This is a genomic window from Aestuariivirga sp., from assembly GCF_044238155.1.
In the GTDB taxonomy this organism is placed as follows: domain Bacteria; phylum Pseudomonadota; class Alphaproteobacteria; order Rhizobiales; family Aestuariivirgaceae; genus Aestuariivirga.
In genome coordinates, this window is record NZ_JBIIDX010000001.1 from 1 (window position 1) to 57,671 (window position 57,671).

At 61.0% G+C, this 57,671-nt stretch carries 51 protein-coding genes and 1 tRNA gene (1 of these 52 running past the window's edge); 30 read left to right on the forward strand and 22 right to left on the reverse strand.

Annotation, left to right across the window (positions count from 1 at the left end; translation table 11 throughout):
- The 4 genes from pstA to phoB all read left to right on the forward strand — a co-directional run.
- Positions 1-1,192 (forward strand): phosphate ABC transporter permease PstA (gene pstA / locus ACILRN_RS00005; RefSeq protein ID WP_395684532.1); only part of this gene is annotated, 1,192 nt, incomplete at its 5' end.
- A gap of 72 nt (positions 1,193-1,264) precedes the next feature.
- On the forward strand, positions 1,265-2,032 hold the full coding sequence (gene pstB, locus ACILRN_RS00010; protein WP_395684593.1) for a phosphate ABC transporter ATP-binding protein PstB: 768 nt from the start codon (positions 1,265-1,267) through the stop codon (positions 2,030-2,032).
- 17 nt (positions 2,033-2,049) lie between these two features.
- Entirely contained in the window at positions 2,050-2,772 is a 723-nt protein-coding gene (gene phoU / locus ACILRN_RS00015; RefSeq protein WP_395684533.1) for a phosphate signaling complex protein PhoU, read from the forward strand.
- A gap of 4 nt (positions 2,773-2,776) precedes the next feature.
- The gene (gene phoB, locus ACILRN_RS00020) at positions 2,777-3,478 is read left to right on the forward strand and encodes a phosphate regulon transcriptional regulator PhoB (RefSeq protein WP_395684534.1); all 702 of its coding nucleotides are present in this window, start codon (positions 2,777-2,779) and stop codon (positions 3,476-3,478) included.
- A gap of 16 nt (positions 3,479-3,494) precedes the next feature.
- Here the strand turns inward: phoB and ACILRN_RS00025 are convergent, their stop codons facing one another.
- On the reverse strand, positions 3,495-4,031 hold the full coding sequence (locus tag ACILRN_RS00025; RefSeq protein ID WP_395684535.1) for a GcrA family cell cycle regulator: 537 nt from the start codon (positions 4,029-4,031) through the stop codon (positions 3,495-3,497).
- A gap of 419 nt (positions 4,032-4,450) precedes the next feature.
- On the opposite strand from ACILRN_RS00025, the gene ACILRN_RS00030 reads away from it, so the two are divergent.
- The 13 genes from ACILRN_RS00030 (at position 4,451) to ACILRN_RS00090 (ending at position 21,350) form a co-directional block, all read left to right on the forward strand.
- Positions 4,451-5,635, forward strand: coding sequence for an aspartate aminotransferase family protein (locus tag ACILRN_RS00030; RefSeq protein ID WP_395684536.1), 1,185 nt, complete (start codon positions 4,451-4,453; stop codon positions 5,633-5,635).
- 10 nt (positions 5,636-5,645) lie between these two features.
- The gene (gene argF, locus ACILRN_RS00035; RefSeq protein ID WP_395684537.1) at positions 5,646-6,575 is read left to right on the forward strand and encodes an ornithine carbamoyltransferase; all 930 of its coding nucleotides are present in this window, start codon (positions 5,646-5,648) and stop codon (positions 6,573-6,575) included.
- Positions 6,575-7,525, forward strand: coding sequence for an Hsp33 family molecular chaperone (locus ACILRN_RS00040; RefSeq protein ID WP_395684538.1), 951 nt, complete (start codon positions 6,575-6,577; stop codon positions 7,523-7,525). Before argF ends, ACILRN_RS00040 begins: the two co-directional genes overlap by 1 nt.
- A gap of 269 nt (positions 7,526-7,794) precedes the next feature.
- A complete protein-coding gene (locus tag ACILRN_RS00045; protein WP_395684539.1) occupies positions 7,795-9,390 on the forward strand; it encodes an ABC transporter substrate-binding protein in 1,596 nt (531 codons plus the stop codon).
- A 212-nt stretch (positions 9,391-9,602) separates the two neighbouring features.
- Positions 9,603-11,210, forward strand: a complete 1,608-nt coding sequence (locus tag ACILRN_RS00050; RefSeq protein ID WP_395684540.1) for an ABC transporter substrate-binding protein — start codon at positions 9,603-9,605, stop codon at positions 11,208-11,210.
- Between the two features lie 137 nt (positions 11,211-11,347).
- Positions 11,348-12,319 carry an ABC transporter permease gene (locus ACILRN_RS00055; protein ID WP_395684541.1) on the forward strand — a complete coding sequence of 324 codons (972 nt, stop codon included), beginning with the start codon at positions 11,348-11,350 and terminating at the stop codon, positions 12,317-12,319.
- Entirely contained in the window at positions 12,316-13,218 is a 903-nt protein-coding gene (locus tag ACILRN_RS00060) for an ABC transporter permease (protein WP_395684542.1), read from the forward strand. Before ACILRN_RS00055 ends, ACILRN_RS00060 begins: the two co-directional genes overlap by 4 nt.
- Positions 13,208-14,848, forward strand: coding sequence for an ABC transporter ATP-binding protein (locus tag ACILRN_RS00065; RefSeq protein WP_395684543.1), 1,641 nt, complete (start codon positions 13,208-13,210; stop codon positions 14,846-14,848). The genes ACILRN_RS00060 and ACILRN_RS00065 overlap by 11 nt, the downstream gene beginning before the upstream one ends.
- Before the next feature lie 14 nt (positions 14,849-14,862).
- Entirely contained in the window at positions 14,863-16,224 is a 1,362-nt protein-coding gene (locus ACILRN_RS00070) for an alpha/beta fold hydrolase (RefSeq protein WP_395684544.1), read from the forward strand.
- A 79-nt stretch (positions 16,225-16,303) separates the two neighbouring features.
- A complete protein-coding gene (gene xylB / locus ACILRN_RS00075) occupies positions 16,304-17,761 on the forward strand; it encodes a xylulokinase (protein WP_395684545.1) in 1,458 nt (485 codons plus the stop codon).
- Positions 17,758-19,074: a xylose isomerase gene (gene xylA, locus ACILRN_RS00080; protein ID WP_395684594.1), complete on the forward strand. Its 1,317-nt coding sequence runs from the start codon at positions 17,758-17,760 to the stop codon at positions 19,072-19,074. Before xylB ends, xylA begins: the two co-directional genes overlap by 4 nt.
- A 26-nt stretch (positions 19,075-19,100) precedes the next feature.
- Entirely contained in the window at positions 19,101-20,159 is a 1,059-nt protein-coding gene (locus tag ACILRN_RS00085; protein WP_395684546.1) for a sugar phosphate isomerase/epimerase family protein, read from the forward strand.
- Between the two features lie 21 nt (positions 20,160-20,180).
- Positions 20,181-21,350 (forward strand): Gfo/Idh/MocA family protein, encoded by a 1,170-nt coding sequence (locus ACILRN_RS00090; protein WP_395684547.1) that lies wholly within the window; start codon positions 20,181-20,183, stop codon positions 21,348-21,350.
- Positions 21,351-21,425: 75 nt separating this feature from the next.
- Here ACILRN_RS00090 and ACILRN_RS00095 read toward each other — a convergent pair whose 3' ends face one another.
- On the reverse strand, positions 21,426-22,691 hold the full coding sequence (locus ACILRN_RS00095; protein WP_395684548.1) for a DUF3422 family protein: 1,266 nt from the start codon (positions 22,689-22,691) through the stop codon (positions 21,426-21,428).
- Between the two features lie 123 nt (positions 22,692-22,814).
- On the opposite strand from ACILRN_RS00095, the gene ACILRN_RS00100 reads away from it, so the two are divergent.
- The 3 genes from ACILRN_RS00100 to rpe are packed head-to-tail and all read left to right on the forward strand — an operon-like array spanning position 22,815 to position 25,253.
- Positions 22,815-23,519, forward strand: coding sequence for a TetR family transcriptional regulator C-terminal domain-containing protein (locus ACILRN_RS00100; RefSeq protein ID WP_395684549.1), 705 nt, complete (start codon positions 22,815-22,817; stop codon positions 23,517-23,519).
- 45 nt (positions 23,520-23,564) lie between these two features.
- The gene (gene gap, locus ACILRN_RS00105; protein WP_395684550.1) at positions 23,565-24,578 is read left to right on the forward strand and encodes a type I glyceraldehyde-3-phosphate dehydrogenase; all 1,014 of its coding nucleotides are present in this window, start codon (positions 23,565-23,567) and stop codon (positions 24,576-24,578) included.
- Positions 24,579-24,584: 6 nt separating this feature from the next.
- On the forward strand, positions 24,585-25,253 hold the full coding sequence (gene rpe, locus ACILRN_RS00110; protein WP_395684551.1) for a ribulose-phosphate 3-epimerase: 669 nt from the start codon (positions 24,585-24,587) through the stop codon (positions 25,251-25,253).
- A gap of 24 nt (positions 25,254-25,277) precedes the next feature.
- Here the strand turns inward: rpe and ACILRN_RS00115 are convergent, their stop codons facing one another.
- From ACILRN_RS00115 to ACILRN_RS00125, 3 genes are read right to left on the reverse strand one after another with little or no spacing between them, the layout of a single operon-like run.
- Positions 25,278-25,826, reverse strand: a complete 549-nt coding sequence (locus ACILRN_RS00115) for an NADPH-dependent FMN reductase (protein ID WP_395684552.1) — start codon at positions 25,824-25,826, stop codon at positions 25,278-25,280.
- On the reverse strand, positions 25,823-27,250 hold the full coding sequence (locus tag ACILRN_RS00120) for a cryptochrome/photolyase family protein (RefSeq protein WP_395684553.1): 1,428 nt from the start codon (positions 27,248-27,250) through the stop codon (positions 25,823-25,825). Before ACILRN_RS00120 ends, ACILRN_RS00115 begins: the two co-directional genes overlap by 4 nt.
- Positions 27,251-27,302: 52 nt before the next feature.
- Complete coding sequence (locus ACILRN_RS00125; RefSeq protein ID WP_395684554.1) at positions 27,303-27,809, reverse strand: thermonuclease family protein; 507 nt, start codon at positions 27,807-27,809, stop codon at positions 27,303-27,305.
- Between the two features lie 140 nt (positions 27,810-27,949).
- Here ACILRN_RS00125 and ACILRN_RS00130 point away from each other — a divergent pair.
- A tRNA-Met gene (locus ACILRN_RS00130) sits at positions 27,950-28,026 on the forward strand.
- A gap of 757 nt (positions 28,027-28,783) precedes the next feature.
- On the opposite strand, the gene ACILRN_RS00135 is transcribed toward ACILRN_RS00130, so the two are convergent.
- Positions 28,784-29,719, reverse strand: coding sequence for a hypothetical protein (locus ACILRN_RS00135; protein WP_395684555.1), 936 nt, complete (start codon positions 29,717-29,719; stop codon positions 28,784-28,786).
- Between the two features lie 123 nt (positions 29,720-29,842).
- On the opposite strand from ACILRN_RS00135, the gene ACILRN_RS00140 reads away from it, so the two are divergent.
- From ACILRN_RS00140 to ACILRN_RS00155, 4 genes are all read left to right on the forward strand, one after another.
- Complete coding sequence (locus ACILRN_RS00140) at positions 29,843-30,571, forward strand: DUF6065 family protein (RefSeq protein WP_395684556.1); 729 nt, start codon at positions 29,843-29,845, stop codon at positions 30,569-30,571.
- Between the two features lie 237 nt (positions 30,572-30,808).
- The gene (locus ACILRN_RS00145; RefSeq protein ID WP_395684557.1) at positions 30,809-31,585 is read left to right on the forward strand and encodes a glycosyltransferase family 2 protein; all 777 of its coding nucleotides are present in this window, start codon (positions 30,809-30,811) and stop codon (positions 31,583-31,585) included.
- A 222-nt stretch (positions 31,586-31,807) separates the two neighbouring features.
- On the forward strand, positions 31,808-32,680 hold the full coding sequence (locus ACILRN_RS00150; RefSeq protein ID WP_395684558.1) for a hypothetical protein: 873 nt from the start codon (positions 31,808-31,810) through the stop codon (positions 32,678-32,680).
- A gap of 287 nt (positions 32,681-32,967) precedes the next feature.
- Positions 32,968-33,417 carry a nuclear transport factor 2 family protein gene (locus ACILRN_RS00155; protein ID WP_395684559.1) on the forward strand — a complete coding sequence of 150 codons (450 nt, stop codon included), beginning with the start codon at positions 32,968-32,970 and terminating at the stop codon, positions 33,415-33,417.
- A gap of 121 nt (positions 33,418-33,538) precedes the next feature.
- Here the strand turns inward: ACILRN_RS00155 and ACILRN_RS00160 are convergent, their stop codons facing one another.
- Both ACILRN_RS00160 and ACILRN_RS00165 read right to left on the reverse strand, forming a co-directional pair.
- Positions 33,539-35,332: an amidohydrolase gene (locus ACILRN_RS00160; RefSeq protein ID WP_395684560.1), complete on the reverse strand. Its 1,794-nt coding sequence runs from the start codon at positions 35,330-35,332 to the stop codon at positions 33,539-33,541.
- A gap of 121 nt (positions 35,333-35,453) precedes the next feature.
- Positions 35,454-35,714, reverse strand: a complete 261-nt coding sequence (locus ACILRN_RS00165) for a hypothetical protein (protein WP_395684561.1) — start codon at positions 35,712-35,714, stop codon at positions 35,454-35,456.
- 223 nt (positions 35,715-35,937) lie between these two features.
- Between ACILRN_RS00165 and ACILRN_RS00170 the strand changes: the two genes are divergently transcribed.
- Positions 35,938-38,379 carry an FAD-dependent oxidoreductase gene (locus ACILRN_RS00170; protein WP_395684562.1) on the forward strand — a complete coding sequence of 814 codons (2,442 nt, stop codon included), beginning with the start codon at positions 35,938-35,940 and terminating at the stop codon, positions 38,377-38,379.
- Positions 38,380-38,391: 12 nt separating this feature from the next.
- On the opposite strand, the gene ACILRN_RS00175 is transcribed toward ACILRN_RS00170, so the two are convergent.
- Genes ACILRN_RS00175 through ACILRN_RS00185 form a run of 3 tightly spaced genes read right to left on the reverse strand, consistent with a single transcriptional unit; the run spans position 38,392 to position 41,511 of the window.
- Entirely contained in the window at positions 38,392-39,405 is a 1,014-nt protein-coding gene (locus tag ACILRN_RS00175; protein ID WP_395684563.1) for an ELM1/GtrOC1 family putative glycosyltransferase, read from the reverse strand.
- Positions 39,395-40,576 carry a glycosyltransferase family 4 protein gene (locus ACILRN_RS00180; protein WP_395684564.1) on the reverse strand — a complete coding sequence of 394 codons (1,182 nt, stop codon included), beginning with the start codon at positions 40,574-40,576 and terminating at the stop codon, positions 39,395-39,397. Before ACILRN_RS00180 ends, ACILRN_RS00175 begins: the two co-directional genes overlap by 11 nt.
- Positions 40,577-40,584: 8 nt before the next feature.
- A complete protein-coding gene (locus ACILRN_RS00185; RefSeq protein ID WP_395684565.1) occupies positions 40,585-41,511 on the reverse strand; it encodes a hypothetical protein in 927 nt (308 codons plus the stop codon).
- 135 nt (positions 41,512-41,646) lie between these two features.
- Between ACILRN_RS00185 and ACILRN_RS00190 the strand changes: the two genes are divergently transcribed.
- From ACILRN_RS00190 to ACILRN_RS00200, 3 genes are read left to right on the forward strand one after another with little or no spacing between them, the layout of a single operon-like run.
- Positions 41,647-42,723: a mitochondrial fission ELM1 family protein gene (locus ACILRN_RS00190; RefSeq protein WP_395684566.1), complete on the forward strand. Its 1,077-nt coding sequence runs from the start codon at positions 41,647-41,649 to the stop codon at positions 42,721-42,723.
- Positions 42,724-42,759: 36 nt separating this feature from the next.
- Positions 42,760-44,121, forward strand: coding sequence for a sugar-transfer associated ATP-grasp domain-containing protein (locus ACILRN_RS00195; RefSeq protein WP_395684567.1), 1,362 nt, complete (start codon positions 42,760-42,762; stop codon positions 44,119-44,121).
- A gap of 60 nt (positions 44,122-44,181) precedes the next feature.
- Complete coding sequence (locus tag ACILRN_RS00200) at positions 44,182-45,093, forward strand: sulfotransferase domain-containing protein (RefSeq protein WP_395684568.1); 912 nt, start codon at positions 44,182-44,184, stop codon at positions 45,091-45,093.
- A 45-nt stretch (positions 45,094-45,138) separates the two neighbouring features.
- On the opposite strand, the gene pseI is transcribed toward ACILRN_RS00200, so the two are convergent.
- The 9 genes from pseI to ACILRN_RS00245 all read right to left on the reverse strand — a co-directional run bounded on the left by pseI (position 45,139) and on the right by ACILRN_RS00245 (position 54,627).
- On the reverse strand, positions 45,139-46,194 hold the full coding sequence (gene pseI / locus ACILRN_RS00205) for a pseudaminic acid synthase (RefSeq protein ID WP_395684569.1): 1,056 nt from the start codon (positions 46,192-46,194) through the stop codon (positions 45,139-45,141).
- 67 nt (positions 46,195-46,261) lie between these two features.
- The gene (locus tag ACILRN_RS00210; protein ID WP_395684570.1) at positions 46,262-46,903 is read right to left on the reverse strand and encodes a formyltransferase family protein; all 642 of its coding nucleotides are present in this window, start codon (positions 46,901-46,903) and stop codon (positions 46,262-46,264) included.
- A complete protein-coding gene (gene pseG, locus ACILRN_RS00215) occupies positions 46,900-47,997 on the reverse strand; it encodes a UDP-2,4-diacetamido-2,4,6-trideoxy-beta-L-altropyranose hydrolase (protein WP_395684571.1) in 1,098 nt (365 codons plus the stop codon). The genes ACILRN_RS00210 and pseG overlap by 4 nt, the downstream gene beginning before the upstream one ends.
- A 2-nt stretch (positions 47,998-47,999) precedes the next feature.
- Positions 48,000-50,024: an aminotransferase class III-fold pyridoxal phosphate-dependent enzyme gene (locus ACILRN_RS00220; protein WP_395684572.1), complete on the reverse strand. Its 2,025-nt coding sequence runs from the start codon at positions 50,022-50,024 to the stop codon at positions 48,000-48,002.
- The gene (locus ACILRN_RS00225) at positions 50,021-50,848 is read right to left on the reverse strand and encodes an aldo/keto reductase (protein WP_395684573.1); all 828 of its coding nucleotides are present in this window, start codon (positions 50,846-50,848) and stop codon (positions 50,021-50,023) included. Before ACILRN_RS00225 ends, ACILRN_RS00220 begins: the two co-directional genes overlap by 4 nt.
- Positions 50,841-51,482: a class I SAM-dependent methyltransferase gene (locus ACILRN_RS00230; RefSeq protein WP_395684574.1), complete on the reverse strand. Its 642-nt coding sequence runs from the start codon at positions 51,480-51,482 to the stop codon at positions 50,841-50,843. The genes ACILRN_RS00225 and ACILRN_RS00230 overlap by 8 nt, the downstream gene beginning before the upstream one ends.
- A 3-nt stretch (positions 51,483-51,485) precedes the next feature.
- Positions 51,486-52,628 carry a UDP-4-amino-4,6-dideoxy-N-acetyl-beta-L-altrosamine transaminase gene (gene pseC / locus ACILRN_RS00235; RefSeq protein WP_395684575.1) on the reverse strand — a complete coding sequence of 381 codons (1,143 nt, stop codon included), beginning with the start codon at positions 52,626-52,628 and terminating at the stop codon, positions 51,486-51,488.
- Complete coding sequence (pseB, locus tag ACILRN_RS00240; RefSeq protein WP_395684576.1) at positions 52,628-53,626, reverse strand: UDP-N-acetylglucosamine 4,6-dehydratase (inverting); 999 nt, start codon at positions 53,624-53,626, stop codon at positions 52,628-52,630. Before pseB ends, pseC begins: the two co-directional genes overlap by 1 nt.
- A gap of 266 nt (positions 53,627-53,892) precedes the next feature.
- Positions 53,893-54,627: a hypothetical protein gene (locus ACILRN_RS00245; RefSeq protein WP_395684577.1), complete on the reverse strand. Its 735-nt coding sequence runs from the start codon at positions 54,625-54,627 to the stop codon at positions 53,893-53,895.
- Positions 54,628-54,781: 154 nt separating this feature from the next.
- Between ACILRN_RS00245 and ACILRN_RS00250 the strand changes: the two genes are divergently transcribed.
- Positions 54,782-56,137 carry a surface carbohydrate biosynthesis protein gene (locus tag ACILRN_RS00250; protein ID WP_395684578.1) on the forward strand — a complete coding sequence of 452 codons (1,356 nt, stop codon included), beginning with the start codon at positions 54,782-54,784 and terminating at the stop codon, positions 56,135-56,137.
- Between the two features lie 35 nt (positions 56,138-56,172).
- Here the strand turns inward: ACILRN_RS00250 and ACILRN_RS00255 are convergent, their stop codons facing one another.
- Positions 56,173-57,087 (reverse strand): hypothetical protein, encoded by a 915-nt coding sequence (locus tag ACILRN_RS00255; protein WP_395684579.1) that lies wholly within the window; start codon positions 57,085-57,087, stop codon positions 56,173-56,175.
- Between the two features lie 74 nt (positions 57,088-57,161).
- Positions 57,162-57,671: the 3' portion of an ELM1/GtrOC1 family putative glycosyltransferase gene (locus tag ACILRN_RS00260; protein WP_395684595.1), read on the reverse strand. It continues 498 nt past the right edge of the window; 510 of the gene's 1,008 nt are visible here — the last part of the coding sequence; the start codon falls outside the window, past its right edge; its stop codon occupies positions 57,162-57,164.

Here is a 57,671-nt window from a genome sequence, read left to right on the forward strand (position 1 = left end):
AGGCCCAGAACTCAACCGCCTCGAACAGGCCGTCAGCGAGACTATGCGCAGCAAGTCACTGGCCGAGCAGAGGCTGGCGGCTGCTGCATCCGACATGCAAGCTGCCGAATTAGCCCGTGCCGACATCACCAAGCTGGATGGCGACCTCGCTGCTCTGGTGGCCAAGCGGGATTCGCTGAAGAGCAAGCTGGATGCGCTGGCTGGCCGCGTGACACAAACCGCTGGCTCTCAGCCTGTCGATGGCAACTTCCCCAGCCTGATCGTTGAAGCCGGCGGTGGCGCCTTCCGTATCATCGAGGTCTCTGAAAATACGGCAGTGGCTGAGGCCATCATTCCGCCAGCCGCTGCATCGGCAACGGATTGGACGCTGATGACGCTCGCGACGCCCGAGTCCGGCCGGCGGACCTCCGACCGTGAGGCCGTCTGGCTCGAAACGCTGCGGTCCGACGGGCTTATCGAGAATGCCCTCGCCTGGCGTTTTTTCACCTCAGGCGACTCGCGCGAGGCGGAACTGGCGGGGATCAGGGGCGCGCTGGTGGGTTCGGCGCTGACCCTCCTCGTAACCCTGATCATTTGCTTGCCGCTGGGTGTGGGGGCCGCGATCTACCTCGAGGAATTTGCTCCGAAGAACCGATGGACGGACATCATCGAAATCAACATCAACAATCTCGCTGCGGTTCCTTCGATCGTCTTCGGCCTGCTTGGCCTTGCAATGTTCCTGAATTTCTTCGGCATGCCCCGCTCAGCCCCTCTTGTTGGAGGTCTTGTGCTGGCGCTGCTCGTTCTGCCCACCATCATCATCGCCTCGCGCGCCGCTCTCAAGGCTGTGCCACCGTCAATCAAGGAAGCCGCGCTGGGTGTGGGCGCTTCACATCAGCAGGCAATCTTTCATCATGTGCTGCCACTTGCCGTGCCGGGCATCATGACTGGCACCATCATCGGCATGGCGCACGCACTCGGGGAGACGGCGCCACTTCTGATGATCGGCATGGTGGCCTTTATCGTCGATGTCCCCGAAGCGATTACCGATGCCGCCACCGTGATGCCTGTGCAGATCTATCTGTGGTCAGATCTGCCAGAGCTTGCCTTCCAGGCCAAGACGGCGGCTGCCATCATCGTGCTGCTGGCGTTTCTGTTCATCATGAACGCCCTCGCTATCTATACACGCAAGCGCTTTGAGCGGCGCTGGTAGTTTTCAGGGAGTGAAGCCATGAACGCCCCCGTTCCATTTCAGACGCTCGTGACGCCGCAGACCCCGCGGATCATGGCGGAGCGGCCGGTCAAGATTGCCGCCGGCAACGTTGACGTCTTCTACGGCGACAAGCATGCCATCAACCAGCTGTCGATCTCCATTCCAGACCGCGCCGTCTCGGCCTTCATCGGTCCGTCGGGTTGCGGCAAGTCGACCTTTCTGCGTTCGCTCAACCGGATGAACGACACCATTCCGTCCTGCCGGGTGACGGGCAGCATCGTGATTGATGGCGAGAACATCTATGATTCGAAACTCGACGTGGTGCAGCTGCGCGCCCGCGTGGGCATGGTGTTCCAGAAACCCAACCCCTTTCCCAAGGCCATCTACGAGAATGTGGCCTACGGGCCGCGGATCCATGGCATGGCCAGAAGCAAGGCCGAGCTCGACGTCATCGTCGAGAACAGCCTGCGCAAGGCCGGTCTCTGGGAAGAGGTCAAGGACCGTCTCACCCATTCCGGAACGAGCCTGTCGGGTGGCCAGCAGCAGCGGCTGTGTATCGCGCGCGCCATTGCGGTAAACCCGGAGGTGATCCTGATGGACGAGCCCTGCTCGGCGCTTGACCCGATCGCCACGGCGCGCATCGAGGAGTTGATCGACGAGCTTCGGCAGAACTACTGCATCGTGATCGTCACCCATTCGATGCAGCAGGCCGCGCGGGTCTCCCAGCTGACGGCCTTCTTTCATCTCGGTACGCTCGTCGAGTATGGCGATACCGACGAGATGTTCACCGCGCCACAGGAAAAGCGCACACAGGACTATATAACGGGCCGCTTCGGCTGAGCCTGGAGGAAGCACACATGTCAGATCATATCGTGAAAGCCTATGACGAGGATCTCTCCCAGCTCAAGACCATGCTGGCCCAGATGGGCGGCATCGTGGAGCAGCAGCTCGATGATGCCATCGATGCTCTCTACCGGCGCGACACTGTCCTGGCCGACCGGGTGATCCAGGATGACGAGAAGGTCGACATGCTGGAACATCAGATCGAGGAGAAGGCAATCCTCACCATCGCCAAGCGTCAGCCCCTGGCGCGCGATCTGCGCGAGATCATGGTAGCGATCCGCGTTGCCTCCGACCTCGAACGCATCGGCGACCTGGCCAAGAACACTGCCAAGCGCACCCACGCCATCTCCGAGCAATTGCCGCGCAAGCTGATGGCCGGTGTTACGCGAATGGGCCGCATGGCCCAGGCGGAGCTCAAGAGCATCCTTGATGCCTATGCCCGGTCTGATGCCGCCATGGCGCTCGAGGTGTGGCGCTCGGATGAGGATCTGGACGCGCTCTACAACTCCATCTTCCGCGAACTTCTCACATACATGATGGAAGATCCGCGCAACATCAGCCTGTGCACCCATCTGCTGTTCGGCGCCAAGAACATGGAGCGCATCGGCGATCATGCCACCAACATCGCCGAGAACATCCACTATCTGGTGCACGGGAAGCCACTGGCAGAGGGGCGGCCAAAAAAGGACGTGACCAGCTCCCTGCGCATCGAAGGCTTCAGGCCGTCGGACGAGTAAGAGCATGGGCGCATCCATTCTAGTCGTCGAGGACGAAGAGCCGATCCAGATTCTGCTCAGCTATAATCTGGAATCGGAAGGATATCGGGTGCGCCACACCGCCGAGGGCGAAGAGGTGGCGAAGCTGATCGGCGAAGAGCGGCCCGATCTGATCCTGCTGGACTGGATGCTGCCCGGCATCTCCGGCATCGAGGTCTGCCGCCTGCTGCGGGCCAAGCCCGAGACGCGGGATATTCCCATCATCATGCTCACGGCGCGCAGCGAGGAGGCGGAGCGGGTGCGCGGTCTGGCCACCGGCGCCGACGACTATATGGTGAAGCCCTTTTCGGTTCCGGAGCTTCTTGCGCGCATCCGCACCATCCTGCGCCGGGTCAACCCCGATGCCGTGGCAGACATGCTCAAGGCGGGTGACCTGTCGCTTGACCGCAGGACGAGGCGCGTGACGCGCGCCACCCGCGACATCAACCTCTCGCCAACCGAGTTCCGGCTGCTGGAGCATCTCATGCAGAATCCCGGCCGCGTATATTCACGCGCCCAGCTTCTGGACACGGTGTGGGGCCATGATGTCTATGTCGACGAGCGCACCGTGGACGTGCATGTCGGGCGGTTGAGGAAATCCCTGAGCCGCGGCCGTGAGGCCGATCCCATCCGTACGGTGCGCGGCATGGGGTACTCTTTCGATGAGCGGTTTGGCCGCGCGGGCTGAGACCGCGGCCGCGATGTCAGCCGAAGGATGCCTTGCGGTGCCGGCGGTCCTGCAGCGGCTGATAGGCGAGCCTGGCGTGATATTCGCAATAGGGTGAGCCATCGCGCGGGCCGTGACCGCAGAAGCAGAAGTCTTCGCTGCCCGGGTCTCCGATTGGCCACTTGCAGGTCTTGTCGGAGAGATGAAGAATGGTCACGCGGCCGTCCTGCGGCAAGTCGACCAGACGGAGAGGCTGGGGCTCCGGCAGCGTCTGCGGCCGTGGCTGCACGACTGCGCGCATCATCGGCTTGAGGGCGGAGCTGCCCGCCGTCGGGAGGCTGGGAAGCCCGCCGCCGGCGCGGCTGGCCAGGCTGGGCTCGCGAGGCTTGCGGGGCGCACGCGGCTGGGCGGTGCGCTGCGGCTGAGCCCGTCCCGAAAGATTGAGGCGGTGAACCTTGCCGATTACCGCATTGCGGGTCACGCCGGCACCGAGCCGCCCAGCGATCTGGCTAGCGCTCAGCCCTTCGGTCCAGAGTTTTTTCAGAAGCTCCACCCGTTCGTCTGTCCAGGACAATTTGCCCCTCCAAGATTGCGTTCCGGCCCTTCGGCAACGGAATCGATCACGTATTGCCGGGCGGTGCCCGCACCGGCGCTTTGAAACACCAAACTGACTGTTGGACGCTACATCTCGTAGCCTGTCGCGGGCGACCCTACAATACGCAGTGACTCGCCTGCAACCTTCCCTGGCCAGAATCGCGATTGTTTTCCCCAGTTTCCGGTTCTGGCCGTTGGTTAACCAATCCTTATCAGCGACCTGAATCCCCGGTCCATGCGCTGTTTTGACTCAGTGTGGACAAGCGTGAATCAATCCGTGAATCATCGTGTTGCAGCCCGCGATTGACCCTGTGCGGGCGTGGTTTTATAAAGTGCAGGCTTCGGGGCGCCCTCCACTTCTGGCGGGCGCCCTTTGATTTCGACAGACAGGGTTCTGCCATGATCTCTCCCGTGCTCCCCACTTACGCCAGGGCCAAAGTCGCATTCGAGCGTGGCGAGGGTGTGCGTGTCTTCACACCGGATGGCGACAGCTATCTGGATTTTGGTGCGGGCGTTGCCGTGACCAGCTGTGGCCATTCCCATCCGCATCTGGTGCAAGCCCTCACCGAACAGGCGCAGAAGATCTGGCACACATCAAATCTCTACCAGATGCCGGGCCAGGAAAAACTGGCGCAGCGGCTGATTGAGCACAGCTTCGCCGATACGGTGTTCTTCACCAATTCCGGCGCTGAGGCCCTGGAATGCTCCATCAAGATGGCCCGCAAATACCAGTCTGCTGTCGGGCATCCCGAGAAATATCGCCTGGTCACCTTCGAAGGCGCATTCCACGGGCGCACGCTGGCCACCATCGCGGCAGGTGGCCAGGCAAAATACCTCGAAGGTTTCGGCCCAAAGGTCGATGGCTTCGACCAGGTGCCGTTCGGTGATCATGAAGCGCTGAAGGCGGCGATCGGGCCAGCCACGGCGGGCATCCTGATCGAGCCGGTGCAGGGTGAGGGCGGCATCCGCCCGGTGCCGCCGCAATGCCTGCGCGGCCTGCGCGAACTGTGCGATGCCAACGGGCTGCTGCTCATCTATGACGAGGTGCAGTGTGGCATCGGCCGAACCGGCAAGCTCTTCGCCTATGAGTGGTCGGGCGCCGCACCCGACATCATGGCAGTGGCCAAGGGCATCGGCGGTGGCTTTCCCATGGGGGCGTGCCTCGCCACCGAAAAGGCGGCCCAAGGCATGACCGCGGGAACGCATGGCTCGACCTTCGGCGGCAATCCGCTTGCCACGGCGGTGGGCAATGCTGTGCTTGACGTGATCCTGGCGCCGGGTTTCCTCGAGGCCGTTCAGCAGCGCGCGCTGACGCTCAAGCAGAAGCTTGCCTCGCTCAAGGACAGGCACCCGGCGGTCATCGAAGAGGTGCGCGGCCAGGGCCTGATGGTGGGCATCAAGTGCCGGCTGCCCAACACGGCGCTGCAGCAGGCGGCGCTTGACCAGCATCTCCTGGTGATCGGCGCGGGCGACAATGTGGTGCGGCTCCTGCCGCCGCTGATCGTCACCGACGCAGACGTCGCCGAGGCCGTCGACAAGCTCGATCGCGCCTGCCTGGTGCTTGAAGCCAAGCCCGCCGCCTGAGGAGTCCAGCATGGCCAGCGTGAAGCACTTTCTCGACATTTCCGATTTTGATGCGGCAACCCTCGAGTCGATCCTGTTGGCGGCGCGCAGCATGAAGGATCGTCGCAAGGGCCAGCCCAGAGGCCTGCGTGAGGCCGGAGAGCCACTCAAGGGGCGCGTACTGGCGCTGATCTTCGAGCGGCCCTCGACCCGCACGCGTGTGTCCTTCGAAGTCGCCATGCGTCAGCTCGGCGGCGAAACGCTGGTGCTGACCGCCAATGACATGCAGCTCGGTCGCGGCGAAACCATCGCCGATACGGCGCGCGTGCTGTCGCGCTATGTGGATGCCATCATGATCCGCGCATCGCGCCACTCCCACCTCACCGAGCTTGCGCAAGCAGCCAGTGTGCCGGTGATCAACGGCCTTACGGATCTCACCCATCCCTGCCAGGTGATGGCCGACGTCATGACGCTCGAGGAACATGCCGGGCCGCTGAAGAACCTGACGGTGAGCTGGGTGGGCGATGGAAACAATGTTGCAACCTCATGGATTCACGCGGTGGGCCAGCTGGGCGGCCGGCTGCGCATCGGCGCGCCCGCGCCGCTGGCCCCGCCCGCCGCGGTGATGGACTGGGCAAGAAAGCGTGGCGCAGACGTGAGCCTCATGACCTCGCCTCAGGAGGCGGTGCGCGATGCCGATTGCATCATCACCGATGCCTGGGTGTCGATGCATGACACCGACGCCGCGAACCGGCACAATCTGCTGAAGCCGTATCAGGTGAACCGGCAGCTGATGGAGCATGCCAGGCCAAATGCGAGGTTCATGCACTGCCTGCCCGCCCATCGCGGCGAGGAAGTGACAGACGAGGTGATGGACGGCCCGGCATCGCTGGTCTTCGACGAGGCGGAGAACCGCCTGCACATACAGAAGAGCATTCTGCTTCATTGTCTGGGCTCGTGATGGCCACTGCAGAAGGCCAGCCCGGCGAAGATCTCGTCCTGCCTTTCGAGGTGAAGCCGCTGGGCGTGCGGGGCCGGCTGGTGCGGCTTGGCGCTGCCGTTGACGACATCGTGCACCGCCATGCCTATCCGCCGCCGGTCTCGGCGCTGCTCGCCGAGGCGGTGGCACTCGCTGCGATGCTTGGCGCCATGCTGAAGTTCGATGGCAAGTTCATTCTCCAGACCAAGACCGATGGCCCGGTTGACATGATCGTTGCCGATTACGTGGCGCCGGGTCGGGTGCGCGGCTATGCCCGGTTTGATGCTGCCCGTGTCGCAGCACTCGAGACGGCCAGCCAGCAAGCGCTGCTCGGCAATGGCTATCTGGCGATGACGGTTGATCAGGGTCCAGACATGGAGCGCTACCAGGGCATCGTGCCGTTGCAGGCCAGCGACCTGACTGCCGCTGCGCATGAGTATTTCGAAAAGTCCGAACAGATTCCCACCAGCATCCGCCTTGCTGCGGGACCGCTCGTGCAGCGTGGCGGGCGTGGCGAGGCCTGGCGGGCCGGGGCGATCATGGTGCAGCACCTGCCGCGCGAAGGCGGGTCGAGCCCGCTTCCCAGCCATTCCGGTGATGGTCCGGAGGGCAGGGAGGAGGTGCCGCGCGAGCATGACGACTGGGTGAAGGCTCGCCTGCTGCTTGAAACGGTCGAGGCCCATGAGCTGCTTGACCCGCAACTGACGGCCGAGAGGCTTCTCTACCGCTTGTTCCACGAGGATGGCGTCACTGCTTATCCGGTTGTTCCGCTGGCTCGGTACTGCAGTTGCTCGGAAGAATCTATCAAGTTGATGTTAAAGCGTTTTCCTGAAGCTGACCGGGCTGACATGGTCGACAACGGAGAGATTGGGGTTACCTGCGAATTCTGTTCGACCGTGTACCGACTGACGCCCGAGGACGTTAACCGTTGAGGCGTCCGGGCAGTGCGGATGTCGTATTTATGTGCGAATCTGTCCAAATCGTTAGTGGCATTCACCACCCTCGTGTGCGACTGTCGTTGACGGATCACCATCCCCGTGACAGCCTCACGGACAATACGGTCGAGCAGCCCTCGACGGAAAAGAAAAAAGAGCGGATGCGGCGAAAAAGCTCCGGACGGCGGGCCCAGAGGCCCCTCCCATCCTGGCGTCCTTCGTGGTGTTCCGACGGAATTTGAACGGTCAGTGAAGGAGACAGACGTATGACCGAATTTGAAATGAAGATGAACGCAGCGCAGAAGGCTGTCGGCCTCGGCAAACTTTCCCGCCGTGACTTCATCCAGTTCGCAATGGCTTCCGGCATGACGCTGGCGGCAGCGAGCACCCTGTTTGCCAGCGCTGCCCGCGCCCAGCCCAAGGCGGGCGGCGTGTTCAAGGCAGCGGTCGGCCATGGCCAGACGACGGACTCGCTTGATCCGGCAACCTGGTCCAACGGATTCACCTTCGCCTGGGGCAAGTCGGTCATGGGCGCGCCACTGGTGCAGATCAACCAGAAGAACGAAGTCGTGCCGCATGTGGCCGAGAGCTTCGAGCCTGCGGATGGCGCCACCAAGTGGATCGTCAAGCTGCGCAAGGGTATCACCTTCCACAATGGCAAGGCGCTGACCGCTGATGACGTGGTCGCCACCATCAACTATCACATCGGCCCTGACTCCAAGTCGCCGGCCAAGGGCGTTCTGTCGAACGTGACGGCTGTCAAGGCCGATGGCCCAGACACCGTGATCTTCGAGCTCAACGGCGGCAATGCCGACTTCCCCTATCTGCTGTCGGACTACCATCTGTCGATGTATCCCTCCGAGGGCGGCAAGATCCAGTGGGAGAAGGGCATCGGCGCCGGCCCCTATGTGCTCAAGTCGCTCGAGCCGGGCGTCAGGCTCGTTGCCGAGCGCAACCCGAACTACTTCGGAACCACCTGGTTCGATGGCATCGAGGTTCTCTCGATCATCGACGTTGCCGCGCGCACCAACGCCTATCTCTCGGGCGAGGTGCACTTCATCGACCGCGCCGACCTCAAGACAATCGACATGCTGAAGAGCGCGCCGGACACCGAACTCTACAACGTGTCCGGTTTCGCGCATTACACCGCGCCGATCCATTGCGATGCTGCGCCCTTCGACAAGGTCGAGGTGCGTCAGGCGCTGAAGTGGGCGATCAACCGCCAGGATCTCGTTGACAAGATCGTGTTTGGCTACGGTTCCCCGGGCAACGACAATCCGCTGTCACCAGCCCTGAAATATGCGATCCAGCCCGAGCCGGTCTACAGCTATGATCCGGAGAAGGCCAAGTCGCTGCTCAAGAAGGCCGGCATGGAAAACCTGAAGGTCGATCTCTCGGCCTCTGACGCCGCCTTCCCCGGCGGTGTTGACGCTGCCCTGCTGATGGCGGATCACGCCCGGGCCGCCGGCATCGAGATCAATGTCGTGCGTGAGCCCAATGACAGCTATTGGGACAATGTCTGGCTCAAGAAGCCCTGGTCGCTGTGCTACTGGGGCGGCCGTCCGACGGCAGATGCCTTCCTGTCGATCTCGCTGGCGGCCGACGCCGCCTGGAACGACACGCGCTGGAAGAACCCGCGCTTCAACGAGCTGCTGGTGGCGGCCCGTGCGGAGACGGATGAGGCCAAGCGTCAGGCGATGTATGCTGAGTGCCAGCAGCTCGTACATGACGACGGCGGTCAGGTCGTGCTGATGTTCAACAACTATGTGGGTGCGCTGTCGACCAAGATCGGCCACGACGCCTTCAATTCGGACTTCGACCACGACGGTGGTTTCATGTACGAGCGCTGGTGGATGGCATAACGACGCCAATCCATTAGGAAATTTTGTGACAGGGGGCTCCGTCAAGCATTGACGGAGCCCTTTTCTCGTGTGAACCTTGGCGCGGATGGTCAAAACGTCTGCCATCGCCACGAGTTTATTTCGAGGGTGGACCAGAGCAGACGACGGCGGGTTCAACCGCTCCAGCCACGGGATGAAAACTGCCGGCCCAGCCGGCATCAGGGAGAGAACCAATGAATGACACGCAGGAAAAGCTGACAGCCGCATTGCGCGACGCAGTGCGCGGCCGCATCACCCGCCGCGAGTTCACCCAGCTGGCTCTGGCCTCTGGCGTGAGCCTCGCCGCCGCCAACAGCATGTTCACCAAGGCCCATGCCGACGAGCCCAAGAAGGGCGGCACGCTGAAGATCGGCGTTGGCCATGGCGCCACGACCGACTCCATGGATCCGGGCACCTACCCGGACCAGTTCACCGGCACTGCGCTGTGGGGCACGCTGTCCAACAGCCTGACCGAGATCGACGCAGACGGCAACGTCGTCGGTGACGTGGCCGAGAGCTTCGAGGCCTCCGACGGCGCCAAGAAGTGGGTGTTCAAGCTGCGCAAGGGCGTGACCTTCCACGATGGCCGCACGGTGACCGCTGATGACGTGGTGGCCTCCCTCCAGCATCACCGCGGCGAGGATTCGAAGTCGGCTGCCAAGTCGCTTCTGAAGGAAATCGTCACGCTGAAGGCCGATGGTGCCGATACGGTGGTCTTCGAGTTGTCTGGCGGCAATGCCGACTTCCCCTACACGGTGTCCGACTATCACATGCCTATCATGCCCAAGAAGGATGATGGTTCAGTGGACTGGGAGTCCGGCAATCGCACCGGCGCCTACAAGCTCGAGAAGTTCGAGCCGGGCGTGAAGGCGAGCTTCACCAAGAACGAGAATTACTACAAGCCCGGCAAGGGCTGGTTCGACGCGGTCGAGTTCTATTCGATCAAGGACGTGGCGGCGCGTACCAATGCGCTGCTCTCGGGCGAGGTCCACTACATGGACCGTTGCGACCTCAAGACCCTCGACATGCTGAAGTCGAATGCGGACATCACCGTCCAGGAGATCACGGGCTACGGCCACTACATCTACGTCATGAACGTGACCCAGAAGCCCTTCGACGATGTCAACGTCCGGCTCGCCATCAAGTACTCGATCAACCGTGATGATGTGCTCGAGAAGGTGTTCCTCGGCCATGGCACGGTGGGCAACGACAATCCGATCGCGCCGACGGTGAAGTTTGCCGTCGATCCGCAGCCGCGCCACAGCTACAACCCGGACAAGGCCAAGGAGCACCTGAAAAAGGCTGGCCTCGACAGCCTGAAGTTCGATCTCTCGGTAGCTGATGCCGCCTTCTCGGGAGCGGTCGATTCCGCACTTCTCTGGAAGGAGCACGCCAAGGCCTGCAACATCGACATCAACGTGATCCGCGAGCCGGATGATGGCTACTGGGACAATGTCTGGCTGAAGAAGCCCTTCGTCGCCTCCTACTGGAGCGGCCGCCCGACCGTGGACTGGATGATGACCACGGCCTACGCGGCTGACGCCGCGTGGAACGACACGTTCTGGAAAAATCCTCGTTTCAACGAGCTTCTCGTGGCCGCGCGCTCCGAGACGGATGAGGCCAAGCGTGCCGCCATGTATGCCGAGATGCAGCAGATCCTGCATGATGACGGCGGCCTGGTGAACATCCTGTTCAACTCCTATGTCGAGGCCCATGCCAAGAATCTGGGCCACAACAAGGTCGCGGCCAACTGGCAGCTCGATGGCATGCGCATTGCCGAGCGCTGGTGGTTCACCTCGTGATCTGACCCGGCACGAAACCGCGCCGGGGGCTCTTGTGGCGCGTCAGCGCACCGGCCCCCGGCGTTTTCCTGTAGAAACACGCTGTGGTTTGCCGCCAGGGACGCGGCAGGCCCGCAAAGAGGCCAACGGGGGGACGCATGCATCCGGTTCTGAGAACCGTCCTGCAGCGCTTGGGGCTGGGGTTGCTGACACTGTTTGCGGTGTCGGTGGTGATTTTTGCGTCCCTTGAAATGCTTCCCGGCGGCTTTGCCGAGGCGATCCTGGGCCAGGGCGCCACGCCCGAGACGGTTGCCGCCTTCAACCGTGAGATCGGCCTCGACCGGCCGGCCACCGTGCGTTACGTCGAATGGATCGGAAACATCTTCCGCGGTGATTTCGGCTATTCCTATGCAGGCCTTGGCGGCTCAATCAAGCGCAGCGTCACCGACCTGATCGCACCAAGGCTCTACAACACCTTTTTCCTCGCCATCATGACGGCGGTCGTCGCCGTGCCGCTGTCGCTCGTTCTCGGGGTTCTCGCGGCGCTCTACCGCAACAGCTGGTATGACCGGATCGTGAATTCCGTAACGCTCACCACCATCGCCACGCCGGAATTCTTCATTGCCTATCTCCTGATGTTCTTCTTCGCCATCAAGAACAAGTGGTTCTATTCGCTCTCCACCGTCTCCGACACCACGGAGTTCGCCGAGCATCTGTTTCGCGCCGCGCTGCCGGCAGTGACGCTCACCCTTGTCATCGTGGCCCACATGATGCGCATGACCAGGGCCGCGCTCATCAACCTGCTGGCCAGCCCCTACATGGAAATGGCGCAGCTGAAGGGCGTGCCGCGCCGCGAGGCGATCGTCAGGCATGCCCTGCCCAACGCCTGGGCGCCAATCGCCACGGTCATCGCTTTCAATCTTGCTTATCTGGTGGTGGGTGTGGTCGTGGTCGAGGTCGTCTTCGTCTATCCCGGCATCGGGCAGCTGATGGTCGATTCTGTATCCAGCCGCGACATGCCGGTGGTGCAGGCCTGTGCGCTGATCTTCGCGGCCACCTATATCCTGCTGAACCTCACCGCTGACATTATCTCGATCATCACCAATCCCCGGCTGCTGCACCCGAAATGACCACGAAAGCCCCAGAACTGCGACAGGTGCGAGCCAGGCGAAGCCTCTGGGAGGATGGACGGCGCACGCTGGCCTCTGCGCCCTTCAGCGCCTGGTTCGGCATGATCGTCATCCTGATCTACGTGATCGCTGCTGTCTTCGCGCCGTGGATTGCGCCCTATGGCGAGGCGGAAATCGTCGGCAAGGCCTATCAACCGGCGGGCGGCGAGTTCTGGCTTGGCACCGACCAGATCGGACGTGACCTGTTTTCCCGCCTGATCTATGGCGCACGCAACACCATCGGCATCGCCTTCCTCACCACACTCCTGTCTTTCGTGATCGGCGGAACACTGGGCGTGCTCACCGCCCTGAAGCGCGGCTGGCTCGACCAGTCGATATCGCGGGTCGTCGATGCCTTCCTGGCCATTCCGGTGCTCATCTTTGCGCTGATGCTGCTGGCCGTCTTCGGAAAGAGCATCCTCAACCTGATCCTCATTCTTGCGTTGCTCGACTCGACCCGCGTGTTCCGCCTGGCACGCGCCACCGCGCTCGATGTCGTGGTGATGGATTATGTCGAGGCGGCGAAGCTGCGCGGCGAGCGCATGGGCTGGATCATCTTCAGGGAGGTGCTCCCCAACATCCTGCCGCCGATGATCACCGAATTCGGCCTGCGCTTCTGCTTCGTGTTCCTTACCATTTCGGCACTGTCGTTTCTGGGCGTTGGCATTCAGCCACCCACTGCCGACTGGGGTTCCATGGTGGCCGAGAGCAAGACCCTCATCACCTTTCCGGTGCGCAGCTTTCCGTGGATTCCGGCTCCCTTCTATCCGGCCATTGCGATCGCGCTCCTGACGGTCGCCATCAATTTCGTGGTGGACTGGTTCCTCCACAAGACCAGCGGGTTGCGCGATGAAGCCTGACAAGCAGCGCGTCAAGGGTGAGACCCTTCTCGAAATCCGCGGCCTCAGGATCGAGGGCAATTCGGATGGGGTGTGGCATCCCATCGTCAGGGGTGTCGATCTCACGCTGAGGCGTGGCGAGGTTCTGGGGCTGATCGGCGAGTCGGGTGCCGGCAAGTCGACGATCGGACTAGCCGCGATGGGCTTTGCGAGGCCCGGCTGCCGCATCACGGACGGCAGTATCCTTTTCGACGGCATCGACCTGCGGGCAGCGGGCGAGGAAGACAAGCGCCTCCTGTGGGGCTCGCGCATCGCCTATGTGGCCCAGAGTGCCGCTGCGGCCTTCAACCCCGCCCATAAGCTCATCGACCAGACGGTGGAAACCACCGTGCGCCGTGGGGTCATGAGCCGCGACAAGGCGGTGGCCGATGCCGTGGACCTCTATCGACGCCTGCAACTGCCCGACCCGGCGCACATCGGAGATCGCTACCCGCATCAGGTATCGGGCGGCCAGCTGCAACGCGCCATGACGGCCATGGCCATGTCCTGTCGGCCTGACCTGATCATCTTCGATGAACCGACCACCGCACTCGACGTGACCACCCAGGTCGAGGTGCTGGCGGCCATGCGCAACATCGTCGAGCAGTTCCACACGGCAGCCATTTACATCACCCATGATCTTGCCGTTGTCGCACAGATGGCCGACCGCATCATGGTGCTGCGCCAGGGCCGCGAGGTCGAAGAGGCCCCAACCCGGGTGATGCTGAAGGAACCGAAGGACGACTATACCAAGACGCTGTGGGCGGTGCGGAAGCTCGCCAAGCCGGAGCAGGTGAGCGACGACATCGTGCTGAGCGTGCGCAACGTCGATGCCAGCTATTCGGGTGTCGTCAAGGTTCTGGACAATGTCACCGTTGGTCTGCCGCGTGGCCGCACCGTGGCGGTGGTGGGCGAGTCAGGCTCCGGCAAGTCGACACTGGCGCGCGTCATCACCGGGCTGCTGCCACCGTCAAAAGGCGACATCCTGTTCAACGGAAAGCGGTTGTCGCGGGCGCTGAAGGACCGCGACAAGGATACGCTGCGCCGAATCCAGATGATCTACCAGTCGGCAGATACCTCGCTCAATCCGCGCCAGACGATCCGCGACATCATTGGCCGGCCGCTGCAGTTCTATCATGGTGTGGAGGGCGCGGCGCGCGACCGGCGTGTCGCGGAGCTGCTCGACGGCATCGAAATGAACGAGAGCTATATCGACCGCCTGCCAACCGAGCTTTCGGGCGGCCAGAAGCAGCGCATCTCGATTGCACGCGCACTCGCCGCGGAACCTGACATCATCATCTGCGACGAGGTCACCTCGGCGCTCGATCAGATCGTGCAGGAGGAAATCCTCAAGCTGCTGATGAAGCTCCAGAAGGACACCAACGTCTCCTACCTGTTCATCACCCATGACATCGCAACCGTAAGGGCGATCTCGGACGAGGTCGTGGTCATGAACCAGGGCAAGGTGGTGCAGCAGGGGCCGAAGAGCCGGGTGCTGAACCCGCCGCATCCGGCCTATACCGAACTTCTGCTGTCCTCCGTGCCGCAGATGGACCCCGACTGGCTCACCAACCTGCTGGCCCAGCGCGCCGCGGCAAAGGCCAGGACCTGAGGAGCTTGTCCCCCGTGGCTTCATCTTCCCACGCCCAGTCCGTGGCCGGCGGCACCCGTTTCCTCGAGGCCGGGTCAGGCGAGGTCATTCTGTTCATTCATGGCAGCGCAGAGACGGCTGAGGTCTGGCTGCCGCAGCTTGCAGCTTTCGCGGCCAGCCATCGGCCGCTCGCGCCGGATGTGACGGCGGCCGATGCCGTGGCCCAGCTGCGGCGCCTGCTCGATGATCTGGCGCTTGCCTCGGTCAATGTCGTGGCGCAGGGCGATGGTGGCGCGATCGCCCTCGCCCTTGCCGCTGCCCATCCGCAGCGGGTGCGGCGCCTCGTAACCATTGGTTTCGAGCCTGGGGCCGCAGTTGCGCCCCGCCTTCTGTGTCCGGTGCTGTTCATGCCCGCCGCTGATGATGAAAGGTCGGTGACCGCGGCCCTGTCTGCCGTTCTGTCGGAACGGCTCAGCCGTTTCGACAACCGCGAACTGCGCACGGCCTTTGGCAGCTTCATGACGGGCGTGACGATCGTCACCACGGCGGGCGTTGATGGCCAGCCTCGCGGCTTCACGGCCAACAGCTTCACTTCCGTCTCGCTCGAGCCGCCACTGCTGCTGATCTGCATCGGCAAGGCCGCGGCCAGCGTGGATGTGTTCTCGCGGGCGGAGGGCTTTGCCGTCAACATTCTTTCGGAGGCCCAGAAGGACACATCCGTGCTGTTCGCCTCCAAGCGGCCGGACAAGTTCGAGGCGGCGAACTGGCGGCCTGGGCCCTTTGGCAATCCGCTGATCGAAGGCTCCGCCGCCTGGTTCGATTGCGCGCGCTATCAGGTGATCGACGCCGGCGACCACATCATCCTGATGGGCCATGTCCAGGCCTTCTCCTATTCGGATGCCAATCCGCTGGGCTATGCGCGCGGGCATTACATCACGCTGGGTCTCGAGCAGGCGGCGGTGAACGCCGCGTCCTCTGCCAGCCGCACCGTGGTGGGCGCCATTCTCGAGAGTGACAACCGGTTGATCCTGCTGCCGGACCCGGCCCGCCCCGATGGCCTGGTGCTGCCAGAGGTTGGCCGAAGCGGTGCCCATGGCAGCGCGTCGCAGCTGCATGATCTGCTGACGCGCGAGGGCATGGATGCAACGCTGGGCTTTCTCTTCGCGGTGTTCGAAAACCCCGAAAGCCGCGAACAGTGCATCTATTACCGGGGCGAGGCGTTGCTGCATGCCCGCGGCCGCACTGTGCTGGCCGATTTCGAGGACATCCCCTGGGACAGGCTCCCGGACGAGGCAACACGATCGATGCTCCGCCGCTATGCCGCCGAACGCAAGATCGGCCGATTCAAGATCTATTCCGGCGACCACCGCCAGGGCCTGGTGAAAGCCGTCGATTGACGGGAAATCGAGACCGGGCTTTGATGCATCCGTTCATGTGCCTGGCATCTGTCGAGGCAGAACACAACGGGGGACGCACATGTATCTCGGACTGGATTTCGGAACCTCATCCGTCAAGGGCGTGCTGATCGACGCCAGCCAGAAAATCCTGGCCAGCGCCAGCGCGCCGCTGAAGGTATCGCGGCCGCATCCCGGCTGGTCGGAGCAGAACCCGGAAGACTGGTGGAAGGCCTGCAATGCTGTGGTCAAAACCCTGCGCAAGCTGAAGCCAAAGGCGGTGGCCGCCGTCGAAGGCATCGGGCTTTCTGGCCAGCAGCATGGCGCGACACTCCTTGACAAGGATGGCAAGGTGCTGCGCCCCTGCATCCTGTGGAACGACGCGCGCTCGTTCCGTGAATGCGACGACATCATGAACCGCGAGCCGCAGGCCGTGCCGCTCGCCGGCAACATTCCGCTCGCCGGTTACACCGCGCCCAAGCTCGTGTGGGTGAAGAAGCACGAGCCCAAGACCTTCGCCAGGGTCGCCAAGGTGCTGCTGCCCAAAGACTACATCCGCTTTCGCATGACCGGCGACTATGCATCCGACATGTCGGACTCGTCCGGTACCTTCTGGCTCGACATCGCCCGCAGGCAATGGTCCAAGCTGCTGCTCGACGCCTCCGATATGTCGGTCGACCAGATGCCGAAGCTTTACGAAGGCTCCGACGCCACCGGCCGCCTCACCGCGCAGGTGGCCAAGGCCTGGGGCATGCCGAAACGGCCCGTGGTGGCGGGCGGTGGTGGCGACAATGCCTCTGCTGCCTGCGGCATCGGCGCGGTCACCGACAATGCGGCGCTCGTCTCGATCGGCACCTCGGGCGTGATGTTCGTGTCGAACGACAAGTTCCGCCCCAATGCCGGCCGCATGGTGCATGCCTTCTGCCACGCCGTGCCCGGAACCTGGCACCAGATGGGCGTCATCCTCTCGGCGGCGGCAAGCCTCGAATGGCTGGCCGGCATTCTCGGCGCACCCGCGCCCAAGCTCACCGCAGCGCTCGGCAAGAACCTGACCGGCCCGTCGCCCGCACTGTTCCTACCCTATCTCTCGGGTGAGCGCACGCCGGTGGGCGATGCGCAGGTGAGGGGCCTCATCATGGGGCTGGGTCACGAGAGCGATCACAAGACGCTCACCCACGCCGCGCTCGATGCCGTGGCTTTCGCTTTCCGCGACTCGCTCGAGGCGCTGAAAGATGCCGGAACCGAGGTGAAGCGTGTGACGGCGGTGGGCGGCGGCTCCAAGTCAGAGCTCTGGCTGAAGATCATCGCCACGGTGCTGGGCGTGCCGGTGGACCTGCCGGCGGCGGGCGATGTGGGCGGCGCCTTCGGCGCGGCGCGGCTTGGCCTCATCGCTGCCACGGGGGCGGATTTCCGCAAGGTGCTGACCGCGCCCAAAACCGCGCGCACCATCAGGCCGGAAGCCCGGGCCCGCGAGGCCTATGAGGAACACTACCGGCGCTATACGAAAATCTATCCCGCCATCAAGGAGATCTACCGCTGATGCCGCAATTCTATTCGCGCCGCGAGCCCGTCAGATACGAAGGCCCCAACAGCGCCAGCGATCTGGCCTTCCGCTGGTACAACCCCGATCAGATCGTTCTCGGCAAGCCGATGCGCGAGCAGCTGCGCTTTGCGGTGGCCTACTGGCACACGCTGTGCTGGCCGGGCACCGATCCGTTCGGCGGCGATACCTTCCAGCGCCAGTGGCACCACATGGCCGATGGCATGGCCGCCGCCCGCATGAAGGCGGATCTGATGTTCGAGACGCTCGATCTGCTCGGCGTCGATTTCTTCTGTTTCCACGATCTCGACATCGCGCCCGAAGGCAACTCACTCAAGGAGTTCAACGCCAATGTGAGTGAGATCGCGCGCATCTTCGAGAAGAAGATGGCGGCCGGCAACAAGAAGCTGCTGTGGGGCACCGCCAACATGTTCTCCAACCGCCGCTTCATGGCGGGGGCCGCCACCAACCCTGACCCGGATGTGTTTGCCTATTGCGCCGCACAGGTGAAGCACTGCATGGACGTGACCAAGGACCTGGGTGGTGCGAACTATGTGATGTGGGGCGGCCGCGAAGGCTATGAGACGCTGCTCAACACCAACATCGGGCATGAGCTGGAGCAGGCCAAGCGCTTCCTGTCGCTGGTGGTGGAGTACAAGCACAAGATCGGCTTCAAGGGCCCGATCCTGATCGAACCCAAGCCGCAGGAGCCCACCAAGCACCAGTATGACTATGACGTCGCCACCGTCTATGCGACCATCTCGTCTCTGGGCCTGCAGAAGGATGTGAAGGTCAACATCGAGCAGAACCACGCCATTCTGGCAGGGCACAGTTTCGAGCATGAAATCGCGCTGGCTGCGGCGCTGGGAATTTTCGGTGGCATCGACATCAATCGCGGCGATTATCAGTCCGGCTGGGACACTGACCAGTTTGCCATGAATGTGCCAGAAATGACGCTCGCCTTCCTCGAAATCCTGAAAGCCGGTGGCTTCACCACCGGCGGCCTCAACTTCGATGCCAAGATCAGGCGCCAGTCGATCGACCCGGACGATATTCTCCACGCCCATGTGGGCTCCATGGATGCCTGCGCCCGGGCCCTTCTGGCGGCTGCGAAGATCATCGAGGACGGCAAGCTGGCGGCGATCGTGGCGGAGCGCTACGGCAAGTGGAATGAGCCCGCGAACCGCGCCATGCTGGAGGGCAAGGAGACGCTCGACCAGATTGCCGCACGCGTTCACGCCAAGGGCCTTGAGCCTCAGCCGCGCTCTGGCCATCAGGAGCGCATCGAAGGCCTGGTCAACACCTATCTCTGATCAACAGAACAACGGGAGCATAAGTCATGCCAAGAAACATCAAGGGGCCGGCGATATTCCTGGCGCAATTCGCGGGCGACAAGGCGCCGTTCAATTCCTGGACGGCGATCACCAAGTGGGCCGCATCGCTGGGCTACAAGGGCGTTCAGATCCCAAGTTGGGACGGACGCCTGTTCGATCTCAAGAAGGCAGCATCCTCGAAGGCCTACTGTGATGAGGTCAAGGGCATCGCCAAGGCCAACGGCGTCGAGATCACGGAACTCTCGACCCATCTGCAGGGTCAGCTGGTGGCCGTGCACCCTGCCTATGACGAGGCCTTTGATGCCTTTGCCCCGGCGGAGTTCCACGGGAAGCCGAAGGAGCGCCAGAAGTGGGCGGTGCAGCAGGTGAAATACGCCGCCAAGGCGTCGCGCAACCTGGGGCTCGACGCGCATGTGTCGTTCCCCGGCGCGCTGTGCTGGCCGTTCCTCTATGGCTGGCCGCCGCGCCCGCCGGGTCTCATCGAGGAAGGTTTCGACGAGCTGGCGCGGCGCTGGAAGCCGTTGCTCGATGTGTTCGATGAAAACGGCGTGGATTGCGGCTTCGAGCTGCACCCCGGCGAGGATGTGATGGACGGCGCCACCTTTGAGATGTTCCTCGAACGGCTCGACAACCATCCGCGCTGCATGATCAACTACGATCCATCACATTTCGTGCTGCAGCAGCTCGATTATCTCGATTTCATCGACATCTATCACGAGCGCATCTGCGCCTTCCACGTCAAGGACGCCGAGTTCAACCCTACCGGCAAGCAGGGTGTCTATTCCGGCTTCCAGCCCTGGCTCAAGCGGGCGGGGCGCTTCCGCTCGCTGGGCGACGGTCAGGTGGATTTCGGCGCGGTCTTCTCCAAGCTCGCAGGCTACAATTACGACAGCTGGGCGGTGCTGGAATGGGAGTGCTGCATCAAGGACTCGGTGCAGGGTGCCATTGAGGGCGCGCCCTTCATCGAAAGCCACATCATCAAGACCACCGAAAAGAGCTTCGATGATTTCGTTGCCGGATCCGCCGACAAGGCGAAGATCCGCCGCATCCTCGGCATCAAGTAAAAGCTCCAGGAGACAAGGCACATGGTTTCAGGACGGAGCGATGCGAACACGGGCCGCGTCAGGCTCGGCATGGTGGGCGGCGGGCAGGGGGCCTTCATCGGCGCCGTGCACCGCCTGGCGGCGCGAATGGACGACCAGTATGAGCTGGTGGCCGGTGCGCTTTCGGCGGACGCGGCAAGGGCCCGGGCGTCCGGCGCCGAGCTTGGGTTTGCGCCAGACCGCGTCTACACGGATTTCCGCGACATGGCCCGTGTCGAAGCCAAGCGCGCCGATGGCATCGAGGCGGTGTCGATCGTGACACCCAATTACATGCATGTGCCGGCTGCCATGGCCTTCATCGAGGCCGGCATCCATGTGATCTGCGACAAGCCGCTGGCCCTGAACCTGAAGGAGGCGAAGGCGCTGGAGAAGCTTTTGGCCAAACGCAAGGATGTGATCTTCGCACTCACTCACAATTATTCCGGCTATCCGATGATCCGTCAGGCCAAGGCGATGATTGCCGCTGGAGAGCTTGGCGAGATCCGCGTGCTGCAAGGCGAGTATCCGCAGGACTGGCTCACCACCGCGCTGGAAAAGACCGGCCAGAAACAAGCCGCCTGGCGCACCGACCCGAAGCGCTCGGGCGCTGGCGGCTGCGTGGGCGACATCGGCACTCACACCTACCAGCTGCTGTGCAATGTCTCGGGCCTGACCTGTGACGAGCTGTCAGCTGATCTCACCAGCTTCGTGAAGGGCCGCGTCCTCGATGACAATGCGCATGTGATGCTGCGCTTCAAGGGTGGCGCCAAGGGCATGATCTGGGCCAGCCAGGTGGCGCCGGGCAATGAGAACGGCCTCAAGATCCGTATCTACGGCACCAAGGGCGGGCTGGAATGGAAGCAGGAAGACCCGAATTACCTCTGGTTCACGCCCTTCGGCGAGCCGAAGCGGCTGATCACCCGCGGCGGGGCCGGTTCCAATGCCGCGGCGGGCCGCATGACGCGGGTGCCGCCGGGCCACCCTGAGGGCTATCTGGAAGGCTTCGCCAACATCTATTCCGAGGTGGCGCGCGCCATCAAGGCGAAGCGTGCAGGCAGGAAGCCAGACAAGGATGTGACCTTCCCGGGCATCGCGGATGGTGTTGCCGGCATGGCCTTCATCGAGGCCTGTGTGACGTCGTCGGAGAAGAATGGCAGGTGGACGCGGGTGTAGAGTGCATAGGGCCGTTCCGGGGCCTGATCGCCCCGGAGCCGGTCCGGGCGCCTCTTTCGTTATCCGCGGCGCAGCTTACTCTCTCTCCGGGCTCATGATCTTCTTGCGCAGGCGGCGCACGGCATACCAGACCACGATCACCACCACCGGAATGCTCAGCAGGCTGATGGCTTTTGTGTCCGTCCGCAGATGTTCGCCCAGCCCATCGATGAGCTTGTCGATGATGCCGATCAGATAATAGCTGATCGCCACGACCGAGAGACTTTCGACAGTCTCCTGCAGCCGGAGCTGCTGCCGGCCGCGCATTTCCATCGATTTCAAGACCTGCTGATTCTGCGCCTCGAGCGCAATGTCGACGCGCGTGCGCAGCAGGTTCGAGGCCCGCTCGCTGCGCTCGGCCAGGCTCCTGATGCGGTCGGCGGCAGCCTGGCAGGTGGCCATCGCAGGTGAAAACCGGCGGTCGAGGAACACCCCGATGCGCTGGAAGCTCTCGAGCTTTTCCTCGCCCAGCTCGGCAATGCGCTTGTCAACCAGTGCGGCGTAGGCGCGCGCGGCAGCAAAGCGGTAGCTGGTGCGACTCGAGATTTCCTCCACATCGCGGGCAATCCGGCTCAACTCGGCAAGCAGTTCGGCATCCTCGTGGCTCTCGCGCGAGGACAGCATGTCGGCCGTGACCTTGGAGACGGACCGTTCCAGTCCGGCCAGCTCGCCCATGACCGTGCGCGCCAGCGGCAGCGCCAGCAGCGCCATCATGCGATAGGTTTCGATCTCGTGGATGCGGCGGATGACCCGGCCCAGACGCATCGGCGAGAGGCCGTGGTCCTGGACCAGCATGCGGGTATAGCCATCCGGCCCGATGCGGAAATCCGTCCATACCGTGGCAAGGCCCGAACTCACGCGCGAACCGGCGATATCCTCATGGCCGAAGAGCGCCACGAGGTTTGCCATGCTGGGCTTGGGCTCATCCTTGGCCATGACCCGCGTATGGATGCCAACAAGCCTTGCACCGGGAAGCCCATCGACCCAGCCTACGGGCAGAAGCGACAGTGCCTCGCCACGTTCGATGGCCCCCTCCGCCACAACGCTAACGCGATAGAATTCGCCATGCCGCTCGTATTTGATCTGGCCGCCGGCAATGTCGGCGCTGTGGTGCGCAGCGCCCTCGGCCGGCGGCTTGACGCCCAGGGCGTCACACAGCAGGCGGACCTGGGCCAGGGGGTCTGCGTCGCCATCCTTCAGGGTGAACGCCAGGTGGGTAATGCGGGCAGGGGCTGTCAGCGGCAGGCCCGGCCGGCCGTGCAACTCGTCATTGAGGAGATTGCGGAGTTCGTGATCGTGCATGGTGTCGCCTTCGGAATACAGTCGTGAGCCATATCACCGGGGTCGAGCAATTGCCATGTGCCACTTTTCGGCCTCCCGGCCATTCAGTATGGTGCTGCGCAGACGGCGGGAGGCAATCGGCGCGTGACAGCTTTGACCGACATGGGCGCAGGCCGGCCTGCGCTGCGCAAGGCCGAGCCCGGGGTGCGCCGCCATCAGCTTATCGAGGCCACCATCGCGGTGTTGGCCCGCAGGGGTTATGCCGCCCTGACCGTGGCTGATGTGGCCAGGCAGGCCGGCCTCTCCTCGGGCATCGTCATCTTTCATTTCAGCAGCAAGGACAGGCTGCTGGCCGAGGTCCTGGCGGCGCTTGCCGCCGACTATCGCCGTCATTGGCAGGACGCTGTGCAGCGTGCCGGCATCGCCCCGGCCGATCGCCTGAAGGCGCTGCTGCTTGCTGATTTCGACATGGACGTTTTTACCCCGGACCGGCTGGCTGCCTGGATCGCCTTTTGGGGCGAGGCCCAGGGCAGGCCCGTCTATGACCAGATCTGCTCCAGCCACGACGGGGAGCGCCGCGCCAGCCTGGAGGCTCTGTGCGGCGCACTGTGCGAAGAGGGGGGCTACGGCCATGCCCCCCGCCTCGTCATGCGCGGACTGGATTCGATGAGTGATGGCTTGTGGCTGGCGCTGGCAGCACATGCCTCCGGCCATCGCGCCCGGCTCAGTGCTGCGGATGCCCAAAAAACCATCATGTCGGCGCTTGCTGCGTTTTTCCCCAGACACTTCGAGCCACCGGGCCAAGCCCCGGCGGCCCCCCCCTTCCGCCCTGTCGCGAAACCACTATAAGAGCGGCAGTTCGGTTATCGCCACCTCGTTCCGGAGACCTCATCCATGACCAAGATCCGTGTTGCAATCAATGGCTTCGGCCGCATCGGCCGCAACATCGTCCGCGCCATCTATGAATCGGGCCGCAAGGACATCGACATTGTGGCCGTCAATGATCTGGGCCCGGTCGAAACCAACGCCCATCTGCTGCAGTTCGACTCGGTGCATGGCCGTTTTCCGCGCGAAGTGTCTGTCAAGGGTGACTCGATCTCGATCGGCAGCGACCAGTTCAAGGTCACCGCCATCAAGGATCCCGCCCAGTTGCCGTGGAAGGACCTGGGCGTCGACATCGCCATGGAATGCACCGGCATCTTCACCGCGCGCGACAAGGCGGCAGCCCATCTCACCGCGGGGGCAAAGCGCGTGATCGTCTCTGCGCCCTCCGATGGCGCCGATTTCACCGTCGTCTACGGCGTCAATCATGACAAGCTCTCGAAGGATCACATGGTGATCTCCAACGCCTCCTGCACCACCAACTGCCTTGCGCCCGTGGCAAAGGTGCTGAATGACACGATCGGCATCGAGAAGGGCATGATGACGACGATCCATTCCTATACCAACGATCAGCCCTCGCTCGACCAGATGCACAAGGATCTCTACCGGGCGCGCGCCGCGGCGCTCTCGATGATCCCCACCTCGACGGGTGCGGCGAAGGCCGTTGGCCTTGTCCTGCCGGAACTCAAGGGCAGGCTGGATGGCTATGCCATGCGGGTTCCCACACCCAACGTGTCGGTCGTCGACCTCAAGTTCATCGCCAAGCGCAAGACCACGAAGGAAGAGGTGAACGAGGCGATCATCAAGGCGGCCAATGGGCCTCTCAAGGGCATTCTTGGCGTGACGGCGAAGCCAAACGTGTCGATCGACTTCAATCACGATCCGCATTCCTCGGTCTTCCATCTCGACCAGACCAAGGTGATGGACGACAGTTTCGTGCAGATTCTCAGCTGGTATGACAATGAGTGGGGCTTCTCGAACCGCATGAGCGACACCGCCGTGCATTTCGGCAAGCTGATCGGCTGAGCAGGCGTGTCGCGCCCGCTTTTGATTGCACCCTCGATTCTGGCCGCCGATTTCGCGCGGCTGGGCGAGGAGGTGCGCGCCATCGACGCGGCGGGTGCGGACTGGATCCACATCGACGTGATGGACGGGCACTTCGTGCCCAACATCTCCTTCGGCCTGCCGGTGATCGACTCGATCCGCCAGGCGACGAAGAAAACCTTCGACGTACATCTGATGATCGCGCCGGCAGACCGCTATCTCGAGGCCTTTGCGCGCGCAGGCGCGGACGTGCTGACCGTGCACGCCGAGGCGGGCATGCATCTTGACCGCTCGCTGCAGGCAATCCGTGCGATGGGCAAGAAGGCCGGTGTGGCGCTCAACCCGGCAACACCGGTTTCTGTGCTGCAGCATGTGCTCGACCGGCTCGACCTGATCCTTGTCATGACGGTGAATCCGGGCTTTGGAGGCCAGGCCTTCATTCCGGCGATGCTGGAAAAGATCGCCGAAGTGCGGGACATGGTTCGTGGACGGAACATCGACATCGAGGTGGATGGCGGCATAACGGCTGCCAATGCGGCAGATGTGGCGCGGGCCGGCGCCAATGTCCTTGTGGCGGGCTCGGCAGTGTTCCGGGCGCCGGATTATGCCGCGGAAATCCGCGCCATCCGCACGGCGGCGTCAAGCCTCGCCATCTGACGCCGGGTTGTTGATCTTCCCGCTTCAGGGGCGCTTCTCGACCCACTCGATGAAGGCCTCGAGCCATTTCGCCACATAGCGCCACGTCTCCTCATCGGTGAGCGTTCCATCGGCGTTGAATTTCACTTCATTGTTGGTGATGAACACCTCCGGCCGCGGCATAACGATTGCCTGCAGCGCCTGCAGGTTCTGGCGGAGGTGATACTGGGCGCGCGCTGTTCCTGCGACCTGTCCGCCGCCTGCGCCCACCACTCCCACCCGCTTCCAGCGGAACGGCGAGCCGCCGCGTGACAGCCAGTCATTGGCGTTCTTGAGAACGCCCGGCATCGAGAAGTTATACTCCGGGCAGGCAAAGATGATGCCGTCAGCTGAGCGTATTCTTGCATCGAGGGCGGCGACCGCGGCGGGCTTTCCGGTGGCGGCTTCGTCATCCTCGTCGAACAGCGGGATGCCATGCAGGCTTGCCACCTCCATCTGCACATGAGCAGGCGCCATGTCGCGGATGGAGCGCAGGAGGCCCGTGTTGGTGGACGCCTTGCGGAGTGACCCGCTGATGCCGAGAAGCCTGGTCATGCTGCACCTTTCAGCTGCTGGAACGCCGCGAGCGCGGCATCGCGGGCCTTGCCGTGGTCTACCATCGGATGCGGATAGTTGCGTCCCGGCGCGACGCCAGCCTCTGCCAGAACGAGTTGCGGCGCCTCCCACGGGCGATGGATGAATTCATTGGGCAGGCGGGCCAGTTCCGGCACCCATTTGCGCACATAGCTGCCGTCGGGGTCGAACTTCTCGCCCTGAAGTACTGGGTTGAAGATGCGGAAATAGGGCGCGGCATCGGCTCCACATCCGGCCACCCACTGCCAGCTGGCGGAGTTGCTGCCGATGTCGGCATCGACCAGCGTGTCCCAGAACCAGCGTTCGCCTGCCTGCCACGGAATGAGCAGGTCCTTGATGAGGAAGGAGGCTGCGATCATGCGCACCCGGTTGTGCATGATGCCGGTGGCCCATAATTCGCGCATGCCGGCATCGACGATCGGGTAACCTGTCTGCCCGCGCTGCCAGGTTCTGAGGGCCGCCTCGTCACTGCGCCAGGGGAAGCCGTTGAACTCTGGCCGGAAGGGTTCGACAGGCAACTGCGGCCAGTGGTGCAGCAGATGATAGGAGAACTCGCGCCACAGTACTTCCTTGAGGAATTTCTCGGCCGGTTTGTCGAGTTTGCCGGAGGCCGCAAGCTGCGCCCGCCGCACCGCGTGCCAGCACTGGGCAGGGCTGATCTCGCCGAAATGCAGATGCGGCGAGAGTCCGGAGGTCACTTCGCGGTCTGGCCGGTCGCGCGCCTCGGCGTAATCGGCAAGCCCGCTGCGGATGAACCGCTTGAGGCGTGCTGCCGCGCCTGCCTCACCCGGCGTCCAGACCGCAGCAAAGCCGCTGGCCCAGTCGGGGCGGGATGGATAAAGCTCCCAGTCTTCCAGACGGTCGGTCTTGATGTTGCCCGTCCAGGCGGTGAGACGTGGGGCAGGCTTCAACGGCTTCGGCTCGCCCGTGGCAAAGCAGGCCTTGGAGAACGGGGTGTAGACGCGATAGGGCTCGCCGGATCCGTTGCGGATCGACTCCGGCTCATGCAGCAGGAAGCCGCCATAGCGGTGGCAGGCCGCACCTGCGGCCTCGGCGGCTGCCTTCACGCGGCGCTCCAGCGGACCCGCCCACGGCGCATAATCGCGCGTGAAATGGACCGACGACGCGCCGGTCTCGGCCAGCACCTCGGCGATCACCTTGTCAGCCGGGCCACGCCGCAGCACCAGCGGCACCTCGGCGGCCAGGCGCATCAGGCTGTGATGCAGCCACCAGCGCGATGCGCCTCCAGCCTGCCAGTCCCCGGGCGTCGTGTCATCCAGCACATAGAGCAGCACCACGGGCCCCGCCGCTGCGGCAGCGGTGAGCGCGGCGTTGTCGGTGAGGCGCAGGTCCTGGCGCAGCCAGCAAAGGGCGGGTGAAGTCATGTGCTGGTTACGTGCGGGCAAGGTGGCGGATCAATTCCTGATCCGGCCCGGCTCAACTGCCTGATCCAGCCTGACGCACCCGCTTGCGCCACTCCCACGGCATCTCGAAGCTGCCGGCCCAGATGCCGCGGCGGTTTGTCTTTGCCTCTGCCTCTGCTCCCGCATAGGCCAGGCTGTAGCGCCGGTAGGCAACGGCCCAGCCCTGGCTGACCATCCAGCGGTTGATGTCTTCGGCGCCCTTGAAGCAAACGGCCAGAAGGCGGCCATAGCGGTCGCGCCCGTCGCTGCGGCAAAGGATCGGGGCGGTGCCAATGTGCCCGGCCAGCGCAAACGCAGACTGCCTGCCACAGGCCCAGATGCCCCCGCCAAGCATGCAGCGCTGCTGGCTCTCGATCGCGTCTATGCCGGTCAGGCGGATGCGTTGCCCGTGGATCTCGATGGTATCGCCGTCCATCACGCTGGCACGGCCCGTGATGTGTCCGGTCTCGGCGGCGGCGCTGCCCGCCGGCACCGCCATCACCAGCATCAGGGCCGGAAACATCCATCGGAGCAGGGGCATGGCCGGTCGTCCCGTTTGTCGTGTCACGATCAACGGTCCGGTCTTGCCCGCGGCCCGTTAACAGGGCGTTAACGGCTCGTGCCAGCAGGAGACGCAGCTTGACTTGCACCGGAGCGCGGCCCTATATGCGCGCCAACTCCGGCGGGGTAGCTCAGTTGGTTAGAGCACGGGAATCATAATCCTGGGGTCGGGGGTTCAACTCCCTCCCCCGCTACCACCTCAAGTAATCAGTCTCTTCGTTGCCGGCCCGGGTTCCTGACCCGCGTGCCGACGTGGCCGTGCCACTTGCCGGAGCCGTCAGTTTGACTGAGGGTATGCGTCTGTGAGGCTGGGAAATTTTTCCAAGCTCACGGCGAGCGACCAGATCCTGATGTCCTGGCCGATGGTGACGTTGGGCGGAGTGGGGCGCGCCCAATTGATTTTGCCCGTCGTCTCATTCGAGGCGGCCACATCCTTGAGCTGGGCGCAGTTGATCTCATTATCGGAACAGACAGCTGTTCCTTAGACGAGGCGCTCCGACTGCAGTTGCCTTATCGTCCGTGCGCCGGAAATTGGAAAGACCGCGTTGTGTCTGAGAGCGGAGACGATGTCGATGCGATGAGCCCTGATGGACCAGGGGTTTCTTTGGCCTGCCCTGGCCATGTCTCGACCAGTCAATGGTCTCGATGTTCAATCATTGATGGAATAATGACATCGTCTTGCCGTTTCAGCTGCCAGTCTGGCGGATGTTGGAAGAACTTTAGGCTGATACGCTCTGGTTTCCACATACGTCCCGGTACAAGACTGATCTCGGGACCGCTAATGTGTTGTAACGATCAGTCGATTCCCGTAACAGTTCCCAAGTCAAATACAGGAGAGCCTAAGATGAACAGTGAATTGCCGTTTGGACCGCCGCCACCACCATCAGGTTTACCTTCAATACTCTGAGCTAAATACTCAGGTTGCATCTCTGCAGCTGATCGCTCCATGAATCATCAGACGCGTGGAGCGATCATGCTGCCCGGTTCGGTGCTCCGGCAATAGTCGATGAAGGTGTCACTGGGAATATCGACCAAACCGCGAGTTCCGGTGTCTATCTTGAACAAGGCTGCGGCCAGGCGTTCGCGCGCCATGGTCTGGCTCTCTCGGCGCAGCAGATGCGGATCGGGTTTTAGATCGTGAACATAGGGGTTGGTGTTTATTTCAAACATCACTGGCTTGTGGCCGGATCTTGAAAAATCGGCCCTTCCAAATTCGATTTCCGCAATCTTGAAGGTCTCTGCGACAAAGTCTGCGTGCCAGTTTTCACGGACCGCCACGTTTTCGAGTTCCACAATGCCAGGCGTCAGCTGCTCCCAGCGGCCCCATTTGACCAGCCAGTTGTCATCCACGGCAATGTGATCAAGCATCACCTCCTCCGCCACCGCAAAGGCGCCCCACTTGAACCAGCGCCCTTCGATCTGATCCGTTGGACAGCACTCGACGGCGAGCATGCCGGTTGCCGAATGACCTGCCTGCCTGAACGTCTCGATTGCCGTGTCGAGCGCCGCCTGATCCGGAATGAGCTCCGGATACATTGCATGGCCGCTCTCGAAACGCAGGAACACCGGGAAGCGATCGGGGCGGGGCCGGTCATCGCAGCGATAGACAGAGAACGGATTGAGGCCACGCAGGGCCAGTTCGCGCAACAGTTCATAGCGCAGCTTCACGCGCGCGGGGTTATTGAGCGTCCTCATGCCGGTTCCGGCGATTGCGCGTTGCAGCGATCCCGCAATGCGCAGCTCGAACGCAGACAGCCGCTCAAGGTCGCAGAATACATAGGTGGCCTCAGGAAGCCGGGTCTGCCGCAGCACGGCCTCGTAACTCTCTACCCTGATCTCCGGCAGGCTCGCGCCAAATCCCGGCCCGGTAAAGCTGCCGAGCGGTTTCATGCAAGCTGCAGTCGTGAGAAAGACGATCATGAAGGAAAAAGGCCCTCAGAAATTCTGATACGGCAACAATCAGACTTGTTCTATGATGCAGCCAAATAGGCAAGTAAAGCGAGAAACCGCGGTATGATTTTCTATCGAATTCACGACAGGTGCGTGAAAGTCAGGCCGGGTGCTACGGCACGCGACTGGATGGATTCAACCAACCAGTCATTTGCCTATCGCTGCCTGCCTCTGCTTATTGCCAATGCATGCGGCTGGGAGTTGCTGCTGCCCTGCGACGTGGAGGCCGAATGGAACGGCGGCCCTGCGCTGTCCGACATCACGGTGACTGTGAACAACGATGATTTTGGCAATGGTCGCATGGCCTCGTCGCATTTCGGCCATGGCATCCTCACATTCAATACGGGTTTCGTCATTCGCACGGATGTGGGGGTAGCAACCCTCGTGCGTGGAGCGCCCAACCTGCCGAAGGCAGGCATTGCCCCACTCGAAGGCATCGTCGAAACCGATTGGCTGAATTTCAGCTTCACAATGAACTGGATTTTCACCGCGCCCGGGAAAGTCAGCTTTCGCGCTGGAGAGCCTTTCTGCTTTCTGATGCCTGTCAGCATCGCTGCGGTGGAAGCAGTTGAACCACAGATACGACCGATCGACGAGGCGCCGGAGATTGCGGCGGGGTACCGCGAATGGGCAGAGCTGCGCAACGACTTCAACAAGCGTCTGGCCGCCAATGATCCGGATGCTGTGAAGAACCGCTGGCAGAAGTGGTATACGCGGGGAGTGCAGCCAAATGGTGAGGCAGCACCCACCAGGCATCGAAGCAAACTCAACGTCCGGCCCCCTCGGGTCTAAAGGCGCGCGGGCGTCGGCTAAATCAATCTGTGAAGGAAATGGCAATTTGCCCGGGCGATTGATAGCAATGGATCCACGACAGCGGTCGTGCGTTTCACGCCCGCTTCATCCTCTGTGCGCACTTTCTGACTGCGGCATGTTTCTCGACATGGGATCAAGTGCTATGAATCCGGGCGCATGAACACCCAAACCCGAGCGCCCAGCGCGGACCGATCATAATTGTATGAGCTCCGAGCCATGAGACACATCAGTTTTTGTCAGACCTGCCGGAACAGGCTCTGGCAGCTAGAGCAAACACTCAGTGTCAATATCGACGCTCTGGGTGATGATTGTGAGCTTGTCCTGGTGGATTATGGTTCAACCGATGGGCTGGCGGGCTGGATCTGGAAGAATTTTGCCAAATTCATTGCAAACGGCCAGATGCTGTTTTTCGAGGTTGCCGGCGATGTTGGGTGGAGCGCACCACGGGCCAAGAATCTTGCCCATCGTCTCAGCCGCGGCGACTACGTCTTCAATTTGGATGCAGACAATTTCGTCACGCAAGCGGACATTCAGTCCATAGGCGAGGCGCGTCGCCTGCAGCAGGCGGCTCATCAGTGGACCGGTAGCTGGAAAGATGGCTCCTACGGCCGGATTGGCATGCCTCGTGATCTCTTCTTTCGGCTCGGTGGATATGACGAGACCATGCTGCCAATGGGGGCTCAGGACATGGATATCCTCAAGCGTGTTGTCGCGCTGGGTCAAGACTTACGGAGGCTGCCCACCCCAGGCCGCAATGCCTTGCTGAACTCGTTCATGGACAAGGTTGCAAATGTCTTCGCAGCAACGGAGGATGAGGCCACAGCCGAAGAGAGGTGGAACACCATGGAGACGATCAACCAGCATCTCTCGGAAATGCGCATGTTCATCGAGGGACCCTGCCGCCGCGGCGGATATCAGACCTTCAAGGGGCGGCTCAATGGCGCAGACGTCATCATTGATGGCTTGAACGGGCGTCATCACATCCGGGCGTAAGTCCTGAGGCAGCACTGCCTGGCCTGTGGTCAGGGGCTTTCACAAGGTCATTGCGTTCAGTCCTCCACCCGTCCGGACACGAGCTGCGTCTTGCCGTGTGCTTGAACGTCCGGCACTGACAAGCTAGATCAAAACATTACAGGAAGAACTTCAGGCCAGCACTTTCCGCATCCGAGTGATCCCGAAGACGGTTCTAGTGCTTACCGACAATGGAGCGTGATAGTGGACACTCAAGTTATTCAGTGGAACGAGCCAAACCGGGCCAATACGCCGCCTTTGCACATCGCATCACGCGGCGATCGTTATTCCACCGTGACGGGCGTGTGGTGGCTTGACGAGTTTCGTTTCGTTGCCAACCATCGCAGCGGTCTCAGGCTGGCGCTCTTCGACATGCGGGAGGGGCTTGCGCCCGTCACCACCGTTGCGGTTCCTCATCTATCGGATGACGTTGCTGCCAGGCCACTTGGTGGTGACAGCTGGGAGCTTGCCGTATCTGGTTGCTGGGATGCGTCACATTCGGTCTATCGCCTCGACTGCGAGGGCGGATCGAGGTTTTCATTGATTGCCAGTCATCCTGCGCCAAACCGGAGCTTTTGTCATGGCGTCGCCTATGATCAAACCGGTCGCCTCTGCCTTACCTACCATACCGGTGAAGATCCGCGCATTCTGATCGGCGACCAGCTGACCAGGCTTCCGCCGCCGTGGGGCGCCAGAGATATCTGCCACGATCAGGACCAGGACAAATACCATGCCGTCGCCGTGTCCAACAATCCGCAGCGGACTGCCTACCAGAGTACCAGCATGTCTGTCTGGTCGCTCCTGCCTTCCTCGGGAACCTGGGATCAGACCCTGAACATTGACAATGTCCATTCCGATGCCTGCCAGATGTTCAGGGGACGACTTTGGGTCCCTGACCAGGCTGGTGACAGGGTCCTTGGACTAGACCTGTCGCAAGACAAGCCGCCAATCGTCATTCAGGGAGACTGCCTCGATTTTCCGCATGGCCTGTCAATCTCCCGGCGCGGAATGCTGGCCGTCACGAGCTATGGCAGCAGTTCCATCGTCTTGCTCGATGTGAGTTCTGCATCGAACTGAGCGTCAGCATTGCGGGCGAGCTTCCGTAAGGCCTGTGCATCAAAGGCTGCAGATGGCGCCCATTCCGGGTTTTCTGTTGCAGACTGTCGCCTGATGAAACCAATTATTGTCCCTCTAGCTTGCATGAAGGCGCCAAGCATGGGGTCGGGTAAGGACGGGCGTATGTCAGCCTCAACTTATCTTGCCTTACGTTGAACTGCCAATTGACAAGCAAGCCGAATTGGAGCGGATGTGACTGACCGGGCGCGTGAAGGCTTCCGGAGCAGATCAGATGGAGGCAAGTCAGCATGTTTGACAGGCGCAATATGGTTCTCGGCCTGGTGACGGGCATGGCGGGTGTCGCGGCAGCAGTTGGTCCGGCGCTGCCGGCGGAGGCTGTTGTTGACGACGATGGGCAGGCGATCCTTGATGCCTGGATCGACGCCCTGTTCACCGGCGAGGTCGAGCGGGTGGCGCCTCTGCTGGCGCCGGAGCTGCAGGTGCTGCGTGGCGATGGCAAGAGCCATGACAAGGCGTCCTATCTTGCGGCCCTGCCCAAGTACAAGTCACGGCCGCAGACCAGCGACCTGAAGGCAACGAGCGAGGTGAACAGCCTTGTGATCAGCTACACAATCTCATCCGACCAGACGATCGAGGGCCAACCCGTTGCAGCCGTGGCGCCGCGCCTGACGGTGTTCCGTCGCAAGGGCAGTCAGTGGCTGGTGGTCGCGCACTCCAACTTTGCCAAGGTCGGCTGACGGAAGCGGCGCGAGGGCGCAAGCAAACTGCGGGACAGGTAGGGAGGGCGGGCTGCCGCCCATCAGGCGGCAGCAACACCTTCAATGCCATCGCGCGATGTACGGCAGCAGCTCGACGCCGTCAGCCAAACTTCTTCTCACCCTTCACCCAGGTCTCGCTCACCTTGATGGCGGCAATCTTGTCAGGCGAAACAGTGAAGGGGTTGTCCTCCAGGATCGTCATGTCGGCTTCCTTGCCGGCTTCAAGCGAGCCAACGCGGTCAGCCATGCCGATCTGCCGGGCAGCGTCGATGGTGATGGCCTCGAGCGCGCGCTGCACACTCACGGCCTGGTCGGGGCCGATCACCGTGTTGTCGAATTCGCAGCGCCGCGTCACGGCCGTGCCGACGAGCCGGAGCGGGCCGATCGGCGAGCAGGGCGAATCGGTGTGCAGGGTGAAGCGGATGTCCTCCTTCACGCAGGCACCGGCGGGGTCCATGAAGGCGGCACGCTCGGGCCCGAACAGCAGGTCGCGATAGGCCGAGCCGTAGAGGCCCACGTGGTTCATGAGAAAGCTTGGTTCCACATTGAGGCTCTTCATGCGCTTGATCTGGTCTGGCCGCGCCATGGTCGCGTGTTCGATGCGGTTGATGCCAAACTCCAGTGATGTTCCATAAGCTGCCTCGATCGCGTCGAGCGAGATGTCGATGGTGCGGTCACCATTGCAGTGGATGAGCACCGGCATGCCGGCTGCCTTCACGGTTGCCACCATCGCGGTCAGGTCGCTGGTCGAGAAGTTTGGCGTGCCGGCATCAGAGCTTCCGAGATAGGGCTGCGTCTGGGCGCCGGTGCGGGTCTGGTTCGAGCCATCGCCGACGATCTTGACGCCATAGAGCGTGAACAGCGAGTCCGGCAATTGCGCAGCCCGCGGGCCCAGCCCCAGCGATTTGTAGGCGTCAAAGCCCTTCATGTCCTCGTACATCAGGCTCGCACTGGTGCGCACTGGCGCGTGCAGCGACAGCTTGGTGAAGGACTCGATCCATTCCGAGCGCAGCGTGCCTGGCTCGTGCACCAGTGTGTTTCCGGCAGCGGCGACCGATTGGAGATAGGTGTTGACTGCCTTGTAGGCCAGCTGCGGCGTGATCTTCGGAAGACCAGGTGTCACCACCTTCAGCATGGCGCTTTCTTCATAGACGAGGCCGTTCAGCCGGCCATTCGCATCGCGGCCGAAATGCCCGCCGCCGGGAAGCGTGCCGATGTCCTCGGCGACGTTGGCCATCTTCAGGGCAAGGCTGTTGACGCAGGCATCATGGCCGTTGGTGTACCACACGAACAGCGGATGCGTTGTTGTGATGCTGTCAAGTTCATCGCGTGACAGGTCTCCGCCCTGCAGGAGATTGTCGAAGTTGGAAACCAGAATCCACTGGCCTGCCGGCGTGCGTGCGGCGAGCTGGCGGAGGAAATCCGTGAGCAGGGCGCGGGTCCGGTATTTCTCGTAACCCACGTCGATCAGGAGTTCGAAGAAGAGTGATGCAAAAATGGTGTGGTGGTGCGGATCGATGAGGCCGGGCAGCATTGTGCGCCCAGCAAGATCGACGATCGTTGTATTGATGGAGGCGAGCGCCATCACATCTGCCTCGGCTCCGAGCCTGACGATCTTGCCACCGCTCACCGCCAATGCTTCGGCTGCTGGCTGTCCAACGACAGGCAGAATGGTTCCGCCCTTGAAGATGGTATCTGCTGCGTTGGATGACGTGCTGTCGGCAAGGGCGGGGCGGGCAGTCAACACAGGCAGGCTGCTGCCGATCATTGCTGCTGCCGACAGCGCCAGGAACCCGCGCCGCGTCTGAGCGAATTGCCCTATCCCGGCAAGACCTTCGGGTTGTTCATAGAGGGATGGATGAGACAAGAGCGGGTTGACGCAGGCGAGGCACATGGCTGTAAGCTCCTTGGTGAGGGATATCCACCCGTTCAGGCACCCGCCCTCTGCCTGGCGCCGGGGTGGATGAGGAAGGCCAGGCGCAGGGCTGGCCTTCGGGTTCCGCGTTCAGGGTGTCTCAATTGGCCGAGATGGTGTGGACCGAGAAATCCTGGTTGAGCCGGATGTCATAGATCTTGCCGTCGGCACACTTGGCATCGTCCATCTCGTAAAGCCCGCTGCCTTCGCTTTCCACCTCGGCCGCCGTTGCCGAACAGCCCCAGGCCTTGAGCGTGGCCTCGATCTTTGCCATCTCTTCAGCAGAGGGTGCCGGACCGGCGCTGGCCAAGGCACTGGTCAGGACGAGCAGCGTGGTGGCCATCAGGGATGTTTTAAGCATGATCAATTCCTTTGTATTTGACCCGGGTGTTTCTAGAACCGCCGCATCGCCAAGGCAACCCCTGGATGGGTCGAGCGTCAAACAATAAGCCATCAAGGCCGGTTGCTGATCCGAGCACTCATCCCTTTGCCTGCCGGGTGATTCTTGAACTTCGGATCAGTTTGCGCTTATGGGTGTTGCCGGTGATGACCTGCGCCTTGCACCGGGAAGGAAACGACCTGCCATGACTCTCCCCGCCCACGCCCAGATCATTGTCATCGGCGGTGGCATCATCGGGTGCTCGACGGCCTATCATCTGGCGCGGGATCACAAGGCCGATGTGCTGCTGCTCGAACAGGGCCAGCTCACCTCGGGGTCCACCTGGCACGCAGCCGGGCTGGTGGGCCAGCTGCGTGCCTCTGCATCGATCACCCGCGTGCTCAAGTATTCCGTCGAGCTCTACAAGGGGCTTGCCGCCGAAACCGGGCTCGAGACCGGCTGGAAGATGACAGGCTGCCTCAGGCTGGCCACCAACCAGGACCGCTGGATCGAATACCGCCGCCTTGCCACCACCGCCAAGAGCTTTGGCATGGAGATGCATCTCGTCTCGCCCGATGAGGTCAGGCGCATGTGGCCCCTGATGGATGTGTCAGATCTCGTCGGTGCCAGCTGGCTTCCGACTGATGGTCAGGCCAGTCCGTCTGACATTACCCAGTCGCTCGCCAGGGGTGCCCGCATGCATGGTGCGCGCATCATGGAGAATGTGCGCGTCACCGGACTGCGCATGGCCGGCAACCGCATCACCCATGTCGAAACGGATCAGGGCGTGATCGCCTGTGAAAAAGTGGTCAACTGCGCGGGTCAGTGGGCAAGGCAGGTGGGCACGCTGGCCGGCATCAACGTGCCGCTGCAGCCGGTGAAGCACCAGTACATCATCACTGAACGCATCGAGGGTCTGGCCTCCGATGCGCCAACCCTGCGCGACCCGGACCGGCGCACCTACTTCAAGGAGGAAGTGGGCGGCCTTGTCATGGGCGGCTATGAGCCCAATCCACAGCCGTGGACCACGGGAGACGTGCCTGCCGACTGGCAGTTCCGTTTGTTCGACGATGATTATGATCATTTCGAGCAGCACATGGAGCAGGCCATCGCGCGCGTTCCCGCCCTCGCCCATGTGGGCGTCAAACGCATGATCAACGGGCCGGAGAGCTTCACGCCCGATGGCAATTTCATTCTCGGCCCGGCGCCCGAATGCGCCAACATGTTCGTGGGTGCGGGTTTCAATGCCTTTGGTATCGCCTCAGGCGGCGGCGCGGGGTGGGTTCTGGCGCAATGGGTGGTGTCCGGCGAGGCGCCGCTCGATCTCTGGGCCGTCGACATCCGGCGTTTCTCGGGTCTGCACCGTGACCGTGACTGGGTGATGGCGCGCACCCTCGAGGCCTATGGCAAGCATTACACCATCGGCTTCCCGCATGAAGAGTATGAGAGCGGAAGGCCGCGCATCGTTTCGCCCCTCTATGACCGGCTCAAGGCGCAGGGCGCGGTTTTCGGCTCCAAGCTTGGCTGGGAGCGGCCAAACTGGTTCGCGCCTGCCGGAGTGGAACCACGCGATATCTATTCCATGGGCCGGCAGAACTGGTTCGCCCATGTTGGCGCCGAGCACGCCCTGGTCCGCAGTGCCGTCGCTGTCTTCGACCAGTCGAGTTTTGCCAAGTACGAGCTCTCCGGTCCCGGTGCGCTGGCGGCGCTTGAGTGGATCTGTGCAGGCAGCGTCAGCAAGCCGGCAGGACGGCTCACCTATACCCAGCTTCTCAACAGTCGTGGTGGCATCGAGGCTGACCTGACGGTTGCGAGGCTGAGGGATGATCTGTTCTACATCGTGACGGGAACCGGCTTTCGCAGCCATGACCTGGCGTGGATCCGCGACCACCTTCCCGATCAAGGGTCCGTCTCCCTGGTGGACGTGACCGAGCAATGGGGAACGCTTTCGCTGATGGGACCGAAGGCGCGTGCCGTGCTTGAGGCGGTGACGCGCGATGATGTGTCGACTGCCGCTTTCCCCTTCGGTCATGTGCGCGAGATCGAGGTGGCTGGCGTCAGGCTCCGTGCGCTGCGCATCACCTATGTGGGCGAGCTTGGCTGGGAATTGCACATACCGCTGCCTGAAACCGGGCGCGTCTATGATGCGCTGATGACGGCGGGGGCCGCCCACGGCATCAGGCCGGTTGGCTATCGCGCGCTCGAATCGCTGCGCCTCGAAAAGGGCTATCGCGCCTGGTCCTCGGACATTACGCCCAATGACACGCCGGTTGAGGCAGGCCTTGGCTGGGCAGTGAAGATGCGGGCCAACACGCCGTTTCTGGGCCGCTCGGCGCTTGAGGCGGCCAGCGCAAGGCCGCTTGCCAAACGTCTTGCGGGATTCCTGATTGCCGATCCCGCTGCGGTGCTGGTCGGTCGTGAGACGATCCTGCGCGACGGCGAGCCGGTGGGCTATCTTACGTCGGGTGGCTATGGCTACACGCTGCAGCGCGGCATCGGCTATGGCTATGTGCGGCATGCGGCAGGTGTGAGCGATGAATTCCTCCTGTCCGGGCACTATGAACTGGTTGTTGCCAATGAGCGGTTCCCGGCGGAGATCGGCCTCAAAGCCTTCTACGATCCCGGCAATGAACGCGTGAAAGCCTGACCACCAGGTCATTCATCGTGACATCACCTGCCGCACATGCCGGACGGCAGTGTCAAGATCGTCATGGGCAGCGCCCGGCCGGCCTCGCGCGGCGCCAGCACCAAACCAGCCGACACGTCCGTCAGCGACGAGGCGTTCAATCAGTGACCGGCGGTCTGCGGCGGTCTCGATCATGCCGGTCTCGAACAGCCAGCGCACAGGCGTCAGGCCTGTCCGCCGTTCCAACACGGCCTTGCGGTAGAGCCAGTTGCCCAGCCGCAGCTCGACGCCGCGACGCTGAGGCAGCGGATAGACCGAGACCCGCGGTGAAGCCTGCAGCGCATCGGCCAGCATGGATATCGAATCACTGGTCACCACGATTTCGGAGGCAGCGGACAGGGCCGCCCGGTAGTGGTTGTCGGGCTGCCCGAAGACGGTGAGCCGGTTGGGCGGCGTGATGGCCTGCCGCAGCATGGCGATTGCCACCTCGGGCGTGCGCGGGCTGGTGTGCACATCGAGCAGGCGGCCCTTGGCACTGGCATGCGCGAGGGCCTCGCGTGCAAGGTCCTGGGCCACCTGGCCGTCGAGCTGGTCGGGAAAGGCGGGTCCGCCCACCAGCAGAACCACCGGGCCGGTGCCTTCGTCGTTCGCCCGGGCTGGCGGCCGCGCAGCCAGCGGCATCTGCAGCTCAACCACATTGGCGGCTGCTGGCAGGCGATACTGCGCGGTGGTCAGCACCGCATCGAAGTGTTGGCTGGCGGCGGCCGGACGTCCGAGGCAGATGATTCGTGTATGGCCGCCAGACTTTTTCTTGATGTCGCGGGCGATCACGCTGGTCATGGCTTCCGCGCACAGCACAAGATCGGGCCAGGGCGCCGCCGGCGGCTTGTCGACGCGCTGGCTGGCAAACAGTGGATGCGATGGTCCGCGAAAACGCAGCGTCTTGATTTCATGCGGCCAGCCGAGTGCCTGGGCCAGCGCCAGCATTTGGTCAAGGTCGCCCTTGCGCCCGCCGGAGAGAAGCCAGACAATCGGCTCATCCGCCATGGGCCGTACTCTTCGCCTCGTGCAGCACGCGCTCGTAACTGGCCAGCAGGCCGGACAATATGGAATCCCAGCTATAGTCGAGCGCGCGCTGCCGGGCCGCCTTGCCCATACGCTGGCGCAGGCCGGCATCGCTCACCAGTGCGGCAAGTGCTGCAGCGAGGCCCGCCTCGTCGCCTGCGCTGACCAGCCGGCCGGTGGCTCCCTCCTGCACTAGTGAATTGCTGCCGCTCGACAGGGCGTTGACGGCAGGAAGCCCGCTGGCCATCGCCTCGAGGGTTACGTTGCCGAACGTTTCGCTCTCGCTTGGAAAGAAGAAGATGTCGGAAGAGGCATAGGCCGTTGCCAGCTCCTCGCCATGCAGAAAGCCTGCAAACACGCCGTTCATGAGGCCTTCCTTCATGCTGACCAGTTCCGGCCCGTCGCCGATCACCAGTGGCCGTACCGCGCGCCCCTCTGCCGTGAGCCGGTTCATCACCCGCATGAACACGGCGGTATTCTTCTCCTTCACCAGCCGTCCGGCATAGGAGATCACCACCTCGCCATCGGCCATGCCAAGCCTCCGCCGCCAGTCCATGCTGCGCCTGTCCGGTGCGAACAGGCTGCTGTCGACGCCGCGCGCCCAGATCTCCACCGCCTGCGACTGGCCGTCGCGGCGGATGATCTCGGCCATCGATTCGGAGGGTGGATAGACGCGGCGTACCCGATTGTAGAAATGGCGCAGGTAGCGCCGGCCCAATGGCTCGAGAAAGCCGAGGCCGTAGAAGCGGAGGTAGGTGTCATAGCGGGTGTGATAGGAGGCAACCACGGGCACCCCCCAGCGCTCTGCGAGCTTCAGTGCCTGATAGCCCAGTATGTCCGGCACCGCGATGTGAAACAGTGTTGGCCGGAACGCCGCGAGCCGCTGCCTTGCGGTCTCGGGCAGTCCCCGTGCGATGCGGTATTCGGGGCGGCCCGGAATGGCGAAGGATGGCACCGGCACGAGCTCTCCGGCCGAGGCGAAGGCAGGGCTTTCTGCCACTGGCGCAAACACCAGAACCGGCACGCCGCGGCTTTCCAGAAATGCCACGAGACGGTTCAGCGTCAGTGCCACGCCGTCCTTGATGTAGTTGTAGTTGCCGGTGAACAGGGCCACCCGCAGCTCAGGGCCGGGCTGGCCTGTGCCGTCTGCCACGATGGGGCTCAGGCCGCGGCCTTCAGCGGCGCCAGCGGAGGCACGCTCTTCATGACGTCATAGGAATCATGCCGGATGAAGTTGTTGCTCATCGCCTCCTTGATCTGGGCGTCGGTCACCAGGCCCTTCTCATAAGCCTCCTTCAGAAGGCCGAAGAAGAATGCCTCCTGATTGCGGTCGGGGTGGCGGGCATAGCGGCCGAGCAAGGCGTGATCGCCAAACAGCTTGCGCCGCATGCGCATGATCCAGCCGATAACGGGCACGAATTCGGTGGGCGTATAGTCAACCTTGAGGCCGGTCTTCCATGGCTGCGTGCGGCGCCTGGTGTTGTGGATCATCTTGGTCGCCGGGGTGAGCTTGTCGAAGTCGTTCCACTCGTCCTCGAAGGTGCCAATGCTGTTGCGGTCCTCCATCAGCAGCGAGATCCAGTTGTGATAGTCGCGCTTGCCCTCGAACAGTTCGTTGAAGCTCTTTTCCACGTCCCAGTGCTTCAGCCGGGCGCAATCGAGCAGCATGACGCTCGAGGCGAAGGCGCCGTTCTTGAACTTCGAGCCGCGGCACATGATGGCCTTGCCCTTCATGTCGCGGCTGAGCAGCTCCCATACATCCTGAACCGCGAAGACATCCGGATCCACCACCAGGGCGCGGCCCTGATAGCCCATCAGCTGCGGCGGCAGGAAGCGGGTCAGTGTGAAGGACTGCAGGTCATTCTCGTGCCAGACGCGCTTCACGCCATGGCGCATGTAGGTCTGCCCCTCGCGCTTGGCGAAGAAGGGGTAGTCTTCCTGCTGCATGACGGTGACGTCGAACTGGTCGGCATGCGCCGAATTGCGCTTCATCGAATAGGCCGAGACGATGGCGCCGATCGACTGCTTGTTGTTGGTCTGGATGAAGATATGGGGCCGAGTGGCGCCCGCATGTCCGGTCGCAGCCATGACAGATCTCCGAAACTATTGCTTACTCGACGCCCGTGTATCATGTACTGACCGGCGGTTCAAACGCTGCCATCGGGCGGCTATCGGTCACAAGGGCACAAGCTTTTGCAATCAAACGGGAATCCCGGTCAACAGGTGAGCCCGCCACGGGTCTGGGTGGTGCAGAGCCCGCATTCCGGCGACAACACCCAGCTCCGGGCCCTGGCAGCGGGCCTCGGCTGGCCCTCCGAGGTCAAGCAGCTCGTCTACCGCAATTGGGAACCGCTGGCCCGGCTGCTGAGCCTTGCCAGTCTCGCTGGCGTCGACCGTGCCCGTTCGAGCCCGTTGGCCCCGCCCTGGCCCGATCTGATCATCTGCTCCGGCCGCGCCGCCGAGGCGGTGGCCTTCTGGATCCGCAGGCAGAAGCCCTCTTGCCGCATTGTCTTCCTCGGAACTCCCTGGGCCGCCCATCGTCACTTCGACCTGATCATCACCACGCCGCAGTACCGGCTGCCGCAGGCCCGGAACATTCTGCACAATCTCTTGCCGCTGCATGATGCAACGCCAAACCTGCTGGCAGATGCGGCGGCGCGCTGGCAAGGGCGGCTGGCGCATCTGCCACTGCCGCTCACGGCTGTTCTGGTCGGTGGGCGCAGCGGCCCCTATCTGATGACGCCGGAGGCAGCCGCCCGGCTCGGGCGTGCCGCAAGCGACATCGCTGCAGCCGAGGGTGGCGCTCTCCTTGTCACCACCAGCGCCCGCACCAGCGAGGCGGCGGCAGCCGCACTCTTGGCGGCGATCGGGGTGCCCTGCCACCTGCACCGCTGGACCAAGGCGGCGGACGAAAACCCGTTTCATGCCTTCCTGGGGCTTGCCAGCCGCATCATCGTTACGGCCGATTCAGTATCGATGATGGCCGAGGCCGTCAGCACCGGGAAGCCGGTGCTGCTGTTTGACATTGAACATGGGCGTTATGCCATGCGCGCCGAAGATAGCGCCCCGCAGCCCGCGCCAATTGGCTGGCGTGGCCGCAGCCTTGATACCACGCTGTTCCGGCTGCTCATCAACCATGCGCCGGCGCGTTTCTCGCGCGACCTGCGCATCGTGCACCGGCAGCTGGTGGCCGCCGGCCATGCCCAGTGGATTGGCGCGCCGCAGCAGGCCCCGGTGCCCCCGCCCGGCGATGAGCTGGCCCGCGCGGTGGCTCGCATCCGCAGCCTTTTTGGCCTATGAGGCGCCATCCAGCCGTTGCCCGGGAATGCTGACCTGATGCCTGCCCATAGCCACAAGAGCCTTGCCGACCGGTGGGTCAGCCTCAGGGGGGCGGCCTGGAAGGCGCTGCTGCGCCAGGCAGAGGCCTTGGCCTATCTGGTCGCGGGCCTGCCGGTGGCGCTCAGGCACGCGTTCGCGCCACGGCCCACGGCTGATCTTCCGTCTGCTGACTATCTTCACCGCTACTATGCCTGGAATTACTGGCGGTTGCCGTGGGGACCGGTCAAGGCCGTGCTGGCAGCGCTCGTCTGGCCGCTGGCGCTGGTCGTCACGCTGTGGCTGTTTACCAGGCGCAATGGCGCGGCGATTGCCGCACGCACTGGCATCGGCGTTCCAGCCCAGCTGCTGGGTCAGGTGGCGATGGCGCTGCGCTTCGGCATTGCGCCCTTCTGGTATTACATGTTCGAGCTCTATCTGCCCGAGCGCAGGCAGCGGGCCGGGCTTTACCTCACCGCTCACGAGACGATTGGCCCGGCTTACGGGGCGCTGCAGCCGCCCCCGGGGGCCGATCACCTGGATGACAAGATCTGGTTTGCCGAACACTGCCACCGGCAGGGCGTGCGGGCGGTGCCTGTGCTGATGCATTTCAGCCGTGGGCTGCCGCAGCAGCTTGCCGGCGGTGTTGATGAGCTGCCGCCCAGCGACCTGTTCGTGAAGCCGCGCTCAGGTTCCGGCGGCCACCGCATGGAACGCTGGGACTGCATCGGTGACGGGCGCTACCGCAACGCCCATGGCGAGGTACTCGACCGTGCGGCCTTGATGGATAAGCTCAAGCTCCAGTCACTCAAGGATGACTTTCTGGTGCAGCCGCGGCTGGCCAACGATCCCGTGCTTGATGACATCGCCAATGGCGCGCTGGCCACCGTGCGCCTGCTTACGTGCCGCAACGAGCAGGGCCAGCCGGAGGCCGTCAAGGCCGCCTTCCGCATGGCGATCGGCAATCAGGTGGTCGACAATTTCCACCAGGGCGGGCTGGCCACTGCGGTGGATCTTGGCACCGGCCAGATCGGCATCGCTTCCGATCTCGGCATCAGTCCAGGCGTTGGCTGGCGTGACACCCACCCGGTCAGCGGTGCGCGGTTTGCGGGCCGCACGCTGCCGCACTGGCGGCAAGTGGTGGCGCTGGGCATCCGGGCGCATCAGGCCTTCCCTGATCGCGTGGTCGTGGGCTGGGATATTGCCATGCTCGCCGACGGCGCAATGGTCATCGAAGGCAACGGCAGGCCCGACCTCGACATCCACCAGCGCGCTGAGCAAGGGCCTGCCGGTGAAAGCCGGATTGCGGACCTGTTGCGCTTCAATGTGGCAGGGGTGGGGCGCGGTTCCCATACTGAATGTCCGACTACAGCAATGCGTTGAAGCTGACGGCCCGATTTGCTATTGCCCACCGGCACGTAACTCAGAGTAGCAATCCGCAATATGCAGCTCCCCAACATTTATGACCTCCGCACCGGTGTGCGCCGTCTCATTTCTGCCAGTTCCGCAGTGCTTCCCCGCGAGACTGGCATCCGGGCGGAGCGGTGGTTTCGCGGTTATGAGGATTCCAAGAAACTCGCTAGTGCCGATGGAGTTGTTGTGTCGTTTGGCAAGAGCGGACGGACTTGGCTGAGGGTTTTGATCTGGCGTTACTTCGCGAAACGCAATGGTTACGCAGGCGAAGGCATCAGCGAGTTTGATGAGTTCCGCCACCGTAACCCCAGTGTACCTGTCCTGTTTTTTACGCATGATAACTATCTCAAGGACTATGCCGGACATGACCACAAGTCCCGGCTCTACGGGAAGGCCCCGGTTGTCCTGCTCGTGCGCGACCCGCGAGATACCGCGGTGTCACAATATTTCCAGTGGAAGCATCGCATCGCGCCGCGCAAGAAAGTGATCAACAATTATCCCCTCAATGATGACGGGCTTTACAGTTTTGTGTCTGGTGATCAATCCGGCATTCCCAAGATTATCGATTTTATGAACGCCTGGGCGAAGGAGATTGGCGACATGCCGCACCTTCTCGTTGTTAAGTACGAGGATTTGCGGGCAGATACCCAGGGTGAACTGCGCCGGGTACTGGAGTTTTTCGGCCAGCATCCAACCAGCGAGGAACTGAAAGACGCTGTCACCTTTGCATCGGTTGATAACATGCGCCGGATGGAGCTCGAAAACGCCCGAAATGCTAGCGCCCATCGCAGCCTCAGGCCCGCCGACGCGAACGATCCCTCCAGTTTCAAGGTCCGCCGCGCCAAGGTCGGCGGGTGGCGTGACTATGTGAGTGCGGATGAGGCAGCAACTCTTGATGCCATGGTCAGAGGACGGCTCTCGGCAGTATTCGGTTATCAGTGAGTTTCTTTTGGCTTCAAAAAGCTTGGTATTGCTTTCCTCACCTACCTAACGCTTGGCTATCTTGTCCCAGCCAACTGGTGTGTTTGCGGCTGTTGCACAGGTCATGACTGATCCGATCACCTCGTCAATGTGCTTCGGCGCCAGTCCATAACCAGGACGCACGCTCCGTACCGCGGATCTTGTTACGGTTTCGCCGGCTTTCATATCTTTCACGAAATACAGGGAGCGGCGGAACATGACATTGCCGACCTCGCTCGATTTCCGCCCATAGTCAATTTGGCCTAAAGCATTCCAGGCAGTGCGCGAACCCCTGCAGAGTTGCGCGAATTCCGCCGGTTCCAGTGAAAAGCTGTCATCTGGGCCTCCACCAGTTCGATCCAGCGTCATGTGCTTCTCGATTATGGTGGCGCCCAGCGCCACACTGGCTATGGCTGTCGTATTGTCGATCGTATGATCGGAAAGTCCGATCGGCACGCCAAAACGCCTTGCCATGTCGGGAATGGTGGCAAGATTATAGTCCTCTGGCGGTGCCGGATAGCCTGAAACGCAGTGCAGCAGGGCCAGTTCTTCACACCCGCCTTCCCGCGCCGCAGCCACGGCTTCTTTGATCTCTTCGAGATCAGCCATTCCAGTTGAGATAATCATCGGCTTGCGTTTCGAGGCGACATAGCGGATGAGGTCAAGGTCGACCGCCTCGAACGACGCAATCTTATAAGCAGGTGCGCGAAGCTCTTCCAAGAAGTCTACCGCCGTATGGTCAAACGGCGTGGAGAACAACGTAATGCCGCGTTTTCTCGCATGTGCGAATAGTGCCTCGTGCCATTCCCAGGGCGTATGGGCCCACTCATAGAGCTCGTAGAGTGTGCGCCCCGCCCATAGGCCATCCTGGATCTGGAAATCCGGTAGGTTGGAACGCAGGGTTATCGTATCGGGCCGGTAGGTTTGGATCTTCACAGCATCGGCCCCGGCCGCCTGGGCGGCGTCGATAATACTGAGGGCTGCTTCGAGGCGTCCGTTGTGATTGGCGGAGAGTTCGCTGATCACATAAGGAGGGGCCTCGGCCGAGATCTCTCTTCCGTTGATGATGATTTTTGGTGTCATGTCGTTCTGGGTCTCGCAACCGCGTTTAAGGTGATGGACTTGAGCAATGGACTGGACAGCAACGGTTTCATTTCAATTTCTTGAGGCGGATTTCGTAGACGTGCCCGTGCAAGTGGAAGAACGCGGGATAGCGCTCTGGGTCGCAAACGCGTAGTATGTCGAACTGTTCGGCAATCGATTTGCCCGGATCGATCTCGCTGTCTGCAGGTATGCGCCTTCGGTAATAACTTGCTGTGACCTCAGGTTGCGGCACTGGAATTCTTCCCTGCCGAATCATGCCTATCACCTCATCCATCAACTTCAGTTCGTTGGCGAAGAGAGCGGCGTTGATCTCTTCGTGGAGTGCATGTGGGGCTACCTCGAAAGTTCTCTTTGACCAAACATCACCACTGTCGACTTTCTCTGCCGCGTCGATTGCGGAAACGGTCAGGGTGTGAGCGCCTTCGATGATAGCCCAGACGTGTGGGCTCCACCCTCGGCCTCTCGGCAGGTCACTTGCGTGCAGGACGATGACATGCCCGTAGAGGGCCCTCCGTTCGGCCGGGATTATCTCGGAGCAGGAAATGAGGAACAGCACATCGCCACCGCCAAGCTTCTCCACCTCATGCAGTAGGGTTGTTTCATCGCCGGGTGTCTGCTGGTCACGCCAGGTCTCGAGCCAGGGAATGACCGGGTGATGGCGGCTCGAACAGAGAAGGTCGATCTTCATGGTGCCGTTCCAGCGTTCATGACTGCGACAACGCGCTCCGTTCCGCCACCGTCGCAGATCCTAGCCGAGTGCGCAGAAAGCGCGGCAAGGCAGTCGGGTAACATGGCCTGTTCCAGTACTCGACGTAGGCGGTGGGGAAAATCATCGGCCAGCAAGGAACCAGGGTATAGGGCGGCGCCCGCGGCGATCATGTTGCGGGCAATACCCGCCTGGTTGGCGGCAGTTTCCGTGATGATGGTGGGCAGTCCAAGGCAACAGCGCTCCCAGGTTGTCGTACCGGCAGCCCCAATCGCTAGGTCCGCCTCAGCCATGAGGCTAGGCATGTCATTGACATTGACGGCGACCTCGGCCGACCATGGCAGTTCGGCCGCCAGCTTCCTGACGCGGGGGAGGGCAGGTGAATTATTTCCCATGATGATGATCAGGCTAGCGTCCGGCGGCAAGTTTGCGGTTTTCATGGCTAGCAGTATGCGCGAGGTGGCATCGGCAACGTCAACCCCCCCCATGGAAATGAGCAGGCGCCGGGGTTTCCGCTCCCCACGGCCTGCAAGAGACGCCTCGCGCAGAGCCGCAAAACCCGGCCTCAACAGCGCATAGTGCGGACCGACAATCCGCCGGGCCGTGGAGGGAAGCAGAGGGTCGTAATCGGACGCTCTCCGGCCCAGATTTTGGTCCAGCAGCAAGTCAGCAAGATGCGGCCTGTCGGCAAGATCGTCAATCACCAGCAGTTTCGTACCTCTGGGGCGGGCTACATCTTCCCAGCGCTCATCGAAGGCATAATGGTCCAATACTAGCCAATCTGGTGGCTCGGCCGAGAGTGCAGCGCGGGTGCTCGCAGAATCCCTCTGCCAGTTCTCTCCTGCCCAGGCGGCATGGGCAGGCGGTGCTTCAGGTGTGGGTCCCTGAGGTGCCGGCAGGAGGGTTACTGAAAAGCCTTTCGATCTGATGTGCGCTGCCAGGTTGCCAGGAAGTTCGCGCGTGATGAAATGGCAAATTGTACCCGCTTTGCGCAGTGCGCTTGCAAGCGTCAGGCACCGCATGACGTGCCCTGTGCCCATCTCGATTGAGGCATCCACACGAAAAGCTACTCGCATGGCTAGTTGATCCGCTTGAAACCGGCGTGGCACACTGGCCCTTTGAGAAGCGATGTTACGTCGAGCCCGTCTTCGCACTTGGCAATGAGGGCAAACACCTTGTCAATCGCCTCCGCATATCGCTCAATCACCTCGGGGGTATGTGCAAGACAGGCATAGGTGCCGGTTGCGGCCAGGAAGCCAAGGGCCAGCATTTCTTGAGTGATAAGAGTCTTGTACGCCAGCGCATTCGCGCCGGGAAAGCTGAAAGTGGCGAGGGCGGGAAGGCCACTGTGATCAATGGCGAGCTTGTGACGGTCTGCGACCTGCTGCCAACACCCACGGATGGTTCGGCCAATTTCCGTGATGCGCTCCCACGAACGCTCGCGCGCCATGACGTCAAGCGTCTTGAGAGCTGCGGCGGGCCCGATGCGTTCAGTCCAGAAGGTCGAGGAGATGAAGGTAGTCTGTGCGGCCTCCATGACTTCGCGGCGACCGACCACGGCATTTATGGCATAGCCATTGCCGAGTGTCTTGCCAAACACAACTATGTCAGGCTCGATGCCATATTTCAGATACAGTCCACCAAATGTCTCACGAAAACCTGAGGTACATTCATCGAAGATCAGCACGACGCCATGGCGCGTTGCCAGTTCGCGTACCTTCTGCAGAAAGTTAGCGTGAGGTTCGGCATTGCGCACGACTTCCATCTTGATCACGCCGATACCACCGCCGGACAGAAGGCCTTCCAGCGCAGCAATATCGTTGTAGTTGAAGGGGTGTACCACGCCGCGAAGCGCCTTGGGTACGCCTGCTGGGTTCAGTCCGGGCAGCAGGTGTCCTGCGAGGCTGTCGTCGCTGCCGAGATTGGCCGATAGGTACCAGTCATGCCAACCGTGGTAACCACACACCGCCACGCCATCCCGGCCCGAGGCAGCACGCGCAATGCGTATCGCAACGGCATTTGCCTCACCGCCAGAACGGGTAAACCTCACCATCCCCGCGAAGGGCGCGATCTCGATCAATCTTTCGGCAAGCCATACTTCCTCTGGACAATTGAGGGTCGTCATGTTGCCGCTGTCGATCACCGAGTGCACTGCGGCATCAACCTCCGGATGCCCGTAACCCAGTGTGTTGGTGCCAATCCCCATCAGGCTCATGTCGATGAGAGCATGTCCGTCCATGTCCCAGACGGTACATCCCTTGGCGCGGCTGAAATAGGCAGGCCATTGTTCTGGCGCGAACATTTCTGCTCTCTTGGACAGCAACATGCTTCCACCAGGAATAATCTGTTTGGCTCGTTTCCATAACTTTTGCCCGCTGCCCATGCTGGCTCCCTCATTACGGGAAATGCCCCGATTCAACAGAAACTCCTCAGGCTTGGCCTGCCAAGCGAAAAGAGCTTGCTGCCAGGTGAAATCGTCACGTCCGCCAAGGTTGCAGACAAGAGCGTCCACAGCATTCAGATCGGCTGCCTCATCCACAGTCCAACGAATATAGGATAGATCTTCCAGATTGCTTAGGCAGGCGCGGCGGAACGATCCCCTGCGGAGATAGGGCGTGACGTGCTCTCGATCAAAAGCGGAAGAGGCCTCGTTTGCTGCGCGCATCAGTGCGGCAGCCGTGAATACCTCAATATCCAATCCGTCAGGATAGCTCGCGGGATCGATGTTGCTGGCATAATCAACGTCTTCTTGTTGACGCAGCGCGATCACCGCATCGATCAGTGCTGGATCAGTCAGTGGGCAATCCGCTGTGATCCGCACTACAAAGTCGGCTGCGTGGGAAGCGGCAGCGCGTGCGAAACGATCCAGTACGTCTCGCTCACTTCCGCGCACGACAGCAATCTTGCGTGCTGCCAAATGTGCAGCTAGCACGTCGTCCGATGGCTGGTCGGTGGTAGCGACGACCACCTTGTCCAGCATTCGCGCCCGCAGTGTCCGGTTGATTACCCAGTCGATGACTGGTCTTCCTGCGAGAAGCCGCATTACTTTTCCTGGAAGACGGCTGGATCCCATGCGGGCTTGGATGATGGCGATAGTAGTCATGACTTTGGCCAGCATCTCGGGTCAAGAAGTCGCGTATCGGTCGTGGTGAGATGATTTGGCAGTGGCGGAAGTTTAGGGACATCTAGAATTTCGGCAAGCTGCACGGCGTTATCGACACCAATCACAACCCGCTCGACAGGTCGGGCCATCGCGAGCGCGAGTGCGGCTTGCGCGAGTGTTGTCTCCTGAGCAGCCACCCAAGCACGCCAGTCAGACAGTAGGCCACCCCAGCGGCTGGCCCACCGCGGTGTTTCGTTAAGTGTGAGTAATCCCTGCAGATATACCGAGCGTGCATGCACCCGCACGCCGTCGGAGGCCAGTTGGAGAAGCATGTCATTCCAGCGGGCGTCGAGCGCGGAGAGTGGTATCTGCACAATGTCTGGCGTCATGCGCCCCAACAGCGCCCGGAGCTCATCCGGTTCATAAACCGAAAAACCGATAGCCCGCGTGAGACCATTCCCTTTGATGCTGGCCAGCGCTGAGGCAAGACGAGGTTCTTCATGAATTTGTGCCGGAGCATGGAGGAGGATTGCCTCAAAACATTCGATGCCAAGGCGCGCAGCGCTCGCATTTATGCGACATGACAGTTCCTCAATGTGTTCAAGTCTTCCGACTTTGCCCACCACGTTGAAACCTGAAATGCCAACCTGTCCCAACACGGACTCAGCAGAGCCATAGGCCTCCGCGGTATCAATCGTATTGATACTTGCGGCTCTGGCTAGCGACAATATACGCGCAACTTCCGAACGGGGCACTTGGCCGGAGCCAGCAACTCCATAATCCATGCCGAACTGCACCGTGCCTAAGGCCAGTCGCTCAGTCATGACCCGACAGCTTGCGCAAAAGGGATACAGACACCCACTCGTGGGCGTCATCGGTCGGCTTGTCCGACAAATGATGATAGACTTCATGCGATAGGCAAACATAGCTGGGATGCCAGTCGAACAGTCGACGATAGTCCATTTTGAACGACCAAAGGCCTTCCTTGTGGTGGTAGGGCCTGGTCACTGGACTGATTGAGAAAAAATCGTGGATCACCAGCCAGCCCGGAGTAGCTAAGACGCGGTCAGCTTCTGCGGCGATACGGAACAGATCGTCTCGGTCGCACAGGTAGAGACAGAAACCAAATATGACCACATCAAATTCACCAGCTGCAAACGGGAGGGCGTCGGCTGTGCCCACTTGGGCATCGACCCCCAACTTCCGTGCATGTGATACTGCGGCAACAGACGGATCAATGCCGCTCACCTTTGCAGTACTAGCAGCAGCGATTGCAGCGCTGCGTTGTCCGGCGCCGCACCCAACCTCCAGGACTCGCCTAATCTCCGAGATGGTTGAAATATGGCGCAGAGTGGCCACGATGCGATCGTCATCTGAAACACCTCGCGAAACAGCTGCGCTGTTTCGAAGAAACCACGCATCGCCTTCGCCACGAAGAAAAGCGTCTCGCTGGCGCATGTGTCAGCCTGTCTCGCGGGCCAGAACGGCAAGCACTCGTTCCCGCTGGTTTTCGGTGAGTGTAGCAAATATCGGAAGGCTTATAGCGCGACCATAGTAGCTCTCAGCAGATTGGAAGTTATCCGAATTAAATCCCATGCGCTGATACCATGGGTGCCGATAGACGGGTATGTAGTGGAGATTGACCCCAATACCATGTTTGCGCAGTCCCTGAAAAATCGTGCGGTGTTGATCAGGATCAACCTGGATCACATAAAGATGCCAACTTGACAGAGTGTCTGGATGCTGATGCGGTCGTATAACATTCAGATCGACCAGCGCTGCATCATAGGCTGCCGCATGGGCGCGGCGCGCTGATAGATAATGATCGAGCTGCATCATCTGGCTGGTGCCTAATGCAGCAGCAATGTCGGTAAGCCTATAATTCCATCCCAATTCAATTTGTTCATAATACCAAGAGCCATCATAGCGTGACATTTTATCGCGATCGCGGGTAATGCCATGACTCCTCAACATGCGCATGCGCTCGGCGAGAGCAGCATCTTGGGTGGTCGCAATTCCTCCTTCGCCTGTGGTTACGATCTTTACAGGATGAAAGCTGAATATGCAGATATCTGACCATCTGCAGTCGCCAACCGGTTTGCCGTGATAGCTGGCGCCAATCGCATGACTGGCATCCTCTATCACGCAAATTCCATATTTCTTCGCCAAGACACCGATGCGACTCATTTCACAAGATTGGCCGGCGAAATGAACTGGAACGATGATTTTTGGCAGCCGGCCTTCACGTGCAGCCACCAAAAGTTTTTCCTCTAGGGCATCAGGACTCATGCAGTAGGTTAATGGGTCAATGTCGACGAAATCGACTGATGCGCCACAATAAACCGCACAATTGGCAGAGGCAACAAAAGTGATAGGCGAAGTCCATAGCTGATCGCCCGGGCCAAGCCCCAGTGCAAGGCACGCGATGTGCAGTGCCGAAGTTGCCGAATTCACAGCGATGGCATGGGCAGCCCCAACCCGGTCCGCAACAGCCTGCTCGAATGCTGGCACCGCAGGTCCCTGGGTGAGGAAGTCCGAACGCAAGACCTTGACCACCGCATCGATGTCCGCTTCTGTGATAGTTTGGCGTCCATAGGGAATCATTATATGGCCCCGATTTTGGACCGGTTCTGATCAATCCACCTCGCAAGAGAGTCCGGGGTCATCCAGTCCGGGTTGCCATCACTCGTGTAGCTGAAAGCCTCAGCAACTGCCTTTCCATTCTTGATCCGCTTGCTGTCTGCAGACCAATTATTGATTGCTGGCAATACTTTATAATAGGAATCATATTCATATGTATGTGACGCGTCTTCGGCTCCGATCATCTGCTCGTGAAGCTTCTCTCCTGGGCGAATTCCCACGATCTCGTGCTTGGCATCGGGTGCTATGACCCGCGCGATGTCTGTTACTTTCATTGATGGTATCTTCTTCACATAGACTTCGCCGCCAACCATGTCTTCGAAAGCGTGCCAGACAAGCTCAACGCCTTGTTCGAGGCTGATCATGAAACGGGTCATGCGTGGGTCTGTAATGGGAAGTATACCCTTGTCTCTGACTGACATAAAGAAAGGAATGACCGAGCCGCGCGAGCCCATCACATTACCGTATCGGACGACGCTGAACCGGGTCTTGTGCTCGCCAGAATAGGAGTTACCAGCTACAAACAGCTTGTCGGAAGCCAGCTTGGATGCGCCGTAAAGATTGATCGGTGCAGAAGCCTTGTCGGTTGACAAGGCTACCACCGCCCTCACTCCTTTGTCGATTGCAGCGTCAATCACATTCATGGCGCCAGTTACATTGGTCTTGATGCACTCAAACGGATTATACTCAGCTGTTGGCACGATCTTGGTAGCGGCAGCATGAACCACATAGTCCACTCCATCGAAGGCGCGATAAAGCCGTTCACGATCCCGAACATCACCAATGAAGAAGCGCACTCTTGGATCCGAGCCATATGTTTTGGCCATTTCCCACTGCTTCATTTCATCTCTCGAAAAGACAATGATCTTTTTGGGATTGAAACGCATCAGGGTCATCGGCAAGAAAGCATTGCCGAAAGAGCCTGTACCGCCGGTTATCAATATGATGGAGTTGGATAGCATAGGTCCACTCTTGTATGTTTTCCAGTTGCTCCGGCAATCCGAAGCACGTGCCAGTACCAGCGGTAGCGGCAGAAGACCAAAACGCGATACCCCTATAGTTCCTTACCGCTGGAGGCAAGCCATAGAACCAGCCTAGTCCTCAGCCTGGTTGATACGAAGAGTGTAAAAATATGAATAATCTCACATTATCAACATCTTAAGAGCACTTCACCACCAAAGTCCAAAGTGGGGCTCGTGCAAATGGCACCAGACGCACCATTTCTCGGTCAATTCCCATCTCGTCGGTTTTTGCAATAAATCAGCAGGTGAGGCGTAGTCTTGCTCTTGGCAAGAAAAGGAAAGAGCAAATATAATTTGGACAGTAGATTTGCGATGGTTCTGTGCCGTTTTTCCGACGCCCTGCCGTATTCCCGTATTTCAACTTCCACAAAACTGTCTGAAGCGATCTTCTCTATAGCGCCAAAATAATCCCTTGCTCTTGGCCCCACATTTACAAGAAGAGATCCTCCGCGGTTTGTAGCATGAACGCACTTTTCATAGGCAATCACCGCATTTCCTTCATCAAATCGAGTGTTTATCCCGATTGTCTCAAGACAGACCACAAAGTCGCCTTTTATGTCTGGTGGAATGTCTTCGATCTTGCAGACGATGCCTCTTCCCCCAGTCGTGGCTTGGCCCGTCTCAATCCGTTCTTCATCAGCATCAAGGCCAAAATAGTTCTCTGTCTTGAACATCGGCTTGTTTTTCATGTAACCACAAGCAATATCCAGCCCAGATTTGAATCCCTGTGATTCCCTCATCAATTCTTCGACCCACATCCAAAGAAGCTGTTTGCTTGCTCGCCTGCTTTGTCTCATCATGATGCTATCAAAGGCAAAAGCCCGCCCTCTATTGGAATCAAAAAATTCATGGTTACGAATAGGATGATTACCGGGCTCATAATCTGTGGTCAACAGCAGCACGAAGGTATAGCGATGCGGAACAGCATAAAGGTCTTGCAAATGTTGAATTGAGGCAGATCAAGGGTTGCTAGAAAAATGTTGAACCGCCCTCATGCGTAAGATACAGAGCGACTCGAGGTTGCGCGGTAGCTCTCGTCAGTTTGTCCAATCGTAGTCAAGGCTGAGCAAGCCCGACAGCTCATGAGGTGCTGAATTGGCGCGCATTTACATCAACATAGAAATACAGAAGCGTGAGTTCGACGGAAGATTTTTGCTGGCCCTGATAGCAGCAGAACGTGGACATACCGTGCTGTTGGGTAACTTGAAGCCATTACTCCGCAAAGGTCTTCTGGCTCCCGGCATAATACTTGATAAGAGCCTGACCCCGCGGCCGGAAAAGCTTCTCATGATGAAGAATTCAAAAGAGCGCGGTTTTCTCGTAACGAGTATTGACGAGGAAAGCGGTATTCTGCAGGGCGATTATTCGGCTTTTGCCAAAAAGCGCTACTCGGAGGAGTCCTTGCGGCTTGCGGATGCCGTATTCTTCTGGGGACCCCATGACTTCGGTCACATGAACGAAGCCTTTCCAGCATTCCGTGACCGCTTTCATGTCACTGGCAATCCAAGAGTTGACATTTGGCGCTCTGAACTCACCCAATATTTTAGCAAGGCGAATCCCAATCCCCGGCCCTATGTGTTGCTGCCGTCTAACTTCAGCAGCATTTTCAGCCGCGATGATCTTGCAGTATCAATCAAGCGGCTCTGCCGAATGGGTTACATTGAGGAAAATGCGGTAGGGGATGCTTGGGAGGCGCGCACCTACCGCTACTGGCAGGAGGGCGTTGAGCTTGGTTGGGAGTTCATAACCGCGTTCAGACGTCTGGCTCGTCAATTTCCTGCGCTGGACTTCATCGTACGTCCTCATCCGACGGAATCTCCCGATCTATGGAGGCAGCTTCTGCGCCCGCGGGAAAATCTCTCTATAAAGTCGGAGGGAAGCATTTCGCCGTGGATCCGACATGCGCGCGTTGTTGTAAATCACGGATGTACAAGTGCTCTGGAAACCGCTCTTTCCGGTGTACCTCTGGTCAGTTACGAGCCTGCTATCAACCATAATTCTGATCTAGTTTTCCCGAAGAGACTGGGGCTTTGTGCGCGCACCTACGATGAGCTTGAAACAGCCGTCAGTGAAGTCGTTTGTTCGAAACACAGGAATACAACGTCGTCTGACCTGGCTGTATTGAGTACAAGGCTGGCTGCGATCACGGGAAGGTTTGCGGCTGAGAGAATTGTAGATATCTGGGATGCGCTCGACAATCCGTTGCTCCGGAAAGGCGATCTTTGGTCTGATGAGCCAGGGTCGCGTCTTAGGGTAATGCCCTACCGTGTCGATGCTTACAAACTCTTGTCGATGGCTGGCTTCGGTCCCCAGAACTGGACTTCCTGGAAGTTCCCGCCATTTGATCAACGTGAAGTGCTTGAAGCAAAGTCCCTATTTGTCCAGACGCTTCGGCGTTTCGAAAAAGTGCCTGTCAGCCTGCTTGGGCCGCGTATAATCAGGGTCGGATGACGTCTTGTGTCTTGAGTTGGTTAAGTGAATTGCTGTTACACTGCAAAAAGTGGCTGTTCGTCCAGGGTTGGTGTCCGAAGCATCAAATCCAATGCATCGTGTCGAACATGGTTGAGTTTCATTTCGTGCCGGATCAAGCCATCGGTTACGATGCCCTTATCGTAACACTCTCGCAGCAATCCGAAGAATAGTCGCTCTTGTTTAGGGTCAGGATGCGGTTTGTAGCTTCCCATCAAACCGTATTCGCCGAAAAATTTACGACGCAGGCGATGATAAACATTCTTGGGTGTAAATGCGCCCTTGGTTTCGGGTGGTCGGAAGTCTACCGGCAGTCCTGACTTCCACGGCTGGGTCAGGCGCTTGGTGTTGTGAAGCATTCGTGTTTGCTGGGAAAGCTGATCAAAGTCGTTCCAGACCGTTTCGAGCAGCCCAATCGTCTCTTGTGGCTCGAGTTGCAGCGTGATCCACTTCATATAGTCGCGTCGAAATTCAAACATTTCCTCGAAATTTGTACGCACATTCCAGTGTGCAAGCTTGGTGTTATCGAGCAGCATAACGCTTGATGCCCAGACATCCTGTTTGCTGCCGGCACGGTGGCGTGCCATGATTGCAACTCCCCTCATGTCACGCGCTATGAGTTCGTTGACGTCGGAAATACAGAAGACATCTGGGTCAACGACAAGTGAGCGTCCCTGATAATTCATGAGCTCAGGTGGCGCGAAGCGCAGCACAGTAAAGGACTGAAGGTCTTCATTCAGCCACTCTCGCTTTAGCCCGTCGCGCAGATAAGCTTGGCCTTCGCGGTTCTTCATCCAGGCATAGTTGGTGGTCTCGATCAGGCGTACGTCAAAAGCAGACGGATCAGCAGAAAATCTTTCAAATGAGTATTTTGAGACGAGCGCGCCGATGCTTTGCTTCTCATTGGTGTGAATGAAGATGGTGGGCTTCATGGCGTTAATCCTTCCAAATGTCTTGCGGATGACGTCCAGAGGTCATACACTTCGCGATAGCAAAACTTATCCAGTTACTCAACCTTTCCCAGAACAAGCTGACGGAGTCGTTCTGCAACGCGAGCGGTATCGTCCGGCAACGGTTCTGCTGGACGGGAGAACACCTTCCCGAGAACTGCTGCGTGCCCGCTTTCGTAAAGCGGCACGATTGCCCTTCTGAGGTCACGTGCGCGGAACGCCACAGCCAGCCTGTCCCACCAGCCGGTCAAACCAGTGCGAATGGATGGTTCCGCTATCATCATTGGTTTTCCGAGTCTTGCCACCTCAATGATCATTGAGAGGCTGTCTGCCGTCACAACGAAGTTGTCTCCATGGGCGAGAAGGCCGAGATAGGGGTTTTCGATGTCAGGTGTTCCCCAGCGGAAGAGCCGATCTTGTGGTCGGAGATGGGCTTCAAGTGCAACTGCCACCTTGTTTGGCGTACGGCGCGAAGCCGACACGTAAATGCTGCCGCTAGACGCAAAGCTTTGCTGCATGGTGCCCAGCACGGAAATGGCAAAGTTCGGATCAAGTTTCCGTAACCC

Excerpts from the sequence above, each read along its gene's own strand:
- pstB (WP_395684593.1), top strand. The coding sequence starts at position 1,265 with ATGGCGGAGCGGCCGGTCAAGATTGCCGCCGGCAACGTTGACGTCTTC.
- phoU (WP_395684533.1), top strand. The coding sequence starts at position 2,050 with ATGTCAGATCATATCGTGAAAGCCTATGACGAGGATCTCTCCCAGCTC.
- phoB (WP_395684534.1), top strand. The coding sequence starts at position 2,777 with ATGGGCGCATCCATTCTAGTCGTCGAGGACGAAGAGCCGATCCAGATT.
- ACILRN_RS00030 (WP_395684536.1), top strand. The coding sequence starts at position 4,451 with ATGATCTCTCCCGTGCTCCCCACTTACGCCAGGGCCAAAGTCGCATTC.
- argF (WP_395684537.1), top strand. The coding sequence starts at position 5,646 with ATGGCCAGCGTGAAGCACTTTCTCGACATTTCCGATTTTGATGCGGCA.
- ACILRN_RS00040 (WP_395684538.1), top strand. The coding sequence starts at position 6,575 with ATGGCCACTGCAGAAGGCCAGCCCGGCGAAGATCTCGTCCTGCCTTTC.
- ACILRN_RS00045 (WP_395684539.1), top strand. The coding sequence starts at position 7,795 with ATGACCGAATTTGAAATGAAGATGAACGCAGCGCAGAAGGCTGTCGGC.
- ACILRN_RS00050 (WP_395684540.1), top strand. The coding sequence starts at position 9,603 with ATGAATGACACGCAGGAAAAGCTGACAGCCGCATTGCGCGACGCAGTG.
- ACILRN_RS00055 (WP_395684541.1), top strand. The coding sequence starts at position 11,348 with ATGCATCCGGTTCTGAGAACCGTCCTGCAGCGCTTGGGGCTGGGGTTG.
- ACILRN_RS00060 (WP_395684542.1), top strand. The coding sequence starts at position 12,316 with ATGACCACGAAAGCCCCAGAACTGCGACAGGTGCGAGCCAGGCGAAGC.
- ACILRN_RS00065 (WP_395684543.1), top strand. The coding sequence starts at position 13,208 with ATGAAGCCTGACAAGCAGCGCGTCAAGGGTGAGACCCTTCTCGAAATC.
- xylB (WP_395684545.1), top strand. The coding sequence starts at position 16,304 with ATGTATCTCGGACTGGATTTCGGAACCTCATCCGTCAAGGGCGTGCTG.
- ACILRN_RS00085 (WP_395684546.1), top strand. The coding sequence starts at position 19,101 with ATGCCAAGAAACATCAAGGGGCCGGCGATATTCCTGGCGCAATTCGCG.
- ACILRN_RS00090 (WP_395684547.1), top strand. The coding sequence starts at position 20,181 with ATGGTTTCAGGACGGAGCGATGCGAACACGGGCCGCGTCAGGCTCGGC.
- ACILRN_RS00095 (WP_395684548.1), bottom strand. The coding sequence starts at position 22,691 with ATGCACGATCACGAACTCCGCAATCTCCTCAATGACGAGTTGCACGGC.
- gap (WP_395684550.1), top strand. The coding sequence starts at position 23,565 with ATGACCAAGATCCGTGTTGCAATCAATGGCTTCGGCCGCATCGGCCGC.
- ACILRN_RS00115 (WP_395684552.1), bottom strand. The coding sequence starts at position 25,826 with ATGACCAGGCTTCTCGGCATCAGCGGGTCACTCCGCAAGGCGTCCACC.
- ACILRN_RS00120 (WP_395684553.1), bottom strand. The coding sequence starts at position 27,250 with ATGACTTCACCCGCCCTTTGCTGGCTGCGCCAGGACCTGCGCCTCACC.
- ACILRN_RS00125 (WP_395684554.1), bottom strand. The coding sequence starts at position 27,809 with ATGCCCCTGCTCCGATGGATGTTTCCGGCCCTGATGCTGGTGATGGCG.
- ACILRN_RS00135 (WP_395684555.1), bottom strand. The coding sequence starts at position 29,719 with ATGAAACCGCTCGGCAGCTTTACCGGGCCGGGATTTGGCGCGAGCCTG.
- ACILRN_RS00140 (WP_395684556.1), top strand. The coding sequence starts at position 29,843 with ATGATTTTCTATCGAATTCACGACAGGTGCGTGAAAGTCAGGCCGGGT.
- ACILRN_RS00145 (WP_395684557.1), top strand. The coding sequence starts at position 30,809 with ATGAGACACATCAGTTTTTGTCAGACCTGCCGGAACAGGCTCTGGCAG.
- ACILRN_RS00155 (WP_395684559.1), top strand. The coding sequence starts at position 32,968 with ATGTTTGACAGGCGCAATATGGTTCTCGGCCTGGTGACGGGCATGGCG.
- ACILRN_RS00160 (WP_395684560.1), bottom strand. The coding sequence starts at position 35,332 with ATGTGCCTCGCCTGCGTCAACCCGCTCTTGTCTCATCCATCCCTCTAT.
- ACILRN_RS00165 (WP_395684561.1), bottom strand. The coding sequence starts at position 35,714 with ATGCTTAAAACATCCCTGATGGCCACCACGCTGCTCGTCCTGACCAGT.
- ACILRN_RS00170 (WP_395684562.1), top strand. The coding sequence starts at position 35,938 with ATGACTCTCCCCGCCCACGCCCAGATCATTGTCATCGGCGGTGGCATC.
- ACILRN_RS00175 (WP_395684563.1), bottom strand. The coding sequence starts at position 39,405 with ATGGCGGATGAGCCGATTGTCTGGCTTCTCTCCGGCGGGCGCAAGGGC.
- ACILRN_RS00185 (WP_395684565.1), bottom strand. The coding sequence starts at position 41,511 with ATGGCTGCGACCGGACATGCGGGCGCCACTCGGCCCCATATCTTCATC.
- ACILRN_RS00195 (WP_395684567.1), top strand. The coding sequence starts at position 42,760 with ATGCCTGCCCATAGCCACAAGAGCCTTGCCGACCGGTGGGTCAGCCTC.
- ACILRN_RS00200 (WP_395684568.1), top strand. The coding sequence starts at position 44,182 with ATGCAGCTCCCCAACATTTATGACCTCCGCACCGGTGTGCGCCGTCTC.
- pseI (WP_395684569.1), bottom strand. The coding sequence starts at position 46,194 with ATGACACCAAAAATCATCATCAACGGAAGAGAGATCTCGGCCGAGGCC.
- ACILRN_RS00210 (WP_395684570.1), bottom strand. The coding sequence starts at position 46,903 with ATGAAGATCGACCTTCTCTGTTCGAGCCGCCATCACCCGGTCATTCCC.
- pseG (WP_395684571.1), bottom strand. The coding sequence starts at position 47,997 with ATGCGAGTAGCTTTTCGTGTGGATGCCTCAATCGAGATGGGCACAGGG.
- ACILRN_RS00220 (WP_395684572.1), bottom strand. The coding sequence starts at position 50,024 with ATGACTACTATCGCCATCATCCAAGCCCGCATGGGATCCAGCCGTCTT.
- ACILRN_RS00225 (WP_395684573.1), bottom strand. The coding sequence starts at position 50,848 with ATGACTGAGCGACTGGCCTTAGGCACGGTGCAGTTCGGCATGGATTAT.
- ACILRN_RS00230 (WP_395684574.1), bottom strand. The coding sequence starts at position 51,482 with ATGCGCCAGCGAGACGCTTTTCTTCGTGGCGAAGGCGATGCGTGGTTT.
- pseC (WP_395684575.1), bottom strand. The coding sequence starts at position 52,628 with ATGATTCCCTATGGACGCCAAACTATCACAGAAGCGGACATCGATGCG.
- pseB (WP_395684576.1), bottom strand. The coding sequence starts at position 53,626 with ATGCTATCCAACTCCATCATATTGATAACCGGCGGTACAGGCTCTTTC.
- ACILRN_RS00255 (WP_395684579.1), bottom strand. The coding sequence starts at position 57,087 with ATGAAGCCCACCATCTTCATTCACACCAATGAGAAGCAAAGCATCGGC.